The 57,671-nt window shown below is 30.8% G+C and carries 60 protein-coding genes and 2 pseudogenes; 23 read left to right on the top strand and 39 right to left on the bottom strand.

Going from position 1 to position 57,671, the window contains the following annotated elements:
• Window positions 1–16: 16 nt before the first annotated feature.
• The 7 genes from K354_RS0111350 to msrA all read right to left on the bottom strand — a co-directional run bounded on the left by K354_RS0111350 (window position 17) and on the right by msrA (window position 4,274).
• A complete protein-coding gene (locus K354_RS0111350; protein ID WP_024955620.1) occupies window positions 17–1,147 on the bottom strand; it encodes a tRNA nucleotidyltransferase/poly(A) polymerase-related protein in 1,131 nt (376 codons plus the stop codon).
• Window positions 1,144–1,494, bottom strand: coding sequence for a CiaD-like domain-containing protein (locus K354_RS0111345; RefSeq protein ID WP_024955619.1), 351 nt, complete (start codon window positions 1,492–1,494; stop codon window positions 1,144–1,146). The genes K354_RS0111350 and K354_RS0111345 overlap by 4 nt, the downstream gene beginning before the upstream one ends.
• Window positions 1,485–1,730 carry a tetratricopeptide repeat protein gene (locus tag K354_RS0111340; RefSeq protein WP_024955618.1) on the bottom strand — a complete coding sequence of 82 codons (246 nt, stop codon included), beginning with the start codon at window positions 1,728–1,730 and terminating at the stop codon, window positions 1,485–1,487. Before K354_RS0111340 ends, K354_RS0111345 begins: the two co-directional genes overlap by 10 nt.
• Window positions 1,730–2,800: a 3-isopropylmalate dehydrogenase gene (leuB, locus tag K354_RS0111335; RefSeq protein ID WP_024955617.1), complete on the bottom strand. Its 1,071-nt coding sequence runs from the start codon at window positions 2,798–2,800 to the stop codon at window positions 1,730–1,732. The genes K354_RS0111340 and leuB overlap by 1 nt, the downstream gene beginning before the upstream one ends.
• 83 nt (window positions 2,801–2,883) lie before the next feature.
• Window positions 2,884–3,372, bottom strand: a complete 489-nt coding sequence (locus K354_RS0111330; protein WP_024955616.1) for a 3-isopropylmalate dehydratase small subunit — start codon at window positions 3,370–3,372, stop codon at window positions 2,884–2,886.
• An 80-nt stretch (window positions 3,373–3,452) separates the two neighbouring features.
• Window positions 3,453–3,767, bottom strand: a complete 315-nt coding sequence (locus K354_RS0111325) for an MTH1187 family thiamine-binding protein (protein ID WP_024955615.1) — start codon at window positions 3,765–3,767, stop codon at window positions 3,453–3,455.
• A complete protein-coding gene (gene msrA / locus K354_RS14290; RefSeq protein ID WP_051505436.1) occupies window positions 3,768–4,274 on the bottom strand; it encodes a peptide-methionine (S)-S-oxide reductase MsrA in 507 nt (168 codons plus the stop codon).
• A 206-nt stretch (window positions 4,275–4,480) separates the two neighbouring features.
• Between msrA and K354_RS14285 the strand changes: the two genes are divergently transcribed.
• Window positions 4,481–5,332: a universal stress protein gene (locus tag K354_RS14285; protein WP_037940713.1), complete on the top strand. Its 852-nt coding sequence runs from the start codon at window positions 4,481–4,483 to the stop codon at window positions 5,330–5,332.
• A gap of 22 nt (window positions 5,333–5,354) precedes the next feature.
• Complete coding sequence (locus K354_RS0111310; RefSeq protein ID WP_037940711.1) at window positions 5,355–6,701, top strand: SLC13 family permease; 1,347 nt, start codon at window positions 5,355–5,357, stop codon at window positions 6,699–6,701.
• Window positions 6,702–6,827: 126 nt separating this feature from the next.
• Here the strand turns inward: K354_RS0111310 and K354_RS0111305 are convergent, their stop codons facing one another.
• The 11 genes from K354_RS0111305 to K354_RS0111255 all read right to left on the bottom strand — a co-directional run bounded on the left by K354_RS0111305 (window position 6,828) and on the right by K354_RS0111255 (window position 12,829).
• The gene (locus K354_RS0111305) at window positions 6,828–7,097 is read right to left on the bottom strand and encodes a hypothetical protein (RefSeq protein WP_024955612.1); all 270 of its coding nucleotides are present in this window, start codon (window positions 7,095–7,097) and stop codon (window positions 6,828–6,830) included.
• Window positions 7,098–7,107: 10 nt separating this feature from the next.
• Entirely contained in the window at window positions 7,108–7,467 is a 360-nt protein-coding gene (locus K354_RS0111300) for a methionine-R-sulfoxide reductase (protein ID WP_024955611.1), read from the bottom strand.
• Window positions 7,464–8,096, bottom strand: a complete 633-nt coding sequence (locus K354_RS0111295; protein ID WP_024955610.1) for a LysE family translocator — start codon at window positions 8,094–8,096, stop codon at window positions 7,464–7,466. Before K354_RS0111295 ends, K354_RS0111300 begins: the two co-directional genes overlap by 4 nt.
• Before the next feature lie 72 nt (window positions 8,097–8,168).
• Entirely contained in the window at window positions 8,169–8,630 is a 462-nt protein-coding gene (locus K354_RS0111290) for a YehS family protein (RefSeq protein ID WP_024955609.1), read from the bottom strand.
• The gene (locus tag K354_RS0111285; protein ID WP_024955608.1) at window positions 8,620–9,144 is read right to left on the bottom strand and encodes a PaaI family thioesterase; all 525 of its coding nucleotides are present in this window, start codon (window positions 9,142–9,144) and stop codon (window positions 8,620–8,622) included. The genes K354_RS0111290 and K354_RS0111285 overlap by 11 nt, the downstream gene beginning before the upstream one ends.
• Window positions 9,145–9,193: 49 nt before the next feature.
• On the bottom strand, window positions 9,194–9,991 hold the full coding sequence (locus tag K354_RS14790; protein WP_024955607.1) for an HD-GYP domain-containing protein: 798 nt from the start codon (window positions 9,989–9,991) through the stop codon (window positions 9,194–9,196).
• A 45-nt stretch (window positions 9,992–10,036) separates the two neighbouring features.
• On the bottom strand, window positions 10,037–10,363 hold the full coding sequence (locus K354_RS0111275) for a branched-chain amino acid transporter permease (RefSeq protein WP_037940709.1): 327 nt from the start codon (window positions 10,361–10,363) through the stop codon (window positions 10,037–10,039).
• Window positions 10,353–11,027 (bottom strand): AzlC family ABC transporter permease, encoded by a 675-nt coding sequence (locus tag K354_RS0111270; RefSeq protein ID WP_024955605.1) that lies wholly within the window; start codon window positions 11,025–11,027, stop codon window positions 10,353–10,355. The genes K354_RS0111275 and K354_RS0111270 overlap by 11 nt, the downstream gene beginning before the upstream one ends.
• Window positions 11,028–11,192, bottom strand: a complete 165-nt coding sequence (locus K354_RS15030) for a hypothetical protein (protein WP_156928232.1) — start codon at window positions 11,190–11,192, stop codon at window positions 11,028–11,030.
• Between the two features lie 8 nt (window positions 11,193–11,200).
• Window positions 11,201–11,989: a flagellar basal-body rod protein FlgG gene (gene flgG, locus K354_RS0111260; protein ID WP_024955604.1), complete on the bottom strand. Its 789-nt coding sequence runs from the start codon at window positions 11,987–11,989 to the stop codon at window positions 11,201–11,203.
• 9 nt (window positions 11,990–11,998) lie between these two features.
• Window positions 11,999–12,829 carry a flagellar hook-basal body protein gene (locus K354_RS0111255; protein WP_024955603.1) on the bottom strand — a complete coding sequence of 277 codons (831 nt, stop codon included), beginning with the start codon at window positions 12,827–12,829 and terminating at the stop codon, window positions 11,999–12,001.
• Window positions 12,830–12,978: 149 nt separating this feature from the next.
• On the opposite strand from K354_RS0111255, the gene rpoD reads away from it, so the two are divergent.
• Window positions 12,979–14,805, top strand: coding sequence for an RNA polymerase sigma factor RpoD (gene rpoD / locus K354_RS0111250; protein WP_024955602.1), 1,827 nt, complete (start codon window positions 12,979–12,981; stop codon window positions 14,803–14,805).
• 86 nt (window positions 14,806–14,891) lie between these two features.
• The gene (locus K354_RS0111245) at window positions 14,892–15,578 is read left to right on the top strand and encodes a hypothetical protein (RefSeq protein WP_024955601.1); all 687 of its coding nucleotides are present in this window, start codon (window positions 14,892–14,894) and stop codon (window positions 15,576–15,578) included.
• An 11-nt stretch (window positions 15,579–15,589) separates the two neighbouring features.
• Here the strand turns inward: K354_RS0111245 and K354_RS14275 are convergent, their stop codons facing one another.
• Genes K354_RS14275 through K354_RS0111225 form a run of 4 tightly spaced genes read right to left on the bottom strand, consistent with a single transcriptional unit; the run spans window position 15,590 to window position 18,058 of the window.
• Window positions 15,590–16,117, bottom strand: coding sequence for a hypothetical protein (locus tag K354_RS14275; protein WP_051505435.1), 528 nt, complete (start codon window positions 16,115–16,117; stop codon window positions 15,590–15,592).
• Window positions 16,101–16,397, bottom strand: a complete 297-nt coding sequence (locus tag K354_RS0111235) for an AtpZ/AtpI family protein (protein WP_024955599.1) — start codon at window positions 16,395–16,397, stop codon at window positions 16,101–16,103. The genes K354_RS14275 and K354_RS0111235 overlap by 17 nt, the downstream gene beginning before the upstream one ends.
• A gap of 32 nt (window positions 16,398–16,429) precedes the next feature.
• Window positions 16,430–17,716 carry a glutamate-1-semialdehyde 2,1-aminomutase gene (gene hemL, locus K354_RS0111230; RefSeq protein ID WP_024955598.1) on the bottom strand — a complete coding sequence of 429 codons (1,287 nt, stop codon included), beginning with the start codon at window positions 17,714–17,716 and terminating at the stop codon, window positions 16,430–16,432.
• A 27-nt stretch (window positions 17,717–17,743) separates the two neighbouring features.
• Window positions 17,744–18,058, bottom strand: coding sequence for a c-type cytochrome (locus tag K354_RS0111225; protein ID WP_425426686.1), 315 nt, complete (start codon window positions 18,056–18,058; stop codon window positions 17,744–17,746).
• 80 nt (window positions 18,059–18,138) lie between these two features.
• Between K354_RS0111225 and folD the strand changes: the two genes are divergently transcribed.
• The 4 genes from folD to K354_RS0111205 are packed head-to-tail and all read left to right on the top strand — an operon-like array spanning window position 18,139 to window position 21,470.
• Window positions 18,139–18,990, top strand: a complete 852-nt coding sequence (folD, locus tag K354_RS0111220; RefSeq protein WP_024955596.1) for a bifunctional methylenetetrahydrofolate dehydrogenase/methenyltetrahydrofolate cyclohydrolase FolD — start codon at window positions 18,139–18,141, stop codon at window positions 18,988–18,990.
• Window positions 18,990–19,829, top strand: a complete 840-nt coding sequence (lepB, locus tag K354_RS0111215; protein ID WP_037940706.1) for a signal peptidase I — start codon at window positions 18,990–18,992, stop codon at window positions 19,827–19,829. The genes folD and lepB (K354_RS0111215) overlap by 1 nt, the downstream gene beginning before the upstream one ends.
• The gene (gene lepB, locus K354_RS14270; RefSeq protein ID WP_156928231.1) at window positions 19,819–20,808 is read left to right on the top strand and encodes a signal peptidase I; all 990 of its coding nucleotides are present in this window, start codon (window positions 19,819–19,821) and stop codon (window positions 20,806–20,808) included. Before lepB (K354_RS0111215) ends, lepB (K354_RS14270) begins: the two co-directional genes overlap by 11 nt.
• 8 nt (window positions 20,809–20,816) lie before the next feature.
• On the top strand, window positions 20,817–21,470 hold the full coding sequence (locus K354_RS0111205; protein ID WP_024955594.1) for a site-2 protease family protein: 654 nt from the start codon (window positions 20,817–20,819) through the stop codon (window positions 21,468–21,470).
• A 38-nt stretch (window positions 21,471–21,508) separates the two neighbouring features.
• Here K354_RS0111205 and K354_RS0111200 read toward each other — a convergent pair whose 3' ends face one another.
• Complete coding sequence (locus tag K354_RS0111200; protein ID WP_051505439.1) at window positions 21,509–22,300, bottom strand: DUF234 domain-containing protein; 792 nt, start codon at window positions 22,298–22,300, stop codon at window positions 21,509–21,511.
• Between the two features lie 171 nt (window positions 22,301–22,471).
• Here K354_RS0111200 and rpiB point away from each other — a divergent pair, with 171 nt between their 5' ends.
• The 9 genes from rpiB to K354_RS0111155 all read left to right on the top strand — a co-directional run bounded on the left by rpiB (window position 22,472) and on the right by K354_RS0111155 (window position 30,673).
• Complete coding sequence (gene rpiB, locus K354_RS0111195; protein ID WP_024955592.1) at window positions 22,472–22,909, top strand: ribose 5-phosphate isomerase B; 438 nt, start codon at window positions 22,472–22,474, stop codon at window positions 22,907–22,909.
• Window positions 22,903–23,235 (top strand): hypothetical protein, encoded by a 333-nt coding sequence (locus tag K354_RS0111190; RefSeq protein WP_024955591.1) that lies wholly within the window; start codon window positions 22,903–22,905, stop codon window positions 23,233–23,235. The genes rpiB and K354_RS0111190 overlap by 7 nt, the downstream gene beginning before the upstream one ends.
• Before the next feature lie 94 nt (window positions 23,236–23,329).
• Window positions 23,330–23,884 (top strand): adenine phosphoribosyltransferase, encoded by a 555-nt coding sequence (locus tag K354_RS0111185; RefSeq protein ID WP_024955590.1) that lies wholly within the window; start codon window positions 23,330–23,332, stop codon window positions 23,882–23,884.
• The gene (gene trpB, locus K354_RS0111180) at window positions 23,884–25,089 is read left to right on the top strand and encodes a tryptophan synthase subunit beta (RefSeq protein ID WP_024955589.1); all 1,206 of its coding nucleotides are present in this window, start codon (window positions 23,884–23,886) and stop codon (window positions 25,087–25,089) included. Before K354_RS0111185 ends, trpB begins: the two co-directional genes overlap by 1 nt.
• An 8-nt stretch (window positions 25,090–25,097) precedes the next feature.
• Window positions 25,098–25,694 (top strand): DedA family protein, encoded by a 597-nt coding sequence (locus K354_RS0111175; protein ID WP_024955588.1) that lies wholly within the window; start codon window positions 25,098–25,100, stop codon window positions 25,692–25,694.
• A complete protein-coding gene (locus K354_RS0111170; RefSeq protein ID WP_024955587.1) occupies window positions 25,675–27,135 on the top strand; it encodes a leucyl aminopeptidase in 1,461 nt (486 codons plus the stop codon). Before K354_RS0111175 ends, K354_RS0111170 begins: the two co-directional genes overlap by 20 nt.
• Complete coding sequence (gene ychF, locus K354_RS0111165; RefSeq protein ID WP_024955586.1) at window positions 27,135–28,235, top strand: redox-regulated ATPase YchF; 1,101 nt, start codon at window positions 27,135–27,137, stop codon at window positions 28,233–28,235. Before K354_RS0111170 ends, ychF begins: the two co-directional genes overlap by 1 nt.
• Complete coding sequence (locus tag K354_RS0111160; RefSeq protein WP_024955585.1) at window positions 28,228–29,562, top strand: MATE family efflux transporter; 1,335 nt, start codon at window positions 28,228–28,230, stop codon at window positions 29,560–29,562. Before ychF ends, K354_RS0111160 begins: the two co-directional genes overlap by 8 nt.
• Before the next feature lie 61 nt (window positions 29,563–29,623).
• Complete coding sequence (locus K354_RS0111155) at window positions 29,624–30,673, top strand: SO_0444 family Cu/Zn efflux transporter (RefSeq protein WP_024955584.1); 1,050 nt, start codon at window positions 29,624–29,626, stop codon at window positions 30,671–30,673.
• Here K354_RS0111155 and K354_RS14265 read toward each other — a convergent pair.
• Both K354_RS14265 and K354_RS0111145 read right to left on the bottom strand, forming a co-directional pair.
• Window positions 30,670–32,832, bottom strand: a complete 2,163-nt coding sequence (locus K354_RS14265) for a bifunctional diguanylate cyclase/phosphodiesterase (protein ID WP_024955583.1) — start codon at window positions 32,830–32,832, stop codon at window positions 30,670–30,672. The genes K354_RS0111155 and K354_RS14265 overlap by 4 nt on opposite strands.
• 15 nt (window positions 32,833–32,847) lie before the next feature.
• Window positions 32,848–33,666: a phosphatidylserine decarboxylase gene (locus tag K354_RS0111145; RefSeq protein WP_024955582.1), complete on the bottom strand. Its 819-nt coding sequence runs from the start codon at window positions 33,664–33,666 to the stop codon at window positions 32,848–32,850.
• Window positions 33,667–33,728: 62 nt separating this feature from the next.
• Between K354_RS0111145 and dbpA the strand changes: the two genes are divergently transcribed.
• Window positions 33,729–35,057, top strand: coding sequence for an ATP-dependent RNA helicase DbpA (gene dbpA / locus K354_RS0111140; RefSeq protein ID WP_024955581.1), 1,329 nt, complete (start codon window positions 33,729–33,731; stop codon window positions 35,055–35,057).
• A gap of 66 nt (window positions 35,058–35,123) precedes the next feature.
• Here dbpA and K354_RS0111135 read toward each other — a convergent pair whose 3' ends face one another.
• Both K354_RS0111135 and K354_RS0111130 read right to left on the bottom strand, forming a co-directional pair.
• Window positions 35,124–35,963, bottom strand: a complete 840-nt coding sequence (locus K354_RS0111135; protein WP_024955580.1) for a YitT family protein — start codon at window positions 35,961–35,963, stop codon at window positions 35,124–35,126.
• A gap of 316 nt (window positions 35,964–36,279) precedes the next feature.
• Entirely contained in the window at window positions 36,280–36,924 is a 645-nt protein-coding gene (locus K354_RS0111130; protein WP_024955579.1) for a Crp/Fnr family transcriptional regulator, read from the bottom strand.
• 288 nt (window positions 36,925–37,212) lie between these two features.
• Here K354_RS0111130 and K354_RS15415 point away from each other — a divergent pair.
• Together K354_RS15415 and K354_RS15410 are read left to right on the top strand one after the other, a co-directional pair.
• A pseudogene (locus K354_RS15415) lies at window positions 37,213–38,205 on the top strand (methyl-accepting chemotaxis protein); the annotation flags it as partial.
• Between the two features lie 363 nt (window positions 38,206–38,568).
• Window positions 38,569–39,066 (top strand): annotated as a pseudogene (locus K354_RS15410) (methyl-accepting chemotaxis protein); the annotation flags it as partial.
• Between the two features lie 53 nt (window positions 39,067–39,119).
• Here K354_RS15410 and K354_RS0111120 read toward each other — a convergent pair.
• From K354_RS0111120 to K354_RS0111065, 12 genes are all read right to left on the bottom strand, one after another.
• Window positions 39,120–39,782, bottom strand: coding sequence for a response regulator transcription factor (locus K354_RS0111120; RefSeq protein ID WP_024955577.1), 663 nt, complete (start codon window positions 39,780–39,782; stop codon window positions 39,120–39,122).
• Window positions 39,779–41,674, bottom strand: coding sequence for an FIST N-terminal domain-containing protein (locus K354_RS0111115; RefSeq protein WP_024955576.1), 1,896 nt, complete (start codon window positions 41,672–41,674; stop codon window positions 39,779–39,781). The genes K354_RS0111120 and K354_RS0111115 overlap by 4 nt, the downstream gene beginning before the upstream one ends.
• 83 nt (window positions 41,675–41,757) lie before the next feature.
• Window positions 41,758–42,348 (bottom strand): histidine phosphatase family protein, encoded by a 591-nt coding sequence (locus K354_RS0111110; protein WP_024955575.1) that lies wholly within the window; start codon window positions 42,346–42,348, stop codon window positions 41,758–41,760.
• Entirely contained in the window at window positions 42,341–43,447 is a 1,107-nt protein-coding gene (locus K354_RS0111105) for a DVU_1551 family NTP transferase (RefSeq protein WP_024955574.1), read from the bottom strand. The genes K354_RS0111110 and K354_RS0111105 overlap by 8 nt, the downstream gene beginning before the upstream one ends.
• A gap of 4 nt (window positions 43,448–43,451) precedes the next feature.
• Window positions 43,452–44,480, bottom strand: coding sequence for an XdhC family aldehyde oxidoreductase maturation factor (locus tag K354_RS0111100; RefSeq protein ID WP_024955573.1), 1,029 nt, complete (start codon window positions 44,478–44,480; stop codon window positions 43,452–43,454).
• Window positions 44,481–44,483: 3 nt separating this feature from the next.
• A complete protein-coding gene (locus K354_RS0111095; protein WP_024955572.1) occupies window positions 44,484–45,773 on the bottom strand; it encodes a DVU_1553 family AMP-dependent CoA ligase in 1,290 nt (429 codons plus the stop codon).
• Entirely contained in the window at window positions 45,770–47,110 is a 1,341-nt protein-coding gene (gene trsS, locus K354_RS0111090) for a radical SAM (seleno)protein TrsS (protein ID WP_024955571.1), read from the bottom strand. Before trsS ends, K354_RS0111095 begins: the two co-directional genes overlap by 4 nt.
• Complete coding sequence (locus K354_RS0111085) at window positions 47,107–47,562, bottom strand: DVU_1555 family C-GCAxxG-C-C protein (RefSeq protein WP_024955570.1); 456 nt, start codon at window positions 47,560–47,562, stop codon at window positions 47,107–47,109. Before K354_RS0111085 ends, trsS begins: the two co-directional genes overlap by 4 nt.
• Window positions 47,555–48,286 (bottom strand): DVU_1556 family methyltransferase, encoded by a 732-nt coding sequence (trsM, locus tag K354_RS0111080; RefSeq protein ID WP_051505434.1) that lies wholly within the window; start codon window positions 48,284–48,286, stop codon window positions 47,555–47,557. Before trsM ends, K354_RS0111085 begins: the two co-directional genes overlap by 8 nt.
• Window position 48,287: 1 nt before the next feature.
• A complete protein-coding gene (locus K354_RS0111075) occupies window positions 48,288–48,494 on the bottom strand; it encodes a DVU_1557 family redox protein (RefSeq protein WP_024955568.1) in 207 nt (68 codons plus the stop codon).
• 1 nt (window position 48,495) lies between these two features.
• Window positions 48,496–50,862 carry a pyridine nucleotide-disulfide oxidoreductase/dicluster-binding protein gene (locus tag K354_RS0111070; protein ID WP_024955567.1) on the bottom strand — a complete coding sequence of 789 codons (2,367 nt, stop codon included), beginning with the start codon at window positions 50,860–50,862 and terminating at the stop codon, window positions 48,496–48,498.
• A gap of 84 nt (window positions 50,863–50,946) precedes the next feature.
• On the bottom strand, window positions 50,947–53,670 hold the full coding sequence (locus tag K354_RS0111065) for a molybdopterin-dependent aldehyde oxidoreductase (RefSeq protein WP_024955566.1): 2,724 nt from the start codon (window positions 53,668–53,670) through the stop codon (window positions 50,947–50,949).
• Between the two features lie 860 nt (window positions 53,671–54,530).
• On the opposite strand from K354_RS0111065, the gene K354_RS0111060 reads away from it, so the two are divergent.
• The 3 genes from K354_RS0111060 to K354_RS0111050 all read left to right on the top strand — a co-directional run.
• The gene (locus K354_RS0111060; protein WP_024955565.1) at window positions 54,531–55,181 is read left to right on the top strand and encodes a 4Fe-4S dicluster domain-containing protein; all 651 of its coding nucleotides are present in this window, start codon (window positions 54,531–54,533) and stop codon (window positions 55,179–55,181) included.
• Window positions 55,181–57,121, top strand: a complete 1,941-nt coding sequence (locus K354_RS0111055; RefSeq protein ID WP_024955564.1) for a proton-conducting transporter transmembrane domain-containing protein — start codon at window positions 55,181–55,183, stop codon at window positions 57,119–57,121. Before K354_RS0111060 ends, K354_RS0111055 begins: the two co-directional genes overlap by 1 nt.
• An 11-nt stretch (window positions 57,122–57,132) precedes the next feature.
• A partial coding sequence (locus tag K354_RS0111050; protein ID WP_024955563.1) for a respiratory chain complex I subunit 1 family protein occupies window positions 57,133–57,671 on the top strand: 539 nt, incomplete at its 3' end.

The raw sequence follows: 57,671 nt of genomic DNA, 5'->3' as shown, positions 1-57,671 counted from the left end.
ATTTAAGAGTATTTTTTTAAGATAAAGAAAACTTCTCTTCTATTGTTCTTATTACTCTTCGTCTATACTCTATTTTTATGTCTTCTTTTTCAAATCCATCTGCAATGATATTTTGAATTGTTATGCCACCAGTATAAATACTTTCATAAATATCTAGTTTTTTTGCCCTAGTTATTATCTCTTTTTTGTAATTTCCTAGCCATTTTTTTATAGGCATGTCTATTGCTATTATAAGAAGTTCTTTGTCATTTATGTCTTTAGAAAAAAAAGGTTGATTTTTCAAAGCTCTTTGGTAATGAAGAGGAGTCTCTATTTGCTTACACCAATCAAGTGCATTAAAGCCACTTAAATTAGCCACAATATAAAAAAAGTAATAAGGTCTTAACTCTTCAACAAACCTTCCAATAGACTCTTTTAGCTCTTTTTCTATATCACTTATTCTATTTGTATTTATCTTACATGTAAAGATTTTTTCAAATATATTCAATCTACACATGTAAACAAATCCTAAAGCTAGATTTTGTGCATAAAAAAGTTTTTCAAATTCCCAAAAAATCCTAGGTTTTGTTAAATCGCTTAAGTCAATCTCATTCATTACTTCTAAAGTCTGCTTTTCTATCTCAAAACCAAATCTAGCACTTAATTGAATTGCTCTTAAAACCCTCAAACTATCTTCTTTAAAAGAGTTTTTATCTATTAAAGAAATTGTTTGATTTTCAATACTCTTATGTCCAGCCCAAAAATCAAAAAGCTTTCCATCAAAGATATTTACCATCATAGCATTCATAGTAAAATCTCTTCTTTTTGAAGCGAGTTGTTCATCATCTACCACTTCTACTTCAAAAGCTTTATGCCCAATTCCTACTTTTCGCTCAACCCGAGGAAGTGCTAAATCAATATCACCAATTTTATAAACAAAAAAAGTTTTACCTACTCCTTTTGCCCCATATTTTTGCATGATATTATCAAAATCACTTGGAGATATATCGTAAACTTCTATGTCTAAATCTTTGATTTTGTTATTTAAAAGGATATCTCGTACACATCCACCTACAAGATATGCACGATTGGTAAAAACAGAAAGAAGATTAGCTATCTCTTCTATCTTTTTTTGAAGGTCTTGCGGAAATTTTTCTAGATAATTCATTTCTCTTTTTTATCTAAACTTTCTAATCGCTCATCTATTACTGCTAAAAGATATTCTAAAAAGTTTAAAGTTAAATCTACTTTTGCTTCTATACTTTTATTATTTGGAGATTGAAAACCTTCAAACAAAACAAGAATACGTTCTCTCATACTTTCACAAAAATGCTTTTCATCTTCTAAAATATTTGTACATGCCTCTTCATTTTCTACGTCGAGCACATCTACTGTTTCTTCCTGAATTTCTACACTTTTTTCAATTGGAGGCTCTTGTTTTATTTCTTCTTTATTTTCTTCATTAACATCTTCAAGTTCAGCCAATGTCGAAAGTATCATATCTTTTAATTCCACTTTACCAACCACCTTTCAAATTCTAAAAACTCTACTTCGCTGTCCATATTGACAAAAAATTTCTTCATATCTTCATTTACATTAGGATATTTTTTACGAAGGCCCGAGAGTCTTTTAATAGCAATTTTTGCCTCTTTGTTATTTGGATCTTTTTTTAACAAATCTTTATATATTTCCAAAGCCTCACTTTTGAGGCCTTGGAGTTCATAAATTGAAGCTAAAGTTAATGTTTTCATTATATTTTAGCTACGTAATCCGCTATGATTGAACCTATCTCGCTAGTAGAACAAACTTCTTTTGCTCCATAGTCTGCTAAATCTTTTGTTCTATAACCATCTTTAAGAACCATTTGTACTGCTTTTTCTATTCTCTCAGCTGCATTGTTCTCATTTAAGGCAAAACGTAACATCATAGCAGCACTCATAACTGTCGCTATTGGATTAGAAATTCCTTGACCAGCAATATCAGGGGCACTTCCATGAATCGGTTCAAAAAGCCCAACTTTTCCACCAACTGAAGCAGAAGGTAAAAGCCCAATTGACCCACTAATCATACTTGCTTCATCACTTAAAATATCTCCAAAAATATTTCCAGTTAAAATAACATCAAATTGTTTTGGATTTCTTACTAATTGCATAGCTGCATTATCAACATACATGTGTGATAGAGTTACTTCAGGGTAATCAAGAGCTACTTCTTCAACTGTTTCTCTCCAAAGTTGGCTTACTTCTAAAACATTTGCTTTATCAACCGAACAAACAGATTTACGTCTTTTCATTGCACTCTCAAATGCAACTACTGCGATTCTTCTTATCTCTTCTTTTGTATAAACCATAGTGTTATATGCTCTATCAATACCTTTTTCACGAGGTTGTCCAAAGTAGATACCACCAGTTAACTCTCTTACAACAAAAAGATCAACACCTTTTAAAACTTCAGGTTTAATTGTACTTGCATCTACTAACTCATCAAAAACATTGGTTGGTCTTAGGTTTGCAAAAACACCAAGTTCACTTCTAAGTTTCAATAACCCACTCTCAGGTCTAAGATGACGTTCTAAGTTGTCCCATTTTTCTCCACCAATTGCACCAAAAAGAATAGCATCAGAGTTTTTACAACCTTCTACAGTTTCAGCTGGGAGAGGTACACCTTTTACATCATAAGCACAACCTCCCATAAGATACTCTTCATAATTTAATTCAAAATTTTCTTTTGCACTTACAGCATCTAAAACTTTTATCGCTTCATCTACTATTTCAGGGCCTATTCCATCACCCTTGATAATCGCTATTTTATATCTATTCATCATTATTTTCCCTTCTACATGGAACTTCTTCCAAGTAAAATTCCTCTATAAGCTTTTGCTTGTGAAGAATTTATATATTTATATTATTTACTTTTCTTTGCATAATTCATAAGTCCACCACAACTAACAAGTTCTTGCATAAACTCTGGAATTGGTGAAAATTTGTATGATTTGACATTATTTTTACTATCGATATTGCCATTGTCCATGTCTATTTTGATAATATCGCCTTCTTTAATCTCTCCGCTTTCGTCGAGTTCAAAGATAGGTAATCCCATATTAAAAGCATTTCTATAAAAAATTCTTGCAAAACTTTTTGCAACAACAGCACTAATACCTGCTGCTTTTAGAGCTATAGGTGCATGTTCACGTGATGAACCACAACCAAAGTTTTCACCAGCAACGATAATGTCGCCTTTTTGTATTTTTGAGCGAAATTCTGGATCTGCATCTTCCATAACATATTTTGCTAATTCTTTTGGATCTGAAGTATTCAAATATCTTGCAGCTATAATAAGGTCTGTATCGATATTGTCACCAAATGTCCAAACTTTTCCATTTATAATATTCATAAAAGTCCTTGAGAATTTTCTTTAAATTAGAAGATATTTTATCTAAAAAGGTGTATGAAAAAGATTAAATCAAATTTTAATTAATGTTTTATCTTTTTACCTAATGTTTTTTCAATAGAGTCTATCTTTGTAGTAAGTCTCTTTTTTTTATCTTTTCTTATATCAAATTTCAAAGAAGAGTAAACCCTAGAACAATCCTTTTCTAAGCACTCATAAGAGCGTTTAATAATATCTAATGCATCATCTATTTTTTCACACTCTATGACTGTTCCCATAGGAGTTAACTGGTACTCAACCCCACTTGTATCTATCATTTCTAAAATACGGCTTACATACTTACTAACACTCTCTCCCTTATCTGTAGGGAACATACTAAACTCTAATAAAACACTCATTTAAAACCTCACTATTCGACGATGGCAATACGGAGTTTTACCCGTTTTTGTATAGTATCTTTGATGATACTCTTCTGCTTCATAAAATGTTGCTTTTGGTAGTATTTTAGTAGCTACATGTAAAGCTTTTTTTTCAAGTATAGAGATAAGATTTTTTATTATAGTTTTTTCTTCTTCACTAGAAACAAATACAGCAGAAAGATATTGTTCTCCAATATCAGGTCCTTGTCCATTCGTTTGAGTAGGATCATGAATTTCAAAAAACAGTTTTGCTAAGTTTTCATAACTAATAACTTCAGGATTATATTTTACTGAAACAACCTCAAGATGTCCTGTATCTTTATAACAAATGTCTTGATAAGTAGGATTTTCCAAGTGTCCACCCATAAAACCAGAAAGAGCTTCTATTACTCCATCTTCTTTATTAAAATAGTACTCAACGCCCCAAAAACATCCACCAGCAAAATATGCTAATGAAAAATCATTATTATCTTTTTTTGCATTCATTTTTTCTCTTTTTATTTATATAATCACATTATATATTTATTTTGCTTATTTTAGGTTAGAATAAAACTTGATATTAATTGGAAGTTATGTATTAATTATGTTACTTAATGTAAAATTAAACATTAATGAAATTTTGACCTTTTTTTAGGTATATTTAATTTAATAAAAGTATGCTAGTATTACAAGTTAATTGTTAAAGGAAAAAAATGTTACCAAAAAAAGTATTCTTACCGCTAGGTGGAGGAGATGAACTTAATGAGCGAATAAAAGGTGCTCTTTTAATTGCAAAATATTTAGGTGCTCATTTAGAAGTTTTACGATCAGAAACAATTTCAAAAAAAACAGTCTCATCTGAAGGCTTTGCTCCCAAACACTTAATTGATAAAATGAATGATATCAATCAACAAATTGAAGTCGGAACTACTAATAAATATAAAAATATTTTTAAACAAGTCTGTGATGAACTTAATGTCAAAATTACCAAAGATACAGTAACTGATTGCAATGCAACTGCTTCATTGATAATCGACCAAGGGTTAAGAAGTACCTTAGTTGCTCAGTATGGAAAACTATGCGATATGGTTATAGCAGCTTGCCCTCCTGGGAATGTACCTACTGCGACATTTAAAGCAGCAGTTTTACATAGTGGTAAACCTGTTATGATGATACCAAGAGTATTGGATAATTTTGATCCAAGTAGAATAATCATTTTTTGGAATGCCACGACAGAATCATCAAGAGCAATTGATGGGGCAATGCCATTTTTGGTAAAAGCAAAAGAAGTTTTAATAGTAACAAGGGAAAGTACAATAGATATTAAACCAACAATATATGATATAAAAGATTATTTATCAATTCATAATATTGAGGCTAAGTGTGCAGTAGTTGTACATACCAAGATACGAGGTGAGGCCCTACTAAAAAAAGTTGAAGATGGCAACTATGGTCTTATAGTAGCTGGAGCATATGCACAAGGAAAAATAAAAGAAAAAGTACTTGGTGGACTAACAACATATTTATTAAAACATACAAAAGTTCCAGTTTTAAGTGCACATTAAATAAAAATTAAAGGGGTTTAATTTGGATAGTAATATAAAAAAAATAATATTGGGATTAATATTAGGGTTAATAGGCTTTGGGGTTGCATCAATATTTTTTGAACCAACTCATGCTAGGCTTTTAGGTGTTATCGTATTATTAGTAACACTTTGGACAAATGATGGTTTACCACTTGGTGTTGTTTCTTTGATGCCTATAGCTCTTTTTCCAGCTTTAGGTATTTTAAATACTGCTGCAACTACAGCTAACTACTCAAAAACAACTATATATCTATTTTTAGGTGGTTTTTTACTTGCGATTGCAACTGAAAAAACTGATTTACATAAAGTTATCGCTTCAAAGATAACTTCTGTTTTTCCTTCAACTCCACTAGGACTTATAACTTCATTAGCTACGGCGGCGGCTGTTCTTAGCTCTTTTCTTTCAAACACTACTACTGCACTGCTTTTAATACCAATAGCATCGTTTTTAGTGGAAGATATGAAAATGAAAGTAAGATTAATCCTAGCTATTGCGTATGGTGCAAGTATAGGAGGAATTATAACACCTATAGGAACACCTCCAAATCTTATTTTGATGGGATTTATGGAATCTAAAAATCTTGAAATGATTCCTTTTGTAAAGTGGATTGGACTTACACTTCCTTTAGCAATGATTATGTTAGTAGTCATATCTTTTATTCTTTCATATGGACTAAAAGAGATAAAAGTTGCAGCCATGGATGTTAAACATAAAATGCTTACAAAAGACCAATCTAGACTTGTAAAAATCCTTGGTGCTTTAATAGTACTTCTTTTAGTAAACTCCCCAATCAAACCATTTTATAGTGGTTTAGGACTTGATGAAAAAGTTATATTACTAAGCTTTGGTCTTTTGATGTTTATACCAAAGATAGGATTTCTTGCTTGGGATGATAGTAAAAAAGTACCCTATGAAATCATGTTTTTATTTGGTGCTGGCTTTGCAATAGCCGCTGCTTTTGGTAAAACTGGATTAGCTGCTGCGATTGCAAATTATCTTTTAGTTATCACTCAGTTACCTCCATTTGCTATACTTCTTTGTGTTGCACTTTTGATAACATTTACTACAGAGATAACAAGTAATACAGCTCTTATATCCATAGCCCTACCTATTATCTTTTCATTAGGTGAAGCTGCAAATATGGATATGACACTGATACTTATGACAGCAACCATATGTGCTAGTTATGCATTTATGCTTCCTATTGCAACACCACCAAATGCTATAGCTATGAGTACAGGTTGTGTCCAAGTAAAAACAATGGCTAAGTATGGTTTTGTATTTAATATTATTGGAATTCTCTCTATTACTTTAGTATCTTACTTTTATTGGCAGTATTTTATCTAAACATATATAATCGCTCTAGAAATATAGGGCGATTATTTTATAATCTTATACATCTAAAGGTTAGTTGTTTTTTTAGCTCTAGAAAACCAATAAGTGCAACCACCTGCAAAATATGATAATTTACTTCTAATACATACACTCAACAGTAAGATTGGCTTTATATCTACCATCTTCTTGTTTAATCTCATTTATCTCTGAGAGTTTACACTTTGAAAAATCTTTCATTCCATTAAGACCTTTAACCCAGTTTTGACCTTGCACAAAGAATGCATAATCAACACCAAGAAGTGAAGGTTGTGTATTATCATGTATAAATTCTTTTTTAATTTTCAATGTATTGTTTGCTGCTACTAAAAAAGTCGTTGACAGTAACATAATAGATAAAAAAAGTTTCATATTTTTCCTTTTATATTTTTTTAAAATTTAAGCTTAGTGAATTGACACAATGTCTGGTATTTTTAGGAGTCATATGCTCTCCTTCAAAAACATGTCCTAAATGAGCCCCACAAGCTTTACATGTAATCTCTACCCGTCTTCCATCTGCATCGGGAGTTCTTAGAACATTAGAGCTTATTGTATCATCAAAACTTGGCCACCCACAACCTGAGCTAAACTTATCCGCAGAACTATAAAGTGGTGTATTACACTGTTTACATGTAAAGATTCCTTCTTCATCAAAATCATTATATATTCCACTATAAGGTGCTTCTGTTCCCTTATGTTTTATAACATATTCTTCTTGTTCACTCAGCTCATTGTATTTCATGTTCTATTATCCATTTTAAGTAATCCAAAACCTAATAAAACAAATATCGCTCCACTAATACGGTTAAACAAATTTACTCTAAAATTATTAGAAAACCAAAATTTAAAATATCTTGCAAAATAAGCATAAGTAAATAAAGTACTAAATGATATAAACATAAATGTAAATGTCATAATAAGAAATTGAGGAAATATTGCTGCATTTGCATTCATAAACAAAGGAAAAATCGCAGTAAAAAAGATAATCGGCTTAGGATTTGTAACACAAATCAAAAATCCTCTTTTAAATATCTTAAAACCATCTTTTTCTCTTTTTATTTGATTTGCACTGACTTCAAATATATTTGAAACATTTCTAAATTGTTTAATACCAAGATAGATAAGGTAACTAGCCCCTATTAATTTCATTATAAAAAAAATAGTTGCTGAAGTATGAAGTATCGCTCCGAGTCCTAACATAGAAACACTTGAAAGGCAAAAAAGCCCTAAGATATTGCCTATGGAGGAAAAAACTACACTTCTTAAGTTATGTTGCAAGCCATTGGTTATCGCTAAAAGCACAGCAGGACCTGGAGAAATAATAGTTAAAAAAGCAACTGTTGTATATAAATACCAAGAATGTAATTCCAAAATAACTCCTTTTTTGTAAGTCTTTCTATTCTACTCTAAGAGTAATTACATCATATTTAAAAAAATATTTAATTACTTAGCTTTATATTTTTCACAACCTTTTATAAATCTTTTAAGTAAAGTGTCACTACATTTTCTATAATTTACATGTCCATCTCTTCTAAAATAAGCAGAAAGCTGTGATTTTGTAATCTCTAATCCATCATTTGCAAATATTTGGATTAAATCTTCATCTTTTAAATCTAATGCTATCTTTAGTTTTTTTAAAATAATATTATTTGAAAAATATATTTTCTGTTTTTTTCCAGCTTTTTTATCGCTTGGGCCTCTTTTATATGCTATAAAACCATTTAAAAAAAGCTCAAATCCCTCATCACTTAAAAGTATAAACTTTTCATCACTTGCTTCTCTGAGTATATCATCTACATCTTCTTGAACTATCTTTTTATCTACTAATTTATATGATTTTAGTACATCTACTTTGCTAAGTTTAAGAGATTGCATAATGCTTGTTAAAATATAATTATTTGTCATTTTTTTCTTTTCCTAATGTTATTGTTTCTAAATCTTTACCATCGGAGGCAAACCACTCATCAGCTAAAAAATCATTTTTAACGATTTTTTCTAACTCTCTTTTCATGTACTTTCCAGTTGCAACAACTGCTACTTCACCGTTAGGAAGTATAAGCTCACCTGTTCCTTCAAATACTCTACCCTTGTCATTAATCATACGACCAATCACTTTTAACTCTTCATTTAACGGTACTGGTTTTTTATATCTTATATTCAGTTCCATTGTAACACCAAAACTATTTTGTCCATACTTTGCCATTATAGCACGACCTATAGTTTCATCTAGTATAGTTGCACTAATGCCTCCATGCAAAACATTTGGATAGCTTTGAAGTTTGTCATGAGGTGTAAATATACCTATAACTTCACCACTTTTTGTTTCGTAAAATTTAGTCTTTAAACCAAAGTCATTTTCTACACCACATACTAGGCAATTTTTTGAAATATTTTGTTTATTTGTAATACTGAATTTCAAATTATCCCTTTTTTTCGTAAGTTTAGCATACTAATGATAAGGATATATTTTATTTCAATAATTTTATAAGAATATCTACATATTTTAAATTAAACTGTTTTCCCATGTTTTTTTTGATCATCATAAGTGCCTTAAAAGTGCTATATTCATTTCTATAGCTTTTTTTCGTAATTAAAGCATCAAAAACATCTGATATTGCGAGTATCTGTCCCCCTACTGAAATACTATACTGTTTAAGACCTTGAGGATATCCACTTCCATCTAATCTTTCATGATGGTATCTAATCGAGCTGAGTATATCTTGGTCATTTATTGCATTTTTTATTAAATGCTGAACACTTTCATAAGGATGATTTTGTAATATTGTTATTTCTGCTTGAGTAAGTTTACCTTTTTTATTTATAATTGATTCATCTATTTTATACTGCCCAATATCATGAAGTAATCCAGCCAAAAAAAGGTTACTTAATTCTTTTCCATAAATATTTAATTTACTACCAATTAAGCATGAAAAAATACCTACATTAAGCGAATGATGAGAGATATGATAAACATTTGGAACTAACGTACGAAAATTTGAAAGAGTAAAATTATTATTTTCTATAAGTTTTGTAAATTGCGTAGAAAAAACTTTTATTGCTTGAGTTGGTAACTTTTTTATATGAATATGCTTAAAACAGACACAAAGTAAATCTATACCTAAATGATATATGGTTTCTAATTTATTTTGTGTATCAGTCTGTTCTTTTAGAATATTTTCTATGTTTAAAACCGTAGCAACAACACTGTCATAATCTTTTTTTTCAAGTCGATTTATATCTTCTTCAAAACTATCTTGATCTTCCACTGTTAATACTTTCAAGTTTTATTTTATTATATCATATTTTATAAATCAAACTAACACTTTTTGTATTAATATCATGTATGTGAAGGTAGCCAAAAATATACTTAAAAGTGCATTTTTAAACTTTACATGTACAAATGTTGCAATCAATACGCCAACAATCTCAGCAATTCCGTAAGGATAAACTTCCCATTGTACATCTTTAAGTGCATAAAAAACTAATATAACCATAATCATAACAGGCATGTTCCACTCTATATACTTTATAATTGCAGATGGTTCTTTTTTCCTAAAAAATAAAAATGGAATAATTCTAGTTACATATGTAACAAAAGCAGCTAAAGATATAGCGCCTATAAGATAACTAGTTTCCATCTTCAAGAACCTTTTTAAAAAGTATAAGAATAATCGCGGCAATACTAAGTGATAAAATAAGCATTTTACTACTAGGAAAACTTAACATGCCTACAAGTCCAATAATCAGTGAAATCAAAAATGGCTTATGTAATTTACTTTTGTTATACAAATCAATCGATAAAACTACAAAAAGAGCTGTCAAAGAGAACTCTATGCCTCTATAATCAAAAGGAACTATATTTCCCAAAACAGCCCCTATTACACTTCCTAAAATCCAATAAGACTGATTAAGTGCTGTAATTATAAAATATGCGTTTTCTTTATGCTCATCAGCTATATCATTTGTTTTTAATAAAGCAAAAGTTTCATCAGTTAAACCAAAAATCATATAATGTTTCTTCCAAGAAAAGTTTTTAAAAGTACTTACCATAGAGAGTCCATAAAAAGTATGTCTTAGATTTAAAAGAAAAGTTGCTACACCAATTTCAAGTATAGTTGCTTGTGAAGCAAAAAGTCCAAGTGCCAAAAATTGACCAGCACCTGCAAAAATAAAAAGAGACATAAAAAAAGCATAGTACCAAGGAATGAGTAGTTGAGATAGTAAAAGTCCAAATGCCATTCCTAGAGGGATATATCCCATCAAAACTGGAATGGTCATTTTAAATAAAGTAAAAAACTGCATCTATTTTTTCAAATACTTATCAATATAGTTTTTTTTCATTTGTGTTTTATTTAAATCTTTTACAATTACTTTTTTATTATCTACTGGTTTTACATCAGTAAAATAGATTTGATCAATTGCAAAAATAATAAAAACTATGATAATAAACGGTATTAAGATAAGCATTATATTACTTATCTTTTGAGTCCATTTACTGTTTGAAGCATTTCATCACTAGTAGTAATAGTTTTTGAATTTGCCTCATAAGCACGTTGTCCTGTAATCAAATCTGTCATCTCTTCAACCAATTGAACATTACTCATCTCAACAAATTTTTGTCTAGTTTGACCAAGTCCATCAAGACCAGGAGTTCCTGTAATAACATTTCCTGAAGCTGATGTATTTAAATAATTATTATCTCCTAAAGAGTGAAGACCTGCTGGGTTTACAAAATTTGCTAACTCAATCTGTCCTATATCGGTCATCTCTGTTTGACCAGCTTGAAGAACAGATACTGTTCCATCTGTTCCTATTGAAATTTGTGTAGCATCCTCTGGCACAGTAATTTCAGGAATCAATTTATATCCATCTGAGTTTACAACGCTTCCTTCTCCATCAACTTTAAAAGAACCATTTCTTGTATATGCAGTAGTTCCATCAGGTAATTGAATTTGAAAAAAACCTTTTCCTGTAATTGCCATATCTAAATCACCATTTGTTTCTTTAAAATTACCTTGTGAAAACTGTTTTGCAACAGCAGTAGGACGAACACCAAGACCCACTTCAATACCAGTTGGAGACACTGTAGTCGAGCTTGTTGAAGTCCCTGCATACTCCATTGTTTGATACATAAGGTCCGCAAATTCTGCTCTTTGCTTTTTATAACCAATTGTATTAACATTTGCAATATTATTTGAAGTTACATCTATTTGTGTTTGTTGTGCAATCATTCCTGTTGCCGCTGAGTAAAGTGATCTTAACATTTATTTCTCCTATGCTCTTGTCATTGCTAATTTATTAATTGCATCATTATTCAAATCATTCATATGTGAAGTCATCACTTTTTGATACATTTCTACCATTCTATGAGCTTCGATAAGCCCTACCATTTCTTTAACTGGATTTACATTACTTGTTTCTAAAAAACCTTGTGCAACAACATCCGCGTCTTGCAAGTCTCTTAAATCTTCCACATTTTTAAACTTAAAAAGATTTGTTCCCTCTTTTGTTAATGATTTTATATCATCACTTTGTGCAATAAATAATCTTCCAACAGGATTTTCTCCTGCTGCTAAACCTTCTTCTACATTCGAACTATATATATTTCCTGTTTTATCAACTGTAAAACTATTATTTTGATTTACTGTAATATACTGTTGATTTTGAAAATAAGTTGCAGGAATTACAGGATAACCTTCTTTAGTTGTCAAAACTCCTTCATTATTTAAAACAAATGAACCATTTTGTGTCAATGCTAAACCATTAGGCGTATCAACCATAAAAAAAACATCTTCTCTTTTTAAAGCAAGATCCAATGGATTTCCTGTAGATTTAAGTCCACCTTGATTATACTCCACATACTGTTCACTTACTTGAGGAACTCTATCTATTGAAGCATTAAGGTATTTTGCTGCTTCTTTTGTATGATCTTTTATAGGTAATTCTTCTTGAAACTCTTGATAAATTCTTTTAAAATCACCAATGACAACATCATCACGCTTAAATGCAGTCGTATTAACATTTGCCAAATTATTTGATATAACATCGAGCCTGTTAAACTGTGTTACCATAGCTCCTGTTGTTGAATAATATCCATTTTGCATTAATTTTCCATATGTTTATTTATTTTAATAACTAAGCAACTTGTGTTCCAATAAATATTTGACGATTTTTATTCTTATTTTAATAAGTATTTAAATAAATTTGGGTATAATATATACCTTTTTCACAACCATATTTAGGAGCAAATTATATGTCAACAAAAGAGCTTTATGCAAACTTAGAAGAGCTATTTAAAGAGAGTGAAAAGAACCATGTAACGTATGAAGTCGTTATGGATCTTTTTGAAAAACAACCAACAACATCTAATATAAAAAAGATGATTACTTTAATGGATAAGTATAAAATTTCACTTATCACATCTGCGGAAATTGCAAAACTAAGAAACTTAGAAGAAGCTCAAAAAAGGGCAGAAGATGCTAAAAAAATGCAAGATGAAGCATTAGAAAAAGAGTTTGATTTAGCAAATGAAAAAGAACTTTTAGAATGGTCAAGAAGTGATAGCCCCGTTAGAATGTACCTAAGAGAAATGGGTCTTATCTCTTTACTTACAAAAGAAGAAGAAATTGATATTAGTAAAAAAATAGAATTTGGCGAAGATATTATTATTGATGCTTTTTGTTCAGTACCTTATCTCATTGATTTTATTATTGATTATAAAGAAGCATTGATAAATAGAGAACGTCGTGTAAAAGAGCTATTTAGAAATTTTGAAGATGATGAAGACAGTGGTGAAGACAGTGGTGAAGATGGTGACAAAAAAGTAAGTAAAAAAGACAATAAAAGAACAGAGAAAGTTATAACAAGTTTTAAAGCTTTAGAAAAAGCAAAAAAAGATTGGTTAAAAACAATTGCTAAAACTCCTGAAGATGAATCAAATACAGAAGAGCAAACAATTTATGATATTACAGTAGCGTATAAAAAGAAACTTTTAAAAGAAAACCTTTTAGAATTAGGACCTACAAGTAAACTCATTAATGAACTTGTAAAATCAATGGAAACTTCATTAAAAAGTGATGATGAGTTTGATAAAGAATTAAAAAGATTAGAGTATAGACTTCCTCTTTTTAATGACACACTAAAAAAGAATCATGCAAAACTTTTGGAAAAAATTATAGATTTAAACAAAGAAGAAATTACTGCACTTGTTCCTGAAGCTACTATGGTTTCAACTTATGTTGAAATTAAAAAATTATTTCAAACAAAAGAAGCGAGTAAACAAAGTTTTGATTTAGACCCAGATACGTTAAAAGAGATTGTAGAGCAAATTAAACGTGGTAAAAAAATTGCAGACGAGTCAAAAACTCGTATGGCAAAATCAAACTTGCGTCTTGTTGTATCTATTGCTAAACGTTACACAAATAGAGGACTTCCTTTTCTTGACCTTATTCAAGAAGGAAATATTGGCCTTATGAAAGCTGTTGATAAATTTGAATACAAAAAAGGTTATAAGTTTTCAACCTATGCAACATGGTGGATACGTCAAGCAATTAGCCGTGCTATTGCTGATCAAGCAAGAACAATCCGTATACCAATTCATATGATTGAGACCATTAATAGAATTAATAAAATTATCCGTAAACACCTTCAAGAAGAAGGCAAAGAACCAGATATCGATACAATTGCAGAAGAAGTAGGACTTAGTGTAGATAAAGTTAAAAATGTTATTAAAATTACAAAAGAACCAATCAGTCTTGAAGCTCCTATAGGAAATGAAGACGATGGTAAATTTGGTGATTTTGTTGAAGATAAAAACTCTGTATCACCAATGGACTTTATGCTTAAAAACGATTTAAAAGATCAAATTGATGATGTACTTGACCAACTAAATGATAGAGAAAAAGCTGTTATTCGTATGAGATTTGGACTTATGTTAGATGAAAGTGACAGAACTCTCGAAGAAATTGGAAAAGAATTAAATGTTACAAGAGAAAGAGTTCGTCAGATAGAAAGCTCAGCAATTAAAAAATTAAAACACCCTAAAGTTGGACGTAAATTGAAAAACTATATAGAGAGTTAGTAGGATGAACACTTTATATCAAGTATTAAACTCTTACAAGAATATTTCTAAGGAATACATTTCCTTAGAAAGGAGAGTAAAATAGTATGACATTTGATGAAGCCTGGATAGAGCACGATTATAATCCTTTTATTGTTTTTAATGAAGAAGGAAGAATTAGCTCTCTTAATCAAGAAGCACAGTACCTTTTAGGAGAAGTTGAAAATAAAGAAATATTTGAGCTTACACAAGCTTATGCTAGTCATACTTATGGTTTTAAAACTACATCTTTAGACTTATCTTTTGGTTCTTATAAGTTTTATGCCATTACCGTTGGTTATCTTGATGAGAAAAAAATAGGTATAAAACTTTATAAAGTTGCTAGTAAAAAATTTACGAATATAGAAGAGTATGGAGATAGTGTCAATATATATGCTCTGTTAGATTTATGTATAAGTGCTGCGTCTACAAGAAGTAAATCTAACTTTTCAAAAGAATTTGATCCTACATTTCCAGATATAAGACTTAAAATCAACAATTTTACAAAACTATTAAATAAAATTTACCAATCTCATTTAGCTGCTACATCTATAAGAACAAAACTCTCATTAGTTACTGGTGAATATATACGATTTGAAAATAAAAAATACCCAATATTTACAGTGAAAATTTTAACTAACAGTAGAGATAGTACCTTTGAAAAAGATATTGAAGAGATAGCTTCAAAAAGTAATACTGTAGTGAGGTTTCATGAAAACAACACTACAATAAGTACAGCTATGGTTGCTTGCTAAGAGAGTACTAATTACTCTCTTACAAAAAATCCTAAAACTAAACTAGATATTGGAACAGCTCCCACACCTACTAAAAAAGGTAAGGCAGAAAAAAGTTCTTGTCTTATTAAAAACATCATTGCAATACAAAGAACAACATATGATCCTAATCTAAAAGGATTAAATACCCCTCTTCCACTTTTAAAAAGATTTGAAAAAGTCTGCTTTAAACCCCCATTTTTCTTTCTTTCTTGCTTATAAAATTTAACAAACTCTTCTTTACTCATTTGAGATTCATTAGCTTGTTCATCTTCATCAAAAAGCTCATATTTATCATCAATTTTATCTAACAAATCTCTCTCTTGTGTAATTTCACCATTTTCAAGTCTTTTTTCAACCATACCTTTATATGAAATAAAAGAAGCAAAAATAATAAGCATAGAACAGATAAAGGCAACTTGGGTATTAATTAACCACAAGCCACCCATAAATAGTGAAAGAAAAATTAGAAAAATATTTGCCCCAATATAAACAAACGATATTTTATTCGTCGTCTTCATCTTCATCTTTGTATTCGTATTTTTTGTATCTCACATCATCTTTAAATTCAGCATATGATTCTACTTGTTTTTTATACGCTTTATACACATTTAAAATTGCAGCACTAACTCCCCAGAAAACACCTACCCATAAAAGCCAATCATGGCCAAACATATCCTTCATCAATAATCCTGCACCTACACCTAAAAGAACAGCGACTACTATAGAAACACCTAATGATAAGTTATCAGCACCATCTACAAGCTTTGCTAATCTTGGTTTTTCTTCATCTTTCGACATATTGTTCCTTTTTTCTAAATATATTTACAAAACTATTTCAGAGTTTTCATTATTTTTTTAGCAGCTTGTATACAATCATCAATAATCTCATCACTAATAGCTGCACAAATAAATCCTGTTTCAAATTGGCTACAAGCAAAATAAAAACCTTCATTTAACATAGCTTGATGGAATTTTGAAAAAGCTTCTCCATCACTTTTTAGTGCATCATCAAAATTTTTCACTTCATTATCATTAAAGAAAAAGCCAAACATACTTCCTCTTACATTCACTTGTAAAGATATACCAGCTTCATTTGCAGCTTCTTTAAAACCTGACACTAAACGTTTTGCTTTTGCTTCAAAACTACTATATAAATCTCTGTTTTCTATAATTTTACTCACTGAAGCAAGTCCTGCTTCCATAGCTACTGGATTCCCACTTAAAGTTCCTGCTTGATATACTGGACCATCTGGACTTAATTGATTCATAATATCTAATTTACCACCAAATGCACCAACAGGCATACCACCACCAATAACTTTACCAAAAGTTACAAGATCAGGTATTACATTACTAATTCCTTGAGCACCTTTTAATGAAGCTCTAAAACCACTCATAACTTCATCAAAAATTAAAAGAGTTCCATTTTCATCACAAAGAGTTCTTAACTCTTGTAAAAATTCTTCATCAGCAGGAATAAATCCCATATTACCAGCAACTGGTTCTATAATAATACAAGCAATATCATTGGAATTTTCAAAAGATTTTTTTACACTCTGTATATCATTATATTTTGCTAAAAGCGTGTGTTTTGTAAAATCAGCAGGAACGCCTGGAGAACTTGGTGTTCCAAATGTCAATGCTCCACTTCCAGCTTGAACTAAAAGAGAATCACTATGCCCATGATAACATCCTTCAAACTTCAAAATATCATTACGTCCTGTATATCCACGAGCCAATCTAATAGCACTCATAACAGCTTCCGTTCCGCTATTTACAAAACGAACCTTATCTATACTTTCAAACATATCACAAATTCTACTAGCAAGCTTTGTTTCAACTTCTGTTGGTGCTCCAAAACTAAGTCCATTTTTTACTGCTTTTATCACTGCATCTTCTATTGTTTTATCACAATGTCCAAAGATAAGTGGACCCCAGCTTTGAACAAAATCTACATAGCGATTACCATCTATGTCTACAAGATATGCTCCTTCTCCACGTTCAATAAACAGAGGAGTTCCTCCAACACTTTTAAAAGCTCTCACTGGAGAATCAACACCACCTGGAATTACATTTTGTGCTAAATCAAATGCTTGCTTACTTTTTTGTGTATTCATTATTTTCCTTCATTCTATATTTATTTTTTATCTATTTACTTCACTTGTAACATAAAAGTATAAAACTTCTATCTCTTTTTTTGTTAAAAAATATTTTGGCATTACTGAATTTGACTTTTTAAATGCTGCAAAAAATTTTCTTTTGGATAAAGAATTAATAGCAGGTGCAACTAACTCTTTTTGTTTGCCCTTATGTTTATATTTTGCTAGAACTGAGCCTTCACCTTTTTTTCCATGACAAGATATACAACCAATTCCTCGTGGATTGGAATACAACATTTTTGCATACTCCATTTTGGTTATAAAATCTTCAGCTTTCAAAGATATAAGTATGAACAACACACAAACAAAAATCCTCATTTATCCTCGCTTTATTACAAAAAAGATATAATATCCAAAATATTATTTAAGGGTACTAAAACATGCAAATTTTAGATGGAAAAGCACTTTCAAACAAAATCAAAGAAAATCTTAAAATAGAAAATGAAAAACTAAAAGAAAAAGGATTAATTCCTGGACTTGCTGTTATTTTAGTAGGAGAAGATCCAGCTAGTCAAACTTACGTTAACTCAAAAGAGAAATCATGCCAAGCAGCTGGAATTTATTCTAAAAAAATTACAATGGACGAAAACATTAGTGAAAAAGAACTTTTAGATACTATAAAAGAACTAAATATAGATGATAAAATCCACGGTATTTTAGTACAACTTCCTCTTCCAAAACACATAAATAGTGCAAAAGTTCTCGAAACAATTGTACCTGAAAAAGATGTAGATGGTTTTCATGAATACAATGTTGGAAAACTTGTAACTGGAAATGAAACTTTTGTACCTTGTACTCCACTTGGTGTTATGAAAATGCTTGAAGAGTATGGTATTAATCCAACAGGCATGGATGCTTGTGTTATTGGTAGAAGTAATATCGTTGGAAAACCTATGATGAACTTACTTTTAAATGCAGGAGCAACGATAACAGTTTGTCACTCTAAAACAAAAAATCTTAAAGAAAAAACTCTTCAAGCTGATTTATTAGTTGTAGGTATTGGAAAAGCAAATATGGTCACAGCTGATATGGTAAAAAAAGGTGCAATAGTTATTGATGTGGGTATCAATAGACTTGAGAATGGCAAACTTACTGGTGATGTTGATTTTGATAGTGTTGCATCTAAATGCTCATACATTACACCTGTTCCTGGTGGAGTTGGACCAATGACAATAGCAATGCTTTTACAAAACACCGTTACATCTGCAAAACGTTTCTTTGAGACTAAATAATGTTGAAAATTTTTTTATCAAAACTATTTAAATTCTCAAATTCTTGGGTTGGTACAATAGTTATTGTATTACTAGTGATATTTTTTGTAGCACAAGCATTTGTAATTCCGAGTGGAAGTATGAAAAGAACCCTACTTATAGGTGATTATTTATTTGTAAAAAAATTCTCTTATGGTACACCTACTCCTCATATCCCATGGATAGAAATTCCTGTACTTCCTGATTTTAATGGCAATGGTCACTTGATTGAAGGTGATAAACCACAACGTGGTGATATTGTAGTTTTTAGATACCCTAAAGCACCAAAAATTCATTATGTTAAACGTTGTATTGCTGTAGGAGGAGATGAAATTCTTTTCCAAGAAAAACACCTTTACATTCATTTTCATGAGGGTGAGAAATGGATGAGAGATAATTATCCAAAAGAAAAACTTTTTACACTTGCAGGAAAAACTTGGGTTTTAAATCCTTATAAAGAGAAATTTCCAGGAATCCAATATGATGAAGATGTAAATCTTTTTGAACAAATGCAAATGTATCTTGCTGCAAATGACTTTGCAATGCAACCTGTTGTTGTAGATGAACTACCAAAAAATGTAAATGCTGCATTTAATGCATTTTATAAAAGAGTCCCTGAAGGTGAATTTTATATGGTCGGTGACAATCGTGACCACTCAGAGGATAGTAGATTTTGGGGAAGTGTTCCATATAGCCTCATAGTTGGTAAACCTTGGTTTATATACTTTTCATGGGATGATGAGTATAAAATAAGATGGAACAGAATTGGACGTATTATAAGTAATCTTGAATATGACGAGCGTTATTTAGATGGAAAATGATAAGTATATGAAAAGTCCTATGAGATATAAAATAATTGCTATTATACTAAATATAATAGCAATTGGCTCTGGTCACTTTTATATCAACAATTACAAAAAAGCACTCTTTCTATTACTTATTCCAATTTTCATAGTATATTTATTTTATTTTATTTCAACAATATACTTTAACAAGTATGTTTTTATAATCAATATATTAATTATATTATCATTTTATATTTATTCTATTTATGATGTTATAAAAACAATAAATATCTCACATGTAGAAATAGAATATAAGGCTTTAACTAGTGTCTTTTTTTACTTAATAATAGTAAGCTTATTAGTTAGTCTTTTTATTTATTTCATGCCAATAAAAATTTTAACAAATCCATCAATGTCAATGTCCAGTACAATCATAACTGGTGATTCTATAACAGTAATTAAAAACAACAATGCTATTAATAGAGGGGAAATAGCTATAATTAATTATCCAAAAAATCCAGATGTCCTTTTTGTAAAAAGATGTGTTGCTGTTGGAGGTGATGAAGTACTTTTTCAAGATAAACATCTTTATATTAGTTTTCACGAAGGTGAAGCATGGATGAAAGAAAATTACCCACAAAACAAGCTACATGTAATAGCTGGAAAAACTTGGGTACTAAATCCATATAAAGAGAAATTTCCTGGTATTCAGTATGATGAAGACGTAAATCTTTTTGCTCAAATGAAAATGTTCCTTTCAGCAAATGACTTTGCAATGCAACCTGCTGTTGTAGCTGAACTACCAAAAAATTTAAATGCTGCATTTAATGCATTTTATAAAAGAGTCCCTGAAGGCGAATTTTATATGGTCGGTGACAATCGTGACCACTCAAATGATAGTAGATTTTGGGGAAGTGTTCCTAAAGAGCTAATTTATGGTAAACCATATTCTATATACTTTTCAGAATATAATTATGAATTTAAATGGAATAGAATTGGTATCAAATTATTATAGGAAAATAAATGGAAAATAGTGAAATCATCCAAATCGTATCTACTGTTTTAGCCTTAATGGTAGCTATTATAGGTCATGAGATCATGCATGGTTATATGGCCTATAAATATGGTGATAACACAGCAAAAAATGCTGGTAGACTGAGTATCAATCCTCTTGTTCATGTAGACCCTGTTGGGACAATAATTATCCCTGGTATTTTATTTGCCACAGGGGCTCCTTTTTTGTTTGGTTGGGCAAAACCAGTTCCTATATACATAAGAGAGGTTATAAGAAATGCTGGTTATAAAGGTGCTATTAATGTTGCTTTGGCAGGAATTTATTATAACTTTACTTTAGCCGTGATTGCATCCATTGTTCTAAAATATATGGATGTAGGGACTATTAGCTCATATTTTGAGTATTTCATAGCCTATTTTATATTACAGACTTTAGTTTATAATGTAGTTTTGGGATTTTTTAATCTTATGCCTATTCCTCCACTTGATGGCTCACATGCAGTAGCTTACTTTGCAGCATGGATGAGATGGGATAAAGTTGTAAATTTTTATAATATGATAGAGAGATATGGTATGGTAATTCTTATACTTATCATAGCTACACCAGCATCTCAATACTTTTTTGCTCCTATAAGATATATTATCTCTTTCTTAGGACCATAAAACCTTTACATGTAGAGGTTTTCTACATGTAAACTCTTTTAATCTTCAATTAATATCTTAAAATTTCTACATGTAAAAAGTAAAAGAGTATCACTTTTCAGTGATTTTAACTCACTTGAATAGCCTTTTTTTGCAAATAACACATAAATATCTGGTTTTATTTCTCCACTCTCACAATTCTCTTTTAACTTAGTTAATTCACTTTTTTTCATTTTAGAATTTGTATATTTACACGAACCTACTATAACTTTACCAGATTTTGTTTTAGCAACTAAATCAATATCTCTCTCATCATCCCAATATCTTCCTATATTATAAATCTTATCTTCACTGAAAGATTGTTTTATAAATTCGTGGGAGAGTTGGTCAAAAACAAAATCTGCAAACTGTGCTTTTCTATTTTCATAATTTGTATGAAACTCCTCAAAGTTCCCATCTCTAATACCTTTAAAAACAGGTGAGATAAAAGCAAACCAAAACCTTAAAAAAGGTGTTGCTAATAAAATTTTATCTGATACGTAACTATCTCCTACTGTTCTTTCAAGTTTAATTGTGCCTAGATCTCGAAACTTTTCAACACAGTCCATTCCATCATCAAAAGAGATTCTTAGTCTTTTAAAAGAAGAGTTAGTTCTTCTATCTCCAAGGACACTAGCACTTAAAATCGAGTGTAAAAGAGCGTCTCCTGTTGTTATATCAGAGACGAGATTTCGTAGGTGTTTATACTCTTTTAATATATGTTTTTCTATCAATTCAACTAATGGTTTAGTAGTATCAACCTTGACATCAAGGCCACCAAAAACAGCAAAATATTCTACTGCTATTTCCATATCTTTTGGGTTATTTTTTTTACAAAAAGCACTAAATTGCTTTTGTAATGTTAATTTATTTAAAATAATAATGAATCCTTTGGTGAAATTATAACAAAAAATTCTTACATGTAAAGAGTTCATTATAAAGCATATGGTATAATCGCGTAGATTACAACCAAAAGGATTTATGTGAAAATTTTTATTGCATCAGACCATGCTGGAGTGGCCATTAAACCTAATGTTATTGAAATGTTAGAAAAAAGAGGCAATGAAGTAGTCGATTTGGGAACTAATGATATTTCAAGAGTTGATTACACAGACTTTGCACATAAACTGTGTGAAGAAGTTTTAAAAAATAAAGATACTCATGGAGTTTTAATTTGTGGTTCTGGAATAGGCATGAGTCTAGCAGCAAATAAACACGTAGGAATTCGAGCGGCACTTTGTCATGATGCATATACAGCTGAGATGGCAAGAGCGCATAACGATGCAAATGTTCTTTGTTTCGGAGAAAGAATTGTAGGGCTTGGGGTCGCTGAATCCATTATCGATGCTTGGTGTAACGGAGTATTTGAAGGTGGAAGACATGCACAAAGAGTCAATAAAATAGAAGTAAATCCATGTTAATAGAATGGGTGATAACAACTACACTTGCTTCACTTTGTGTTTATCTAATTATCATGGTGTTTTACTATAAAACCCTTCTTAAAAAAGAAAAATTAGGTAGTGTCATTGTTAAATCAACACTCGGAGATGCAGAAGTTGTTATTAGAAAATACCAAGTACAACTCCAACGCTCACTTGGAAATATAGACATTTTAAGTGATGAATTAACAAAAGTTAAAAATGATTTAAAATCTCTTAGAACAAGAAATTCTCAATACAGAATGGAAAGTGACAAACTAAGGCAACAGATAAAAGAATTGCAAGGAAAAATTGAGGCACTTCTCTAAGATGGGAGTAGAAGTTATCTCATACAGTGCCTTTGGCATATTTTTACTTCTTTTTTTATACTTGAAATATATACTTTTTAAATAGGATAGGTGAATGAAAACATTAAATCAAAGTGATAAAGATTATTTATTAAAAACAATTAGAGACATTAAAGACTTTCCAAAACCTGGAATTATATTTAAAGACATTACAACACTACTTGGAGATGCAAAAGCATATAATTTTCTTATGGATCATTTAGCTGATAGATACCAAAATGAAGATATAGATTTTATTGCAGGAATTGAAAGTCGCGGTTTTATTTTTGGTGCTGCACTTGCTGCAAAAATTGGAGGATGTTTTGTTCCCATTAGAAAACCAGGAAAACTTCCTTACACAACTATTAGTGAAAAATATTCACTAGAATATGGTGTAGATGAAGTAGAAATTCATATAGATGCTTTTAAATGTACAAAAGAAAACCCAAAAGTTTTACTTATAGATGACTTGATAGCTACTGGTGGGACAGCAACAGCTGCGGTAAGTTTAATAAACAAAGCAGGAGCAACATGTGTTGAAGCTTGTTTTCTTTTAAATCTTACATTTTTACAAGGTGATGAAGAAATTAAGAAAACAACACCTGTATACTCAGTATTGGAATTAGACTAATGTACATTCCTAAAGCTTCAAAATTTGATCCTGATTCAAATGGGCACTTTGGTAAATTTGGAGGAAGATATGTTCCCGAAACATTAATGCCTGTACTTTTAGAACTTGATGAATATTATAAAACAATCCGTTTTGACGAAGATTTTTGGAGTGAAGTAGACACATACTTAAAAGATTATGTTGGTCGTCCTTCTGCTTTGTATTATGCAAAAAATATTTCCGATGAACTTGGGGCAAAGATTTATTTTAAAAGAGAAGATTTAAACCATACTGGAGCTCATAAAGTTAACAATACTATTGTTCAAGGTCTTATTGCTAAAAAAATGGGTAAAAAAAGAGTCATTGCTGAAACTGGTGCTGGTCAACATGGTGTTGCCACAGCTACAATAGCTGCTCTTTTAGGACTTGAATGTGAAGTTTTCATGGGCGAAAAAGATGTTGAGAGACAAGAGCTTAATGTTTTTCGCATGAAACTTTTAGGAGCTAAAGTTCACAGTGTAAAAAGTGGCAGTAGAACACTTAAAGATGCTATGAATGAAGCTATACGTTATTGGGTAACCAATGCAAGGGATACTTTTTATATCATAGGAACCGTGGCTGGTCCTCATCCATATCCTATGATGGTAAGAGACTTTCAAGCTATAATTGGATACGAAGCAAAAGCTCAAATATTAGCAAAAGAAAACCGCTTACCTGATTATGTTATTGCGTGTATTGGTGGGGGAAGTAATGCTATTGGTGCTTTTAGTCATTTTTTAGAAGATGAAGGTGTAACTTGTATTGGTATAGAAGCTGGTGGACTTGGCGTTGAAACTGATAAACATGGAGCTAGCTTAGAAAAAGGAAGTCCTGGAGTTTTACATGGACAAATGAGTTATCTTTTACAAGATGATGATGGACAAATACTCGAAGCCCACTCCATAAGTGCTGGACTTGACTATCCAGGAATTGGACCAGAACATGCTTATCTTAAAGAATTAAAAGAAGCACAGTACGAGAATATAACAGATCAAGAGGCACTTGATGCTTTTGTTTGGTTGAGTCAAACAGAAGGATTAATTCCTGCTTTTGAAAGTGCTCATGCTGTTGCTTATCTTAAAAAAATACCAAAAGAGAAAATCAAAAACTCTCTTATTATTGTAAATCTTTCTGGTCGTGGCGATAAAGACATGATCCAAGCAAAAGATTTACTCTCCTTTGATTAAGTATTGAGATGACTGATTTATTCATAGAACTTATCAAAGAACACGGCTATATAATACTTTTTATATGGAGTATACTTGAAGGAGAAATGGGTCTTATTATGGGAGGTCTCCTCTCTCATACAGGTGATATGTCCCTCCCAATAGCAATTTTTGTTGCAGGACTTGGTGGTTTTGCAGGAGATCAAATCTATTTTTATATTGGAAGATTTAATAAAAAATCTATTCATAAAAAAATGAGAAAACAAAGAAGAAAGTTTGCAGTTGCACATATACTTTTAAAAAATCATGGCTGGCCCATTATATTTTTTCAACGTTATATGTATGGATTACGAACTATTATTCCAATATCTATTGGGGTTACTAGATATTCAGCAAAAAAATTTGCATTTATCAACTTGCTAAGTGCCTGGGTTTGGGCTGCTATTACTATTACACCTGCCTATATTTTGGGAGAGAAGATTTTAGAAGTTTTAGATTATGCTCATGAGCATTGGTATTATGCCATTCCTGTAGCAATTATTTTTGCTGGTAGTATTTGGTATACATTTCACACGATAGAAAAAAATATTTTAAAAAAGAGAACACATGAAAATAGAAATAAGTAACAAAAAAATTAGTGAAGTTGCTGCTGATATAAAAATTGTATTTGTAGTAAATAAAGATTTAGACCATAAATCTGTAGAAGATAAAGAGACTTTAGAGTTTTTAGGTTTTAAAGGTGAAGGCGAAGAAGCTTGTTTACTTGCAGATAAAAAAACTGTTTATGTTGGTATTGATTCACTGGATGCTGATGAGATTAGATTGGGTGCTTCAAAAGCTATCAATGTTATCAAAAGCACAACTGCCAAAAGTATAAAAATCGGTACTTATTCAGATGATTGTCCTGGGGTAAATATAAAAGCAATGAGTGAAGCTTTTATCCTTGGTTCTTATTCTTATCAAAATTATAAAAGTAAGAAAAAACCTCTTAATATTGAGACTATCACTATTTGTACAGATGATTATAGTAGACCTGATGTTTCTATGCAAAGTGCACAAAAAGCTATAAAAGTGGGAACTACTATTGCAGAAGCAACAAACTTTTCAAAAAACTTAGTAAATGAAATACCATATGAAATGCATTCATTAAAATTAGAAGAGATTGCTAAGAGTTTAGAGTCAATTCCAAATGTTACATGTAAAGCTTATGGAAAAGAATTTTTAGAAGAACAAGGTATGGGAGCATTTTTAGCAGTCAATAGAGCAAGTCATATCCCTCCTCGTCTTCTTCATGTTGTTTATAAACCATCAAATGCAAAAGAAAAATTCGTATATGTAGGAAAAGGTTTAACATATGATACTGGTGGACTTTCATTAAAACCAGGTGATTATATGGTAAGTATGAAATCAGATATGGGTGGTGGTGCAGCAGTTCTAGGTATATTAAAAGGAGCAGCCGAGCTTGAACTTCCTTATGAAATTCATGCTATCGTGGGTGCTACTGAAAATGCTATTGGTCCTGAAGCTTATAAACCTGATGATGTATTAACTGCAAAAAATGGAACTACAATAGAAGTAAGAAATACAGATGCTGAAGGAAGATTGGTTTTAGCTGATTGTCTTGCTTATGCTTGTGAGCAAAAACCTGACTATCTCATAGATATGGCGACCCTTACTGGTGCTTGTGTAGTTGCACTTGGTGATTATACAACTGGTGTCATGGGACATTCAAGTGAGTTAAAACACTCGTTAATGAAAAGTGCAAACAAAAGTGGTGAATTAACAGGTACTTTACCATTTAACCGTTACTTAAAAAAATTACTCAAAAGCTCAATCGCTGATGTAAGTAATATAAGCTCATCTCGTTATGGTGGAGCAATTACAGCTGGAATGTTTTTAGATAACTTTGTAGAAGATGAATATAAAGATAAATGGCTTCACCTTGATATTGCAGGTCCTGCTTATGTTGAAAAAGATTGGGGATATAACCAATGTGGAGCAAGTGGAGCTGGTGTTAGAATGAATCTGTATTGGATGATAGAAAAAAGTAAAGAAGAGGACAAATAATGGGATTAGGTGTAGGTATCGTAGGACTTCCAAATATTGGAAAATCAACAACTTTTAATGCTTTAACAAAAGCGCAAAATGCAGAGAGTGCAAACTATCCGTTTTGTACGATTGAACCCAATAAAGCAATAGTTCCTGTCCCTGATAGCAGATTAGGTGAGCTTGCAAAGATCGTTAATCCTGAGCGTATTCAATACTCAACAGTTGATTTTGTAGATATTGCTGGATTAGTTAAAGGAGCAAGTGCTGGTGAAGGACTTGGTAATAAGTTTTTATCAAATATTCGTGAAGTTGAAGTAATCTTACATATGGTAAGATGTTTTGATGATGAAAACATTACTCATGTTGAAGGTGCAATTGATCCTATTAGAGATATAGAGATTATTGAGAGTGAACTTATATTTGCTGATATTCAGCAACTTGATAAAAAAGTTGATAAACTTCACCGTACTTCAAAAGCTGACAAAACAGTTCGTGCTACTCATGAATTTGCACTTGAGCTTAAAGCTCATCTTGATGAAATCAAACCTGTAAGTACTTTTGCTAAAAAAGATGACCCAATGTTTGAAGAGTTAGATAAAGAACTAAGATTTTTATCTAATAAAACAATTATTTATGGTGCGAATGTAGATGAAGACTCACTTTTAGAAGAGAATGAATATGTCGCTAAAGTAAAAGCTCATGCACAAGAAGTAGGAGCAGATGTGGTTGTACTTTGTGCAAAAATTGAAGAAGAGTTATGTGGACTTGATGAAGAAGAAGCTAATGAATTTTTAGCAGATCTTGGTATTGAAGAGTCTGGACTTAACAAAATAATTCATACTGCATTTGAAAAACTCAATCTTATTAGCTACTTTACAGCTGGCGTTATGGAAGTAAGAGCATGGACAATTACAAAAGGTTGGAAAGCTCCAAAATCAGCCTCTGTAATTCACAATGACTTTGAAAAAGGGTTTATTCGTGCAGAAGTAATCGCTTATGAAGACTTTATCGCTAATAATGGCGAAAATGGTTCTAAAGAAGCTGGTAAAATGCGTTTGGAAGGAAAAGATTATATTGTTGCTGATGGCGATGTAATGCATTTTAGGTTCAATGTCTAGTGATTTAACACAAGGGTGTATAAAAAATCACTTAAGAAGTATCGCTATACCTTCTAGTATAGGGTACTTCTTTCATACAATGTTTAATGTCACAGATACCTATTTTGCAGGTGATATATCAACACAAGCTGTTGCTTCTTTATCTTTAACTTCTTCAATCTTTTTTATTGTTATTGCAATTGCTGGTGGTATGAGTCAAGGCTTGACTGCTCTTTTAGGAAATGCTATTGGTCAAAAAGATATTGTCCATGCAAAACAAATCATTTTTCATGCCGGTATTTTAGCTCTGTTTTTATCTATTATTTTAACAATTATTGGACTTATCAGTGCTCCACATCTAATTGTACTTTTAAAAGCAGATGGTCAATACCTAGAAGAGGCACTTGCTTATGTAAATATAATCCTTTTAGGAGCAATATTTTATGTTGGAGTATTTTTTTCTAATGCAATTCTAAACTCTATAGGTAATACTATTGTTTTTAGAAATTTTTTAATTTCTGGTTTTTTACTCAATATACTCTTTGATTTTTGGTTTGTAAAAGGAGGTTTGGGAATTGCACCTCTTAGTGTAAAAGGTATAGCTTATGCAACGATTATTGTAGAGTGCTTTGGTATGGCTTATCTATTATACAATGTCAAAAAAACTTACTTACTCAAAGACCTACCTAAATTCAAATTTGATATCGATATCATTGTTTCATTTTTTAAACAAGGATTTCCTCCTACTATGAATATGTCTCTTATGGCATTTGGTACGTTTATTCTTACTTATTTCATAGCATCTTTTGGACAGCATGCTATTGCTGGATATGGCATAGCTATTAGGATAGAACAAATTGTACTCCTACCTAGTATAGGAATTAATGTAGCTGTTCTTGCTATTGTTTCACAAAACAATGGAGCTGGTTTATTTGATAGAATAAGGCAAACCATGCAATATGCACAAAAAGTTGGTTTAATGCTGTGGATTATAGGAATGTTTTTTATTTTTGCTTTTGGTGAGTTTATGATTTCCTTTTTTAGCAAAGATCCTTTAGTAATAGATGCAGCAATGAGCTATCTTATAGCTGCTGGAATTTCTCTTTATGGATATGTCTTAGTTTTTATAAATGTCTCTTTACTTCAAGGCATAAAAAAACCTTCACTCATAATATACCTTAGTCTTTTTAGGCAACTTATAATTCCTACTATTTTATTTAGTATTTTTTCCTTTTATAAGTTAGCTTTAGGTTATTATTGGTTTGGACTTGCATTAACCGTATGGTCGTCTGCTCTTTTTATTCTTTGGTATGCAAAACGAAAACTACAAGAATTAGATCCTATTTAAATATAAAATAAGCTTATTTAAGTATACTAAAAATGATAATCATTATAAAAAAAGGTGCACTGTGGAACTCGTTAGTGAATTTTTAAGCAATTTTTGGCATTTTACAAGTTTAATTTCATTTTATATTATTTTTGGTCTTATAATTGCTGGGATTATAAAACAGATAATCCCAGATAGTTTTATACAAAAGCATATTGGAGAAAACTCAACAAGCTCAATTTTTAAAGCTGCTCTTTTAGGAACCCCTCTTCCTCTTTGTTCATGTAGTGTAATTCCTTTTGTTTCATCACTGCAAAAAAGTGGCGCAAGTAAGAGTGCTTTACAAACTTTTTTAATTTCAACTCCTATTACGGGTGTTGATTCTATTATGGCAACTTATGGGGCCTTTGGCTTATTTTTTACTATGTACAGAGTTATAACATCTATTGTTATTGCAATCATAGCTGGATTTTTATCTATGATTTTTATTAAAGAACAAAAGCAGATAAAAAACAATCTTTGGACAACGAATAAACCAACTGTAAAAGAACCTATAATTTCTTTACATGTAAAAGAAAAAGCTCCTTTTCTTGATAGAGTTTTTGATTATGCTTTTAATCAACTTTTTAGTGGTATTGCAAAATCTTTACTTATAGGAATTATTCTAGGTTCACTTTTAAGTACTTTTATCCCAACTGATATGACCTCACTTTTATCAGATAACTTATTTTTGAGTTATATATTTGTACTTCTGATTGCTATGCCTCTTTATGTTTGTGCTATTACATCTATTCCTATAGGGATTACTTTAATACTCACTGGTTTTTCTCCTGGAGCAGCGTTTGTTTTTCTCACAGCTGGTCCAGCTACAAACCTAGTAACTATTTCTGTTATACAAAAAATACTTGGGAAAAAATCTACTGTCATTTATATTAGTTCTGTTATTCTTGGAACTACATTTTTTGCGTATATCATGGATACAGTATTTTTAAACTTTTTAAGTTCAACCATAAATAGTGTAAGTGCAGAAGAAGATGCTAGTCTTTTAGAGGCTATTTTCTCTGTTATTATGTTAGGTTTAATGTACAAATATATAAAACCTCATAAAAAGACAAAAAGCTGTTGTAGTTAATCCTGCAACAGCTTTTCAGGTTTACCAAAAGCATACCCTTGTGAATAGTCTATGCCCATCTCATTAATAATATTATAAATTTCTTCTGTTTCTACAAATTCTGCAACGGTTTTAATTTTCTGTTTTTGTGCAAAAAGAACTATTGTCTCAACAATATTTTTGCTTAGTTTATTGTCTTTGATGTTTTTAATTAAACTTCCATCTATTTTTAGTAAGTCTGGTTCATATTGTAAAAGTCTCTCAAAGTTTGAATATCCTGTACCAAAGTCATCAATTGCAATTTTCACACCATACTCTTTTACTTTTTTAATAAATTTCTTAACTATATTAAAATCTCTTACATCTTCACTCTCTAAAAGTTCAAAAACTATTCTTTCAGAATCTTCTTTGTATTCATCTAAAAGTTTAAATATAACTATTTGCATATCTTTTGACTCGATATCTAGTGTAGAAATATTGATAGAAATTTCTTTAGTAGTATCTTTAAGTCTAATAAAAGAGTTTTGAAGTACTATCCTTGTAACTTGATCATAATATCTCCCTTTTTTAGCAACTTCTAAAAATTTATCAGGAGAGACGACTTTGCCATCATGAGTTATGAGCCTTACAAGAGATTCGTACTTATCAACTTTTTTTGTTTTATTGTTAATAATTGGCTGGAAATAAGAGATAACTTTTTTATCATCAAGTGCAACTTTAAGAGTATGTAAGGTTTCTATATTTTGTAGAGCAATAGAATACTCTATGCCAGAAAGTCCATCAGCATAAATAATATCTTGTTTATTTTCTATAGCTTTTTCAATACCAATTTTTGCATCTTCATATGTTTGAATCACACCATAAGTATAACTACAAATTGCCGATATGTCATACTCTATTTTTCCCAGTTTCACTACATAATTTTTAACATTATTCAAAAACTCTTGTAACATTTTTCGTATCTCAGCACTAGTATGCTGACAAGTCCTTCTATCTTTTGCAAAGGCATATAACCCCTGACCAAGATGATACACTCTTTGAAAGTTACATTTATTTGGTAAAAGATGTAAAAGAGCATCTCCAAACGCTTTTTCTATCTTTTCAACACTTGCTTTATCATAAAATTTTTCTAAGGTATTATAATCTTCAATTTGAATCATTATCAAAACAGAAAGCTTATTTGTCTCAAGATAATCAAAAAGTTGATTTTTATCACTCATGATTGAACTTATATCATGGCGTAGTGCTATAAACTCTTTTATATTATTTTGAGTATCTAATATAGGGCTAACCGTAGTACTCACATAGTATGAATCACCATTTTTGGCTTTATTTTTAACAATCCCTTGCCAAGTTTTTTTCTTATCTTTTACTGTTTCCCACATGTCTTTAAATGCAACTGCAGGCATATCTGGATGCCTGATAATATTATGACTTTGCCCTATTAACTCTTTGTTGGTATAACCGGAGATTTTACAAAAATTTTCATTTGTATGCGTAATGATTCCATTGATATCGGTTTTAGAAATGATTGCTGATTGATTTGTGATATTTTCATACTGTTTAATTAAAGAAAGATTTTTTTCATTTTCATACATAATTTGTTGTTTGTTATAAGATGTTTTTAATGTAACAAACATAAAAGTACATAACAATACTCCTTCAATGACATACAGAGCATCAGTACTTATGTAAAAAAAAGCAATCATAGTAGGGAAAATCATAGTTAAGTTGTAAAAAAATATTGCTATAAAAACCGTACCCAATGTTAAAATAGAACCAGAAGAAAGAGCAAATAAAAGAGTAATCATAAAAAATACTACAGTTTCTGATGAGTTAAAAATAGCAAAAGTTAGTATGAATCCCCATAAAGAACCACTCAAAATAATGACAAAAAGATATAATTTAAAATAGAGTTTTATTTTACTAAGAGTAAAATTAACAATATAATAATTTAATTTTTTACCACTATAAACTCTTATTAAAACTGTACTTATTTGTAAAGTAAGCCATATAAATAGATAGTGATTATGAACTATTGTATCTTGTAAAATAGTTATAATAAATAGTGGTGAAACCAAGTTTATAAGGATTACACCAATATTGAATGAATTGGCCATAAGCTGCATTTGACTATAAGAATAATCTAGTTTAAAAATATCTTTGAATTTAAAATTCATTGTATACCCTAAATATTATATTACTTTACATATCTTTTCGCTAAATTTTATAGGTTCATCTTTCCTACATGTAAGCTCTACCATATCTTTTTCAAAAAACATAACTATGGTTGAACCCATCTCAAAACGACCTAATTCATCACCTTTTTTGAGCCAAAGATCTTTATACATGTAAGGTTTTTGTGTAGAAGACTTTGCATTTGTTTGGATTGTTTCATCAAAAACAAATTGCATCTTCCCTACATTTAAGGCTCCAACAAAAACCATATAAAAAAGTTTATCATCTTTTGTATAACACTCTAAAACAACTCTTTCATTTTCAACAAAAAGCTCAGGAATTTTTTTAAGCCATGTAAAATTTACAGGATAAAGTTTTCCAGGGATATGAACTGCTTTTTTAATTTGCATATCCATTGGAACATGATATCGATGATAATCCTTAGGTGATAAGTAAAAGTTAATATAATCACCATCTATCAGCCTATCTTTCTCTTGTTTTAAAATATAATCACCCAAAAGATTTCGCACTCTATACGAGTGACCTTTTATCATTAGAGCTTTTTGCTCTTGTATATTTCCACACTCACTAATAAAAGCATCACATGGAGAGATAAACTCATGTTCATCTGCATCAATATCTCTTTTTGTTTTTAACTCTCGTGTAAAAAGTTCATTTAAACTCTTATAGCTTGAAATATCAGGGCATTCACTCAAATTTACTTTCATAAGTTTTACATATGATTTATTTATAATATTTTGAATAATATTTGGAAATTTATGAGAAGCAAAACATCCAAAAATACGTGAAGCACAAGAACTTTTAAAATTAGTCATTAATCTCTTTCTTTATGAATTATCTGTTATAATAACATCTTTACATGTAAAGGAATATAAGAGTGACATTTAACGAACTAATAGAAAATAAAGATATGCTAAAAAATCTTAATGATTTAGGATATACAAACCCAACAGCGATACAAGAGAAGGCTTTACCTTATGCTTTAAACAAACAAGATGTTTTAGCAAAAGCAAAAACAGGAAGTGGAAAAACTGTAGCTTTTGGTATACCAATCCTTCTAGACGTTAATGTCAAAGAAAAATATAAAACAAGTTCTATTGTTTTAGCTCCAACAAGAGAGTTGGCAGACCAAGTTGCAAAAGAGTTAAGAAAAGTAGCAAAATTTAAAAACAATATCAAGATACTTACTCTTTGTGGAGGAACTCCTATGAGAGGACAAATCCATTCACTTGATCATGGAGCACATATAGTAGTGGGAACCCCTGGTCGTGTTTTAGCTCACTTACAAAAAGGTTCATTAAATCTTAAATATATTACATCCCTTGTTTTAGATGAAGCTGATAGAATGTTAGATATGGGCTTTTTTGAGGATATTGAAAAGATTTTAGACTTAACTCCAAAAGAGAGGCAAACTCTACTTTTCTCTGCAACATTTGATGATAATATACTCAAATTAAGTAAAAGTATTCAAAATGATAGAATTGAAGTACAAATAGAAGAAGAAAAATCTACAATACAAGAGAGATTTTTTAAGTTTAGTGAACAGGGAATTGAAAATGCTATTTTGCATTATAGACCTAAGTCTTGTATCATTTTTTGTAATACAAAAATAAAATGTAAAGAGTTAGAAGAGAGACTCCAGAGTATTGGTTTTGACGCTCTTACAATAAACAGTGATTTAGACCAGATAGATAGAGATGAAACACTCATAGAGTTTGCTCATAAAAGTTGTACTTTTCTCATAGCTACTGATGTTGCTTCAAGGGGATTAGATATACCTAATGTTGATTTAGTTATAAACTACGATTTACCAAAAAGTGAAGAGGTTTATACTCACAGAATAGGAAGAACAGGTAGGATGGATAAAGAAGGTATTGCCATCTCTTTTGTAAAAGGCTATGTAGAGTATATAGACACAGAACTTGAAGATACAAATGCTTTACATGTAAAGGATAAAACTCCATATAGTGCCGATTTAACTACACTTTGTATAGATGGAGGCAAAAGAGATAAAATACGCGCAGGAGACATCCTCGGTACTTTAGTAAAAGATATTGGTCTTGAAGCAAAACATATAGGAAAAATAACAATCAATAGAAAAGACTCTTACGTATCTATTGAGAAAGAATTTGCTAAAGAAGCATTCGAAAAACTCAAAGAGACAAAAATAAAAAATAAAAAAATCAGAGTCTGGATGCTCGCATAATAACTATAAAGAGCATAAAATTTATGCTCTTTATTCACTCCTCAAAAAAGTGCCTACATCTATTAGCTAGTGCCCTCTTCCTAAAAGCTCAGAAGCGTCCATCACAACCATAAAAGCATCAGGATCAGTCTCTTTAATCAACTCCCTAAGAACTCTTAATCTACTTAGTTCTACAACAATAAATATTATTCTTTTAGGCTCATCTACATGTAAACCTGTACAATTTACTATTGAGCCGTAATTTCCTAGTTTTTGTATGATTTTTTCACTTATCTCTTCTGTTTTATCAGAGACTAAATGAACTACTTTTTTACTAGGATTTCCACTTAAAAAAACATCTATACATCTTGAAGTTACGTAAATACTCACCAAACTCCACAAAGCTTTTTCAACATCTTTAAAAATATAAATTGAACTTAGTACTATAATAACATCTATAAAAAGTATGACTTGTCCATGTTTAATCTCACTATTGGCACAAATTACTTTAGCTACTATAGAAGAACCACCTGCACTTGAGTTTCCTTGAAACATAAAACCTACACCAAGCCCAATCAGAGCTCCACCAAAAACTGTGGACAAAAATATGTTTTGTGTTAATCCCGTCAAATTTAAAGTATCTGATAAAAAATCGACACAAAATGATGTCAAAACAATCGTAACAATAGTTCTAATGGCAAACTGCTTACCAATATACTTTATGCCTATCATTAAAAGAGGGATATTCAAAACTATCATCATAGTTCCAACTGAATATCCTGTAAAATGATGAAGTAAAATAGCAGCACCAGGAGTTCCACCTGTTGTTATATTGTTTGTTATAAAAAACAGAACAACACCTAATGCTACAAAAAATGAGCCTAACGATAAAAATGTATAATTTTTGATTTCTTGTTTAAATTGCAAGATTATCCTTTACATGTAAAATTTAAATTTAATTGTCTACATGTAAAGGGTTATAATTGAGCAAAAGAGTTGTTTTGTGAATTTAAACGGTTATGTTTTAACAAGTCAAAACTTTTCATTCTTAACATAATACTCTTTCAATTTTTTCTTTATTATATCTAAATCTTGATCTCTATTTTTGCTATTTTTTTCATCATTTGTTTTGTTCGTCTTAGTTATGAAGATGAAAGAGTTATAAATATATAAACATCTTAAAGATATCTTAGAAAAAAGAAGTTTTAGTTTATAAACTCATTTACATGTAAAGATATTATATTCAATTTGCATACATACTTAATAACGTATCTATATTAAGAATTTCTACTTTATTTTGCTCATCTATTAAGATTAGATCTTTATTTTTAAACTTTGTCAAAGTACGAGAAAGTGTTTCAGGAGTAAGATTTAATAAAGAAGCGATTTGAGTGTTTTTAAGTGTATCAAACAACTCTGTGTTTTCTACTAAAAATTTTGCTATTTTTGCTTCTGCTGTTAAAACTATCTCATTGGTTATAACTTCTGACATAATTTTAAGTTTTCCAGCGAGTGATTTGATGATTTTTAAAGATAATTCTGGATTTTTAAAAAAGCTTTCTTCTAACTTTTGATAATCTATCTTCAGTACTTCTCCTCTACTTGTAAATTCCGCAGTTGCAGGATAAGGAATCTGCTCAAAATTTGCCAGTTCAGCTACCAAACTCACTGGTAAAAACTGATGCAAAAAGATTTGAGTTCCTTTATGATTTATTTTGTAAAGTCTTAAAACTCCATCTAAAAGAATATGCAAGTATTTTGGCTCATCTCCTTCATAAAAAAGTATCTCTTTTTGGTTGTATTTTTTTATGACTGATATATTTTTTAGTTTTTTTATATCTTCCTCAGCTAAGTGAGAAAAAAATGGTATCTCTTTTATTCTATTCATATCTTATTGTACCATACTAATCATATTGTGAAAAAATATATATCTAACACAACTTTATAGAGTTTTTACTACTCATATATTATTTTTAAATCATATCAAATAGTTAAATTTTATTAATTAAATAAATTAGAAGTAAAAATAAATTGACTTTTATTTTATTTTTCTAAATTATATTGTTACTATACGAAACGTTTTATCGCTTACTCCCCATTTGACGGACACAATAATGATAACCATCTGACATTTTAATGTAGTATTGATATTAAATAATGTCGGAAAGGGTTATGGATGAGCATTAAATTAAAATTAAATTTCGTTGTTGCTTGTGTTTTAGTTGCCTTTATTGGGCTCTCTTTTTATGCTACTTTTATTGAAAGTAAAATAGAAATGTTTGAAAAGATTGAAAACAATCTATCTCATATGAAAATAGATGTTTTAAAATTACGGAAAGATGAAAAAGACTTTTTAGCTAGAAATAATTTAAAATATGCTAAATCATTTCAAAAAGATAATTTACTTTTAAAAAAAGATATCTTGAAAATTAAAACATTTTTAATTCAAGAAAATATTGATCACGCTCAAATTGATAACTTTGAAAAAATAGTTCGCAAATATGACACCATTTTTTCAAAAATTGTTGCTTTGAAAAAAACAATTGGACTTACACCCAAAGATGGTTTATATGGAGCACTTCGTAATTCTGTTCATACTGTTCAAGCAAGTGCAAAATCACAAAATGACACAGCTTTGATGTCCCTAGTTTTAACTCTTAGAAAACATGAAAAAGATTTTATGTTAAGACATGATCCTAAATACATAAAAAAATTCAATAGTGTATATACTCAAACAGCTGCTTATATCAATACTTTAGCGAACAACTCTACCTTAGTAGATAATTTGAATCTTTATAAAAAAGATTTTTTAGCACTCTTTGAAGCTGAAAAAAACATAGGGCTTGATCATAATTCTGGATTAATGAAAGAAATGCGCACCATTGTCCATCAAGATGAGACAATCTTGGAAGCCTTACAAAAAGAATTATCTATAAATGCTAAAGAGACTATCTCTTTTTTAAATAAAACTTTATACACAACAGGTATTTTAGTAATTGTCTTAATACTAGGTGTTATTTTATTTATTGCTAAAGGTATTGAAAAATCACTGAATATTATAGAAACAACATCTTTTGACTTATCACAAGGAGAAGGAGACCTAACACAACGCTTAAAAATAAAAGGAAAAGATGAGATAGCAAAAGTTAGTCAAAATATTAATGCTTTTATTGAAAAAGTACAAATAACTGTCAAAGAAGCAAAATCAAGTAGCGCAGAAAATAGCTCCATAGCAGAAGAGTTATCACAAACTTCACTCCAAATAGGACAAAAAGCTGAAACAGAAGCACAAACCGTACAAGAGGCAACACAAAAAGGGAAAATATTACAAGAAGTTTTAAATAATTCTATTACTGAAGCTAAAGAGACAAAAACAATTATCACCCAAACAGGGAATAACCTCGAAAAAGCAAAATCTAAAATCACACAATTATCCAGCGATGTTAATCAAAGTTCTGTTTTAGAAATAGAAATGGCAGCAAAATTACAACAGCTAAGCACTGATGCTGAGCAAGTTAAAGATGTTCTTACTGTTATATCAGATATTGCTGACCAAACCAATCTTTTAGCTCTCAATGCAGCTATAGAAGCAGCACGAGCAGGAGAACATGGACGTGGTTTTGCTGTTGTTGCTGATGAAGTACGAAAACTTGCAGAAAGAACACAAAAATCACTTGCAGAAATTAATGCTACTATTAACATCATCGTACAATCCATCCAAGACACAACAGATCAAATCACAAAAAATTCTCACAATGCGAGTAAACTAGCGGAAAATTCAAGTGAAGTTGAACATGATATTGACCATAGTGTTAATGCTGTACAAAATACCATTTCAGATATAGAAAAAATCATCAATGGCTACGTTAAAAATGCAGAAATGACAACAGATATTATCCATGAAATAGAAGGAATAAATAATCTCTCTAGCGAAAATGCTAGAAGTGTAGAGGAAATATCAAGTGCGGCAAACCATATGTCACAAATGACTTCAAAATTGAGTCTTTTACTCAATCAATATAAGGCATAAATAGTAAAATGGATAAAAAGCACATTCTAGATAGATAGTGCTTTTTATTTTACTTAAGAGTGTGGAATTTTGACCGTATATCCAACAGCTCTAATATTAGTTATAAAGTCCTCTTTTAAATGACTTTTTAGACGGTTTATTTCTGCTCTAATAGTTGCTATATCAACTTCAACATCATCCCAAACATAATCCATAAACATTTCATAGCTACACACAATCCCTCTATTATAGGCTAAATACTCAATAATCTTTGATTGTCTTTTGGATAGTACTTGTGGTTCATTGTTAAAATACAGCGTCATATTTTCAGTATTAAAACTATAACAACTTGAGAGTCTTTTATGTTTTCTTTTTATTGGTATAATCTGAGAAATTCTATCTATTCTTAGGCTTAATTCTTTGAGATGAAAAGGCTTTTTAAGATAATCAAAACACTCCAATTCAAATGCATGTGAAATATCTTCAATATTTGCATGAGTTGAAATAAAGATAACGGGAATCATTCTTTTTTGCTCATGCAATTTTTCTATAATGCTAAACCCATCTATATTAGGAACATTTATATCAAAAATCAACAAGTCAAACTCTTCTTTTTCTAAAATATCCCAACATACATTACCATCTCGTACAGAGGTCATCAAATGACCAATAGAAGTAAAATATGTTGAAATAGCTGCATTTAGTAAAATATCATCTTCTAGTAATAAAATCTTCATAGCACACTCAAATTAAAAATATAACAAAAAGTAGTAGCTTCTTCATCAGAATAAAGTGTAATTTCCACTTTTTCCTCCTTGCAAATTCTTTTAACAAGATTAAGTCCTAATCCAAATCCATCTTGAACCTCTTCTTCTCGGTAAAATTCTTCAAAAATTTTATCAGGATCTTGAATTTTACGCGAATAAGATTTGATACAAAAATGCACTTTTTCACCCACTCTTTTAAGAGTTACAAAAATAGCTTTATTCTCAAAAGTATATTTAATAGCATTTGAAAGATTGTTATCTATAATTCTTTGCAATTTTGTTTCATTAAAATCAATAATCATTGGATTATCACTTGTTTCAAAATGAATCTTAGATTCTGCCTTACTAGCAATTTGTTCAAAAAAATCAATTCTTTTTTGTATAAATTCAACTAAATTAATTTTATTTTTTAAATATACCAATTGATCTTTTTTAATAAGATAACTCAAATCATCAGATAGAGAAAAAATACTTTTTACAGCCACTTCAATATTTTCTAAATACTCTTTTTTTTCAAATTTTATATCGTGTAGTTCAATATTTGCCATAATAACACTCAAAGGAGTATTTATCTCATGTATGGTATGAGATAAAAACTGTTTATGAGAAGCTAAAAGCTTCCTAGAATATCGTATTTGTTCTTCTAATCTTCGTGATTGAACTTCATAATCTCTAGCACTTTGCTGAATAAGATTTGTTAAAGATTCAATCGTTTTAGCATACGATTTTTCTTCATCTTCTTCTTTATTTTCCAAACTTTTCGCGTATAGATTCATGTCACTATTTTCACATTCACTTAACGCAACAACTGTCAATGTTTGATTAAGTAATTCATTATGTCCCTGGTTGTGATAGAATTCAGAATACGTAAAAAAACCTGCTGTTGGAGCAAGTCTTGCAAATGGTTCAACTTCAAGACGAATTAAAGCTGGCATATACCGCCTTCTTGCCATACAAGAATAGATATAAAAAGTCTCTGCTTGCACACCATGAAGTTTTGTTAATGCTTTGATTGGATCATGCATCAAAGCTTGTACATCAGCAAAACCAATTCTTACTTCATCCCCTTCGCCAAGATTTCCTGCACAACTTAAACTACCATCTTCATGCTTAGCAATAACAGCTCTTGCTGTCATAATTCCATCTTTTTCTATAATGAGTGGAAACTCTGTCTGAGAAGCGTGGTTTTTAAGATATTTTTCATAAAATTTTGCTGAAGTCATACCATCGATTTTATAAATTCTGTTACCTTGAACTTCATCAATTGTATGTTTGACTCCTATACTTTTCCAATCAAATTTATAATCTCTAGCAACTTGTAAGACATCAGAATTTAGAGAAACGCCCACTACACCTTTGGATAAAATCGTATTTTGTGATGAAATATAAGTTTTTTCAAATTTTCCATTATCCCCAGCCATCCCACCACAAATAGGAATAGATGCATTATAAGACTCAATACCATTGAGAAGATCTTCTGCATTAATAGCAGTTCCATCTGAAAATAAAATAAGAAGTTTTGTATTTGGTTCAATCAACTCAGTAGCAATTTGTACACCACTTTTAAAAGCTTCTTCTTCTTTAATATAAAAAGTTTTAAGTGTTGTGTTTTTAAATATACTAATAGATATACTTGTTTGAAAAGTACTTACCATACCTTCACAAATCTCTCCATCTGTAGTGGTTCCTATGCAGATTGCCTGAGGAATATTGTGTAAAAGAGTATTAACAACTTTTTTAAAAGTATTTTTATCTTGTCCACAAAAAACTTGTATTAAAACATTTTGTTCATTTTCAAACAAAGAAAAGTTTATTAACTCATCTAATGAACCATTGGTGTATCCATAATTATATGTTTTCATTTTTCTCTCTTTGTAACAAAATAAAACATAAATTTTATGTCTATTTTATTATGTAATTAAAACTACTACATTCCTTGTGAATATTATTGTATTGTATCACATATCCATGATTTTTTAGATTTCCGCTCTAATTTGTATACGCTAACATAAGGTTGCTTAATGGTGAATATATTTTGAAATGAAATATTTAAAAAATAGCGTAAAATTACCCTATTTACACCAGCATGAGCGACGATTATAATCGTTCCATTATTTGCTTGTATTATTTCATTTAAAGCTTTCATAACACGTTGGGATAATGCACCAAAACTTTCACCTTGAGGTGGAGTAAAATGTTCTAAATCTTGACCTCTTTGTTCATATGCTTGTGCATTATTTGTTTTAATCAATGACATAGGTATATTTTCCCATGTACCCATATCAATTTCTTGAAATTCTCTGATTTGATGAGGAATTAAATTTTTTGATTGACATATAATATTTGCAGTTTCAACACACCGACTTAAAGAACTTGTAAAAACAGTATCTATAGGGATTAAACGAAAATACTCTTGTAAACTTTTTGCTTGTTCTTTTCCTAGTTTATCAAGCAGTATGTCAGTTCTTCCCACATACCTTTTTTCCTCTCCTGTATCAATATGTCCATGACGAACTAAATAAATCTTTTCAACCATATGAAAAAACTTTTCGAGTTAAATTTTCTATTTTTCTAATAATATTACGAGTGGCTTGTACTCTTTTATTTATGTTTTCAAGTGCTTCAAGATTATCTTTACATTTTATACGTGCTTTTTCAAAACGTTCTTCAAAACCACATACCTCATCTTCACTCACTAATTTATCAGCTAAAAAAAGTAACTCATTTTCATTCAATGGTTGATTCATATCAACATCAATATCCATATGTGTTTCAATGATATCACCTACTTTTTTATAACCCATCAAACGTAGTTTTTGAGCACCAACAAAAGCATGATTTTTCTCTTTTCGTGATATATCATGTAAAAGGGCAGCAGCTAAAAGTTCATTCTTATCAAAATTTAAATTACACTTGGAAATTTTATCAAGAAGTCTAAGTACTATTTTTCCAACAGCTTGAGTATGCTTGATAATATGCTCGTCTACTTCATTTTGCTCTAAAATAGCTAAGCACTCTTTTTCATTTGGTACTCCAAGTGCCTCATATGCTACTAATGCTCCATAATCCTCAAATGTATCCATATCCATCATAACAGACTGATCGCATACACTTACATGTAAAGCATCATCTTTAAATGCTTCTAAAACCTGTTTTAATCCACCTTCCCCATCACTCACAAGAATTGAGTTTTTATATTTTATATCAATAAGTGGGGGATGTCCTTTACGACCCAAAAAGATAGGATAAATAAGTCCTTTATGTCCACTTTTATATGCATTATAAAGACGTTCAAGACTCTCAACTTTAACAAGTGGTATATCAACAGGCTGCATATAGAAAGCCTCTATTGCTTCACTCATCATACTTAAACCTTTTTGAATAGAACTAAACATCCCATTATCATATTTTTCGTTATAAACTATCGCAACATCATCATCTTTGAGCTCTTTTAAAATCTCTTCTTGGTTATGTCCAGTAACAACATAAATATGTTTTATCCCATGCTTTTGATATGTTTGAATAAGTCTCTTCAAAGCCTTTGTTTTTCCTAATGGCAATAATGGCTTAAAATCATGCATCCTTGAAGAGTATCCAGCTGCAATGATAAGAACAGCCATATTGTCTTTTGACATATTTCTAGCCTCTTTTAACTTTTATAAGCTCAGCTAAAATACTAATAGCAATTTCTTCAGGCGTTTGAGCATCAATAGGAATACCAATAGGACAAGCAACTCTATCTAAATCACTTTGTACAAAACCTTCATCTAGTAATTTAGAATAAACAGTCTTTTTCTTTTTCTTGCTACCAATCATCCCAATATATTTTGCATCTGTCCTTAAAGCTTGCCCTAATACATCTTTATCAAAAGAGTGCCCTCTTGTTACAATTACAATATAACTATTGTTGTTAATCATTCCATTAAAAGGAAGCTGTGCATAAGAAGGTGTAATAAGAAGTTCATTTGCTGTTGTAAAATACTCTTTATTTAAAAACTCTGAACGATCGTCCATGACTACAGTATAAAAACCTAACTCTTTAGCAAAAAGAGCCACTTTTTGTGAAATATGCCCTGCCCCAACGATGCATAACTGCTCCATTCCATAAATAGGCTCAATAAAGTATTTTTCTTTTTCTTGTGCAAAATTAAACTTTATTTGATTAAAATTTTCTCTCAATGATGAAACAAAATTTTTGACTTTTTCATCCTCTTGCCCATAAAATTCTGTTTTTGTAAACAGAAATTTATCTTTTTGTGTAACAGGACTATCATCATTTGGAATTCTTGTAAGCATAACAAAGTCTTTTTCATCTTCTCTCAACTCTCTTGCCTGATGATATTGTTTTGCTTCTTCTTCATTAATATATTCAAGAAGAATTTCTACATTACCTCCACATACCATACCTTCTAAGGAAGCATCTTTGTCAGAGAGAGTAAATTTTTCTATCAAAGATTCTTTTGCTTTAAAAACTTTAGAAGCCAATTGAATAGTCATAGCTTCTAAAAGTCCACCACCTATGGTTCCAACAATAACAGCATTTTTTCGAATAAGCATTTTCGTTCCTACTCCTCTAGGAGCAGAACCTTTTTTACTCAATATAGTTGCCGCAACAACTTCTTGTTCTTCATTTAAAATATCCCCAATTATTTCAATCATCGTTTTCATAAACTACCTTCCTTTGTTAGAATAATGTATTTTTCTCTTTATCATGCTATTCGTTATACTTGATGAATAATCATCCCATTTCCACTCTACTTTTACTTCAATATCCAAATCACTTACTATATTGTTTTGTATCTCTTTTACAACACTTTTACTATTAAAATTTTCTCGTAGTGTAAGCTTTACATGTAAAGCATCTTTCTCATTAAATTCAGCTCTATAATCTACAACATCATTAAATTGCAATATAAGTTCATCTAATTGTCTTAAATGAATTTCGTGCTGATTGAGAGATATTTTGTTATCAATACGACCAATAACTTTATCCATAGTTCTTAAAAAAGTACCACATGCACAAGGCTTGGTACTAAAACGTGCCATATCTCCTGTTTTATATCGAATTAAAGGCATAGCTTGACGAGCAAATGTTGTAAAAACAACTTCACCATACTCTCCATCTAAGACATGCTTTTGTGTAATAGGGTCAATGATTTCAAAATACAAATGATTTTCTCTAAGATGATAACCCTTTAAGCATTCACACTCCACTCCTCCACCGTATCCCATCTCTGTCATGCCATAATGGTTAAATACTTTGCACACCCCTTCATTGCTTAGTTTTTTCACTAATGTATCAGGGACATAATCTGTACTTAAAAGAACTTTTTTAATGTGTTTATAAAATATCTCTGGTTTTATTCGACTGAGGTAAAGCACTTGCATAGGAATACCAATGATACATGTAATGTTGTTTTCTTCTATACATGTAAGTGTTTTTTCAACATCACTAAGGACACCCTCGACGATGCACTCAATATTACTTTGTTCAAGAGCTTTTTTCAGTAAATCTCCAATACTTCCATAAGAAGGGCCAGGGAGTAAAACTAACACTTTATCTCTCTCATCAACTAAACAATTCATACCATAATGAAAAAAATCAATTGTATCTTCCAAATCTTCATGCGTAAAAAATATACGTTTTTCATCACCTGTTGTACCAGAAGTATTTAAAGTTACAATACGCTCAATTTCACGATGAGGAACAGCCACAAAATCATAATTATCACGTCTAATATCATGCTCACTTGTAAAAGGAATCCTCTCATATTCTTCAAATGATTTTATAGTACTTATATCTACACTATTTAAATGCTTTTCATAAAATTTACTATTTGTCTTTGCATACTTCAAAGTATTTATTAATTGTTCTAATTGATAATCTTTGAGTGCTTTTTGACTTCTTTTTGTTATTTGTGTGCGCTCAACTATCCAGTTTTCTAACGGAGTCACTTTCATCTGCTTGTCACCATAGAATCTCTATAAAGAGAACGTCCCTCTTGATTGGTTAAATTATACATACAAAAAGGAATCAGATTTCCATTTGGAGTAGATACATGTATACAACAATCTTTAATTCTCTCCAAATTAACATTCCAAGCATCTTGAAATGCCATTGCTGAAAGACTAAAAGTATTGTTTTGTAGAGCATCCAATATCTTATCCCAATCTGAAAGTTTTTCTTGTTCAATAAGTTTTTGATAAGACCAATTTCTTGAAACAAAAGCTTTGGCTTTATTTGCTCCAACTTCTGCTTTTTTAACATCACTAGAACAACAAGAGCGTTTCGTAATAGGCTTTAAAATATCTCCTTCTATTAAATAATTACCGTTAAAAGAACAAAGAGAATTTTCACATCCTGGAGGTTGCATACTTGTTAAACTCACCATATCATTTGTTTGTTTATTAATATAATCCATAACTTCAGGCAAAGTGATTCTATCTTCATCTTTAGGCTCATTTGGAATACGCCCAAAATAACTCACAGGTTGAAAATGAACTCCTCTAACAGTTGGCGAATAGTCCATCCCAAAACGGATAATATCCCCTATATTATAAACATTTATTTTTGGTACTAAAGTAGGAACAAGAACAACACCAATACCATGTTTATGGCAATTCTCAATTGCTTTTTTCTTTAACTCCAAAAGTGCTTTACCACGTAATTGTTTATATATTTTATCATCGGTACCATCAAATTGTAAAAAGATAGACTTCAATCCTGCATTTTTCAAAGCTTTTACATATACCTCATCATTTGCAAAACGAATACCATTTGTATTGACTTGAATAAAAGGAAATCCAAAAGTCGTAGCCATAGCTACAATATCAACTAAATCATCTCTTAAAGTAGGCTCTCCTCCTGAGAGTTGAATGTTGCATTTTCCAGAAACTTTTAAAATACGCTCAAATTGTAATTGAATATTTTCTAATGATGGATCTTCATTTTTTGACTCAATCGCATCAGCAAAACAAAAACGACAATTTAAATTACAACGAGAAGTGACTTCTATTAGTGCGGTACAAGTGTGTTGCCTATGTGAACTACAAAGTCCACAATCATATGGGCATCCCATTTTTAATTCAGTAATAGGGTTTTTAATATAAGCTCTCTCTTTTGTACGAATCCACTCTTTTATCCCTTCTCCACGCCACACAACAGTTTTAAATTTACCATGTTCTGAGCACTCTTTGTGCATATAGGTATTCTCACCTTCTTCATACATGTTAGCTTCTATTTTGCTCAAACATATGGGACAAAGACTTTGTGTATGAATTCCCTGATTTGAAGTCATGAAATACATTCCCTATTACCATACTCATAACCATGATTCAGAAGAATCTCACAAACTTTTATATATGCTTTTTGCAACATATCTGCACAAATAGGTTTATAACTTTGATCACTGCCATAAAAATCTTTCACCCCAATAAGATCAACACATTGAGTTGAGCCAAATTCTTTTTTAAACCATTCATGAAATTCAGCTATCATCTCTTTTATATTCTCTTTTTCGCTTTCACCTTCTTTACCTTTTGCTGCATAAAGTCCTAAAACACCAATACCTCCACTTAATACTCCACAAGTTTGTTGTGTATCTGCAATACCCCTGCAAAGACCTTGTGCAGATTTTATAAGATCATCATTTTGTATTCCTTCATCTTCAAGACAAAGTTTATACATAATTTGGGCACAACAAAAGCCCTCAGTTGAGAGTCTGAACAAACGCATTGATAAATCATCCATTTTTGCCTCCTTTTTTTCGTGCAAGAATCATAAAATATCCTGGTTTACATTGTTGAAGAGTTTTTTCAAAAGAACAACATGTTTGAGTTTTTTCACCACTCATTGTCTTACTCCAAAATGCACTCATTGAACCATGAGAAAAAATTATTTTGACCATAAGCTCTTTAAGAAAATGGCTATGATCTTCTACAAGTATAATTTCAAAACCCATTTTTTCTAATTTTTCTTCCAATAAAGGCAACTGATGCAATCCTCTTACACACGAAGTAATAGAAAAATTTGTAAGCTCATCAATTGCCTCTGGGTTCTTTGCATAAACATCAGTAATGACAAACCAACCATCATTACTTAATACTCTATGTGCTTCTTTGAGTGTTTCTTGTAAATGATCCATCAAAGATAATGTACACTCTGCAAAAACACACTCAAAACTATTATTATCAAAAGGCAAAGAATCTCCTTTAGCAAAAACAAATTTTGATAAAGGATTTTTTTCTTTTGCAATCTTTAACAGCTTTTGTGATAAATCTACACCAGTAGCTCTAATCAAATGCTCACGCCAAAGATACTCAATAGTAGCCCCTCTTCCACAACCTAAATCAAGGACATTATCTTCTTTATCCAAAGAACAAAATCTTACTGCTTTTTTTGTCAGCTCAAAGCCACCAGGTCGTAAAGTTTCCCCAGTAACTTCTTGCATACAACAGCTTTCATAAGCATTCATACTACTTATCCTCCAAGCCTTTTTCAACTTCAAGCATCTTTCCCAATGCCAAATCATCATTTATATAAACCATTTTACATGTAGGACATTTTAAAAGCTCCACTTCAAAATTACCTTCAAGATAACGGACTTTTACTTTTTCCAAAACTAATGATTCTTGGCATTTATCACATATCCATTTATTTGTTATATTAAGTTCATCTTTCATTTTATTCTTCCACTATTTGCATTCTATGGCTATAAACATCTTTTAAAACAATGTCACTTCCATTTTCTTCATATTTCACCCAATATGTCACATTTTGAATTCTAAGCCGTGCTAAATAATCTGATGTTTCAGGATTAAAAAATCTCTCTTTTTGTTTAATGGAATTATGTATAACTTGTTCAATATCACTTACTAAGATAAATCTCTTTTCAATTATCTCGTTTATTTCATCTGAAATATTCAAAGTAAAATCATATGTATTGCTTAAATCACTCTTCACTTCTTCATTCCATATCTCTTTAAGAAGTTGTTTTTTAAGTCGTTTACGATTGTTTTGTCGATCAGAAAGTGTCGGCATTTTTTGAGGTACAGCTTGGTCTATTTCATTACCGTATATAATATCTAGAAGGTGATAAGCTCTTTTATTCCCCTTCACAATAGCATCTTTACACATCGCACAATAAACAAGAATATCTTGCTCACTCTCCGTAATTCGATCATTTACAAAATCATCGGCTTGCTCTTTATTAGCACACGATACCAACCCTCCATATCCACAACATTTTGCTTTGTCTTTTGAAAATTCAAGCTCTTCAATGCTATAACCTAATGTTTTAACAATACTACGAACACTTTTATGAATTTGTGTATCATGTCTAGTAGCACATGCATCATGGATACTCAACTCTTTTTTACCTTTTTTAATAGCAACTTCGGGTAAACCGTATTTATCAAATACTTCCCATAACGATACTGTTTTTATCATCGGCAAATATTTTTCAAAAGTAGAAGTACAACTAGAACATGCCAATATAAATGTTGGTTCACCCATTTCTTTCCATACATTAAGTATTTTTTCTACACTTTGGGGCATTAAATCAACTCTTCCAGCCCAATCAGCAGGTGCTCCACAGCATCCTAAATAAAGGCCAACATCATTTTGTGCATCTTTATCTTTAATAGCTCCAACTAGATGCTTATAAATATCCCCTATATAATCTGTATGTGTTGCACTAAGCTGACAACCTGGATAAAATAAAAATCCTGTTTTTCCAGAACCTTTATATAATCCTCTTGTATAACCACAAAAAGCTATTTGAGGATAATAGAACAGACTTTTGGAGTCCTCTTTACTAGGCTGTTTTCTTACCATTGAAAAATAATCGCTATTGCTAAAACTCATATCTTTTAGTGCAAAATCATGAGCCGACAATGGCATTTTCCCACGTTCAACCATACTTTCACGTGTATCATGAATAATATCTTTCATTCCAATCCCTACTGGACACACTTCTTTACATAAACCACACTGTGTACAAGAGTTAATCATCTCATTGGCACTATGTGTTCCTAAAATAATGCGTTCATTATGATTTATATTTCTAATATAACTATCAGGTGTTACATTAAACCTTTGCATGTGAACACATGCATCAATACACTCATTACATTGACATTTGAGGCATCTTTTTGCCTCTTTTTTTGCTTCATTTTCGAAATAGATACTAGATGTTTTTTTAACTACATCTATAGGTTTTACGGTATCTATTTTATAATTTAATTTCGTTTCAAATATTCCCTCTCGCTCCCTCGAAGCAAGCATAGAGGTTTTAGTAATATATCTATCTATCGAAACAGCTGCTCGTTTACCTGAACTTACACAATGAATAACTGAATTATTTTTACTTTGAATTTTTCCACCTATAAATAGTGAGGCAATATCACTTTGATAAGTATCAGGGTTGATGTCATACTCTTTACTCCAGTAACCTGTACCCAAATAAATAGCATCATATTTTTCGATATAAGTTTGTAAATTTTCTTCATTTACTTCGGTATTAAAAAAAACACTAATACCTTTTTTGCTAATGAGTAAAAGCTCTTCTTCTATAATAGAAGAATCTAAACCTTTTCCTTCATAATCCCAAAGACTTCCGCCTAATCGGCTTGATTTTTCATAAATAGTAACCTGATAGCCTTTTTTATCAAGTTCAACTGCTGTAACAATCCCACTTAATCCTCCACCTATAACAGCAATATTGCCTTTTGTTTTTGGTAAGAGCATTGCTTTTTTAGGTGCATCATACCCTAAATCTATAACTGTTTTTTCTAATTCGCTAATCTTAATACTTCCACCGACATCTTTTCTAACACACTTTGATTCACAAGGATGGTCACAGATTTTTCCAATAAGTCGGCTAAAAGGAATTTTATTTTCCATAATTTTGTATGCTTTAGCAAAATCACCTTTTTCAATTTCAGATGTAAAGGCAATCACATCCATATGAACGGGACAGGAAGCTACACATACAGGAGGTTCTGAATGAATACATTCATTACCAATTTCTAATAATTTATCTAAATCCATTCTCTATATCCTCATATTATTGCATTTAAAGATAAAGGCGTGAGTGAGATATATATCCCACTCACTTTATAGCGTTTATTTACACTAATCAGCTAAAGCTGCCAAAACTTTTTCTGGACGCGCTGGTAAATGAGTTACCCTAGCGCCACACGCATTATAAATAGCATTAATAATTGCTGCATGTGGAGCAGCAAGAGGCATTTCTCCCGCACCTGAAGCACCTAATAAACTATTAGGACGTTGATATTCTGTATACATCAACTCTAACGAATCAGGAACATCTTTGATTGTTGGAATACCACAACCTGTTAATGTTGTATGTTTTCTCAAGTCATCAAAATCTTCTGTTAATGCTAAACCAATACCTTGAACTAGACCACCATACATTTGACCATCTACAACAAGTCTATTAATAATAGTTCCAACATCTGATGCTAACAACATTTTTTCTACATTTGTTTTACCTGATGCAGTATCAACTTCAACTTCAGCAACACAAACACCATACATGTATGCAGCAAATGGATCACCTTGACCATGTTCTGGTGGAGTATCTGTACATGGAGCTGTCCATTTACCCATATATTTAAGCTCACGGCCTTCTGCAACCATCTCTTCATATGTTCTATATGTACCATCTTCTTTTTTCAATGATTCAAGTAAATTTTGGCATGCGACAACAGTAGCATTTCCTGTTACAACATTAGAACGACTACCACCTGCTGGTCCACTATTTGGTGTTTTAGTCATATCATTTAATACTAAATCAATTTGTTCTGGTTTAAGATTTAATGGTTTTAAAGTTTCATGAGCAAAAGTCAATGTACCAATATCAGCTCCTTGACCATGATCTTCCCATGAATTTCCAACTGAAACACCCTTTGGTGTAATTTCAGCCCAAGCTTCAGAAGAATCTGGTCCATCTAATCCACAACCATAAATATTAACAGAGACACCAACTCCATATTTTTTACCAGGAAGAGCATTTGCATTTTTTTGCGCCGCTCTCTTTTTTGCTGCCTCATATGCTGGACGACTCTTATCAAATAATTCTTCCAAACAATATACATCTGGTTTACAACCTGATGGAGTAGTATCACCTTCTCTATAAATATTTTTATATCTAAATTCAAATGGATCCATACCCACTTTTTCAGCTAATTCATCTATAAGTACTTCTGATGGGAACATGATTTCTGGAGCACCATACCCACGAAATGCTGAACCCCAACCATGATTAGTACATACAGTTCGTCCATTACCACGAATATTAGGAATACCATATCCTGCACAACCAAATTGCATACCACGTTGTGTTAATAAATCGCCAAATTCTGAATAAGGACCATGATCAACACTCCAATCTGATTCTAAAGCTAAAATTTTTCCATCTTCATTAGCAGCTAATTTCATAGTTGTCCAAAATGGTGATCTTTTACCTGTATATGTAATTTGTTGTTTCATATTAAACTCAAGATAGACTGGTCTTCCAGTTGCCATTGTTGCAACTCCTAGTAAACCTTCCATTGTTGGGCTAAATTTATATCCAAATGTTGCACCAGTATTGTTTTGCACGATATATACATCTTCTGCTTTCATTCCAACACCCTCTGCAATCATTAATGCATGGAAATGAATTGCAATACTTTTAGAATGAATAATTAATTTTCCATCATCATCTACATAAGCAAAACCAACATCTGGCTCGATTGGTAAATGGGGTTGTCTTTGTGTATAAAAACTATCTTCAACAACATAAGGAGCACTTTGCATAATTGGGCTAGTCTCTTCACCTTTACTAATGTGGTTGTTGAAATAAACATTAGGAGTTCCAGGATGAATTTCAATAGCATCATCTGCCATAGCATCTGGTGCATTCATATAAGCTGGTAAAACTTCTAATTCAACTTTAACTTTTTCAACACCCGCATGAGCAGCTTTTTCATTTTCAGCTAAAACAATTGCAATTGCATCACCATATTGGAATATTTTTTTATCATTTAAAATTGGTCTTTCTAAACCGTCACCTTTATTGGTAGGGAAAGCCAAACCATTAATTCTATTGGTTCCTTTAACATCTTTATAAGTCAATACAGCAACAACACCTGGAACTTTTTTTGCCTCTTCTGTGTCAATTGAAATAATATTAGCATGAGAAACTTCTGCTTGTACGAGTTTTGCATGAAGTGTATTTTCAGGAAGTTTCAATCCTAAATCTGCTCCAAAATCCCATGTTCCAGTTACTTTTGCAAGTGCTGATGGACGAACATAGTCTGATCCAACAATTGAAGCACCCTCAGGAAGTGATTTCCAAATATCTTTTACTTCAATTTCACCTCTTAGCAATTGTGCTGCTGCCATAACAGCATCAACTAATGGTTTATATCCTGTACAACGACAAACATTTTTATTTTTTTGAAACCAATCTCTTACCTCTTCACGTGTAGGGTTATCATTTTTATCTAAAAGATTTTTTGCTGAGACAATAAACCCTGGAGAACAAAAACCACATTGTGCACCACCATAAACCATCCATGCAACTTGAAGAGGATGAAGTTCATCTTTTGACCCAACACCCTCAATTGTAATGATTTCATCATTGTCTTTAATTTTTTTCATTTTAGTAATACACGATCGTACAACTTTTCCATTAAGAATAACTGTACAAGAACCACATTCACCACTTCCACAACCAACTTTTGTTCCTGTGAGTCCTAATTGTTTTCTTATTACATCTGATAATTTTTCTGCTGCATCAGCAACAAAAGTCACTTTAGAGCCATTCATCAAGATTGTTCTTTTTAACATATTATAACCTTTCATAAAATACCAATTTACTGTCTGCTATACATCATTACGATATCGATAACACATAAGTTATGCAAATCACATAGCAAACTAATTTAAGAATTTGAACTTTTAAGCTTTTTAAAAACAAAACATTTCAAGCCACTTCACCACTCTTCAAAACATTAAATTGAGTTTAATCAAAAATTCTTTGCACTTCCTCCTTTTTCCCTAAGTATCTTCAATTTACAAATATGCAAAATTAGCATATTTGTAAACTAAAAAATTTTGCTTTCTCAATCTATTTAATATGCAAAATTGGCATATTTCTTAATTAAGAATTCTTAGTTTTTATAATCTTCTAATTGAAGTATATACTTAATTCATAGCACGAAAATAGCAAAAATAATTTTTATAATTTTCTTTGTAAATAATTTAAGAAAACTATTAGAATAGAAAATATTCTAGTTATAATAATAAAAATTTTATAGTTAAAAGCTTCATATTTTGTTATATATATAAAACATTATTATTAGTATATTATTAAAAGATATTAAATATGATTAAAATACAAATAATAAAAACTATTCTGCTTAACATGAGGAATTACTTCACAATACTTAAATTTACAATATATTTTTTAATTTTTTTTAAGAATCTGTTCAATACATATCTACTATAATACAAACCAATTTTAAATAAATTATATATATTAATTTTTATTTAAATATAAAAAAAAGGATATAAACTTTTCAACGGCTATTTTCATGCTATAAATATCTAGTAGAATGTCGTTAACACAATAAAAGGGTATGTTATGTGGGAAATACCTTTAGGAGTTGTGGCTAATTAAGTTATATTCAACTACGAGAGGATAGTCTATGTCTAAAATGAATAAATTTGTTATTACAAATCCAGACCTCTGTATTGCCTGTAATGCCTGTATGAAAGTTTGTGTTAAAAAAACTTACATACGAGGTAAACTTTCAAAAAGCAGGCTTGATGTACTCACTTTGGAAAGTGGTAAAATGCCTAACCAATGCCGTCAATGTGATGATGCACCTTGTGCTAATGTCTGCCCAACGGGTGCACTAAGTATCAAGGATTCATCTATTGATCTTTGCGAAGAAATATGCATTGGCTGTAAGCTTTGTACTATTGCTTGTCCTTATGGAGCAATCCATATGGATGGTGAAGTTCCACCTTCAATTGAAGAAGATATTGAGAGAAATTTAGAGGCGGGTTGTATCAGTGGATTAAAAAGTATTGCTATTAAATGTGATATGTGTAAGGGGCTAGAAACTGGTCCTGCCTGTGTTGGTATTTGTCCAACAGGAGCTTTAGTTTTTCTTGATCCTGTTTTAGCAGAAGGTAAATTTGGTAAAAAAGTAAAAGGTGATATGACACCATTTTTAAAACTTATTTTACCTGATGTAGAAATTAAAAATATTCCTGCACCATTTGTTAAAAAACCAAAAGCACCTAAACCAGTGGCAACTGAGCCTAAAAAAACAGATAGCGAGGAATCATAATGCAAACCATATATACGTTATTTTTGTTTAGTTCATTTTTATCTATATTACTTTATAAAAAACCACGTCTTGCACAGAAACTTGGATTTGGATTAGCAACTGTAATTTCACTTTATGCAACGGTTTTTTTCTTTTCACATCTTAATGAAGAAATGATATGGGAATTACCAGGAAGCTTTATTAGTTTACCTGTTTTTAAACTTGATTCACTGGGAATGTTTTTTAGTTTTTTAATTAGTTTAATTGCCTTTGCAGTTTCACTTTTTAGTTTTGATTATGCAAAATTTTATGAAAAAAAGGCAAACTTAGCCGTTTTTGCTTCACTATTTAATGCATTTATTCTTTCTATGCTTCTTGTTATAGCAAGTGATAATGTTTTTTCTTTTATGCTTTTATGGGAAGTAATGACTCTTATCTCTGCTTTTCTAATTCTCATTAATGATGGCAAAGATGCTTCGAAAAATGTCATGATTTATCTAGGTATTGCTCAGATTGGTGCATTTTGTTTGATGGTCGCTCTTATAATTATGGCAAGTTTTGCGGGTAGTTTTGAGTTTAGCAAGTTTGCTGAACTTGATATAAGTTTTGGCATGAGTATTGTTCTTTTTGTTTTATTACTCCTAGGATTTGGCTCAAAAGCGGGAATGTTTCCTTTCCATGTTTGGTTGCCTATAGCATATTGTCAATCCCCATCAAATGCTTCTGCACTCATGAGTGGTGTTATGATTAAAGTAGCACTTTTTGCATTTATCAAATTTTCACTTTTTCTTCCACAATATACACAGTTTGGATATATTTTACTATTTTTTGGAGCATTGAGCTGTATTTTTGGGATTATTTACGCATTAGTTTCTAACGACTATAAAGCCTCAATTGCTTATAGTTCTTGCGAAAATGTAGGAATTATATTTTTAGGCCTTGGTGGAGCTTTTTATGGTCTTGGAGCAAATTCACCTATGATTGCTTTATTAGGTTTTATTGCAGCTTTCTTTCATATTCTAAATCATGCAGTTTTTAAATCACTACTTTTTATGTTAAGTGGTAACGTATTCACTGAAACAAAAACACGAGATATGGATGCTCTTGGTGGACTTCATAAAAAAATGCCTATAACATCTATCATATTTTTTGTTACCGCACTTTCTATCTGTGCACTTCCACCACTCAATGGTTTTGCTAGTGAATGGGTAACTTATAAAACAATGGTTATGGGTGGTATTGAACCTGGTGTTCTATCACGCTTTTTCTTTACAATTTCAATCGTTGCACTTTCTATTACTGGTGCTATGGCTATTATGACATTTTCAAAGTTATATGGTTCAGTTTTTTTAGGAATATCACGTGATAATAAAAATATAGATAACGTTAAAGAAGTCTCATTCATTAGACTTTTACCATTAGGTTTATTGGCAAGTCTTTGTGTAGGCATAGGTATTTTTATGAATAATGTAGTTGATATGCTTACAAAAATCGTTCTTACATTGATGCCACAAACAAACGCAATTACATATGGATTTATCTCTATGCCTATCATCGTTATGGTTATGGTTCTTTGTGCTATTCTTCCTTTTGTTTTTCTTTTTATATTAAAATCAAACAATAAAAAGGTTAGATCTACTGATCCATGGGCATGTGGTTTTATTTATAACAAAAACATGCAAATCGGTTCCAATTCCTTTACTGGAGATATCAGAAAAGCACTTAGCTTTCTTTTGAAACACGAACAAGATATTAAAATTGACGGATATTTTGGGAAAGCAGTCTACACCAAAAAAACACATGATCTTATTTGGGATAGGATTTATCAACCAATTATTCATTATATCATGGTTATTTCTGACAAGATAGGTATCTTCCAAAATGGTAGAACAAATCTTTATGCGGGCTATATCTTGATTTATCTTTGTTTGATAATAATCTTTAGTTATAACTATTTTTAAGGGAGAATAGAATGGATTTTATATATATATTATTACAACTTATTTCAGCTATATTAGTTGCTCCTCTCTTTGATGGAATTTCTAGAAAATTAAGAGCAAAATTTCAATCAAGAATAGGACCGAGTATTTTTCAAACCTATTATGATATTTATAAATTACTAAAAAGAGGAAGAACAAAACCAAATAGTTCAAGTTATATTTATCAAATTACACCTTATTTATTGTTTATGAGTGCTGCAGCAATGTTTTGTGCTTTACCGGTTACTTATGGTCTTGATTCTGCTGTTTTTTCTCAGTTTTCGGACATATTTGTTTTACTATACTTAGGCGCACTTTTTAGATTTATTTTTATTATTGCGGGTATTGATAGTGCAAATCCTTTTGCAGGTGTAAGCGCTAGTAGAGAAGGTACTCTGGGTTTTTATACAGAAGAAGTTGCTGTAATTTGTCTTGTTGTTGTTATGATGGGAGCAGGAAGCACTAATTTACCGATAATCACTTCTTTAATACAAGAAGGTAGTTATGGTTATGCTATCCCTTCATTTGCTGT

Source organism: Sulfurospirillum arcachonense DSM 9755, from assembly GCF_000597725.1.
In the GTDB taxonomy this organism is placed as follows: domain Bacteria; phylum Campylobacterota; class Campylobacteria; order Campylobacterales; family Sulfurospirillaceae; genus Sulfurospirillum_A; species Sulfurospirillum_A arcachonense.
This window is presented reverse-complemented; position numbering and strand designations above follow the sequence as displayed.

Bases quoted from the DNA above. Each gene is read 5' to 3' on its own strand.
- K354_RS14285 (WP_037940713.1), top strand. From the start codon at position 4,481: ATGTTACCAAAAAAAGTATTCTTACCGCTAGGTGGAGGAGATGAACTT.
- K354_RS0111275 (WP_037940709.1), bottom strand. From the start codon at position 10,363: ATGGAAACTAGTTATCTTATAGGCGCTATATCTTTAGCTGCTTTTGTT.
- K354_RS14265 (WP_024955583.1), bottom strand. From the start codon at position 32,832: ATGAATTTTAAATTCAAAGATATTTTTAAACTAGATTATTCTTATAGT.
- trsM (WP_051505434.1), bottom strand. From the start codon at position 48,286: ATGAATGCTTATGAAAGCTGTTGTATGCAAGAAGTTACTGGGGAAACT.
- K354_RS15030 (WP_156928232.1), bottom strand. From the start codon at position 11,192: ATGCTTATCTTAATACCGTTTATTATCATAGTTTTTATTATTTTTGCA.
- K354_RS0111075 (WP_024955568.1), bottom strand. From the start codon at position 48,494: ATGAAAGATGAACTTAATATAACAAATAAATGGATATGTGATAAATGC.
- lepB (WP_037940706.1), top strand. From the start codon at position 18,990: ATGTTGAAAATTTTTTTATCAAAACTATTTAAATTCTCAAATTCTTGG.
- K354_RS0111300 (WP_024955611.1), bottom strand. From the start codon at position 7,467: ATGAAATACAATGAGCTGAGTGAACAAGAAGAATATGTTATAAAACAT.
- lepB (WP_156928231.1), top strand. From the start codon at position 19,819: ATGGAAAATGATAAGTATATGAAAAGTCCTATGAGATATAAAATAATT.
- K354_RS0111330 (WP_024955616.1), bottom strand. From the start codon at position 3,372: ATGAATATTATAAATGGAAAAGTTTGGACATTTGGTGACAATATCGAT.
- K354_RS0111350 (WP_024955620.1), bottom strand. From the start codon at position 1,147: ATGAATTATCTAGAAAAATTTCCGCAAGACCTTCAAAAAAAGATAGAA.
- msrA (WP_051505436.1), bottom strand. From the start codon at position 4,274: ATGAATGCAAAAAAAGATAATAATGATTTTTCATTAGCATATTTTGCT.
- K354_RS0111085 (WP_024955570.1), bottom strand. From the start codon at position 47,562: ATGGATGATTTATCAATGCGTTTGTTCAGACTCTCAACTGAGGGCTTT.
- K354_RS0111055 (WP_024955564.1), top strand. From the start codon at position 55,181: ATGCAAACCATATATACGTTATTTTTGTTTAGTTCATTTTTATCTATA.
- K354_RS0111235 (WP_024955599.1), bottom strand. From the start codon at position 16,397: ATGTCGAAAGATGAAGAAAAACCAAGATTAGCAAAGCTTGTAGATGGT.
- K354_RS0111115 (WP_024955576.1), bottom strand. From the start codon at position 41,674: ATGAAAACATATAATTATGGATACACCAATGGTTCATTAGATGAGTTA.
- K354_RS0111245 (WP_024955601.1), top strand. From the start codon at position 14,892: ATGACATTTGATGAAGCCTGGATAGAGCACGATTATAATCCTTTTATT.
- K354_RS0111340 (WP_024955618.1), bottom strand. From the start codon at position 1,730: ATGAAAACATTAACTTTAGCTTCAATTTATGAACTCCAAGGCCTCAAA.
- hemL (WP_024955598.1), bottom strand. From the start codon at position 17,716: ATGAATACACAAAAAAGTAAGCAAGCATTTGATTTAGCACAAAATGTA.
- K354_RS0111145 (WP_024955582.1), bottom strand. From the start codon at position 33,666: ATGACTAATTTTAAAAGTTCTTGTGCTTCACGTATTTTTGGATGTTTT.
- trpB (WP_024955589.1), top strand. From the start codon at position 23,884: ATGTACATTCCTAAAGCTTCAAAATTTGATCCTGATTCAAATGGGCAC.
- K354_RS0111255 (WP_024955603.1), bottom strand. From the start codon at position 12,829: ATGCAAAATGGATATTATTCAACAACAGGAGCTATGGTAACACAGTTT.
- trsS (WP_024955571.1), bottom strand. From the start codon at position 47,110: ATGACTTCAAATCAGGGAATTCATACACAAAGTCTTTGTCCCATATGT.
- K354_RS0111175 (WP_024955588.1), top strand. From the start codon at position 25,098: ATGACTGATTTATTCATAGAACTTATCAAAGAACACGGCTATATAATA.
- flgG (WP_024955604.1), bottom strand. From the start codon at position 11,989: ATGTTAAGATCACTTTACTCAGCGGCAACAGGAATGATTGCACAACAA.
- leuB (WP_024955617.1), bottom strand. From the start codon at position 2,800: ATGAATAGATATAAAATAGCGATTATCAAGGGTGATGGAATAGGCCCT.
- K354_RS0111170 (WP_024955587.1), top strand. From the start codon at position 25,675: ATGAAAATAGAAATAAGTAACAAAAAAATTAGTGAAGTTGCTGCTGAT.
- ychF (WP_024955586.1), top strand. From the start codon at position 27,135: ATGGGATTAGGTGTAGGTATCGTAGGACTTCCAAATATTGGAAAATCA.
- K354_RS0111325 (WP_024955615.1), bottom strand. From the start codon at position 3,767: ATGAGTGTTTTATTAGAGTTTAGTATGTTCCCTACAGATAAGGGAGAG.
- K354_RS0111065 (WP_024955566.1), bottom strand. From the start codon at position 53,670: ATGTTAAAAAGAACAATCTTGATGAATGGCTCTAAAGTGACTTTTGTT.
- K354_RS0111095 (WP_024955572.1), bottom strand. From the start codon at position 45,773: ATGAAAGTGACTCCGTTAGAAAACTGGATAGTTGAGCGCACACAAATA.
- K354_RS0111190 (WP_024955591.1), top strand. From the start codon at position 22,903: ATGTTAATAGAATGGGTGATAACAACTACACTTGCTTCACTTTGTGTT.
- K354_RS0111070 (WP_024955567.1), bottom strand. From the start codon at position 50,862: ATGGATTTAGATAAATTATTAGAAATTGGTAATGAATGTATTCATTCA.
- rpoD (WP_024955602.1), top strand. From the start codon at position 12,979: ATGTCAACAAAAGAGCTTTATGCAAACTTAGAAGAGCTATTTAAAGAG.
- K354_RS0111185 (WP_024955590.1), top strand. From the start codon at position 23,330: ATGAAAACATTAAATCAAAGTGATAAAGATTATTTATTAAAAACAATT.
- K354_RS0111205 (WP_024955594.1), top strand. From the start codon at position 20,817: ATGGAAAATAGTGAAATCATCCAAATCGTATCTACTGTTTTAGCCTTA.
- K354_RS0111105 (WP_024955574.1), bottom strand. From the start codon at position 43,447: ATGTCAAAAGACAATATGGCTGTTCTTATCATTGCAGCTGGATACTCT.
- K354_RS0111200 (WP_051505439.1), bottom strand. From the start codon at position 22,300: ATGGAAATAGCAGTAGAATATTTTGCTGTTTTTGGTGGCCTTGATGTC.
- folD (WP_024955596.1), top strand. From the start codon at position 18,139: ATGCAAATTTTAGATGGAAAAGCACTTTCAAACAAAATCAAAGAAAAT.
- K354_RS0111130 (WP_024955579.1), bottom strand. From the start codon at position 36,924: ATGAATAGAATAAAAGAGATACCATTTTTTTCTCACTTAGCTGAGGAA.
- K354_RS0111060 (WP_024955565.1), top strand. From the start codon at position 54,531: ATGTCTAAAATGAATAAATTTGTTATTACAAATCCAGACCTCTGTATT.
- K354_RS0111270 (WP_024955605.1), bottom strand. From the start codon at position 11,027: ATGCAGTTTTTTACTTTATTTAAAATGACCATTCCAGTTTTGATGGGA.
- K354_RS0111290 (WP_024955609.1), bottom strand. From the start codon at position 8,630: ATGACAAATAATTATATTTTAACAAGCATTATGCAATCTCTTAAACTT.
- K354_RS0111305 (WP_024955612.1), bottom strand. From the start codon at position 7,097: ATGAAACTTTTTTTATCTATTATGTTACTGTCAACGACTTTTTTAGTA.
- K354_RS0111100 (WP_024955573.1), bottom strand. From the start codon at position 44,480: ATGAAAACGATGATTGAAATAATTGGGGATATTTTAAATGAAGAACAA.
- K354_RS0111160 (WP_024955585.1), top strand. From the start codon at position 28,228: ATGTCTAGTGATTTAACACAAGGGTGTATAAAAAATCACTTAAGAAGT.
- K354_RS14275 (WP_051505435.1), bottom strand. From the start codon at position 16,117: ATGAAGACGACGAATAAAATATCGTTTGTTTATATTGGGGCAAATATT.
- K354_RS0111110 (WP_024955575.1), bottom strand. From the start codon at position 42,348: ATGGTTGAAAAGATTTATTTAGTTCGTCATGGACATATTGATACAGGA.
- K354_RS0111120 (WP_024955577.1), bottom strand. From the start codon at position 39,782: ATGAAGATTTTATTACTAGAAGATGATATTTTACTAAATGCAGCTATT.